Source organism: Micromonospora sp. NPDC049201, assembly GCF_055586805.1.
The window spans coordinates 57672-115098 of the sequence record NZ_JBVJHM010000006.1 but is presented as its reverse complement, the minus strand read 5'-3'; the positions used below and the strand labels follow the sequence as shown (position 1 = coordinate 115098).

Annotated in this window: 51 protein-coding genes and 2 pseudogenes (2 of these 53 only partly in view); 20 read left to right on the top strand and 33 right to left on the bottom strand. The window is 74.6% G+C overall.

All coding sequences use genetic code 11. From position 1 onward, the window contains the following. Positions 1 to 83: the 3' end of a hypothetical protein gene (locus tag ACZ6O5_RS14665; protein WP_281935295.1), read on the top strand. 688 nt of this gene lie to the left of the window's left edge; 83 of the gene's 771 nt are visible here — the last part of the coding sequence; its start codon lies off the left edge, out of view; the stop codon is at positions 81 to 83. Between the two features lie 56 nt (positions 84 to 139). On the opposite strand, the gene ACZ6O5_RS14660 is transcribed toward ACZ6O5_RS14665, so the two are convergent. The 4 genes from ACZ6O5_RS14660 to ACZ6O5_RS14645 all read right to left on the bottom strand — a co-directional run bounded on the left by ACZ6O5_RS14660 (position 140) and on the right by ACZ6O5_RS14645 (position 5330). Continuing rightward, on the bottom strand, positions 140 to 526 hold the full coding sequence (locus ACZ6O5_RS14660; RefSeq protein WP_281935297.1) for a VOC family protein: 387 nt from the start codon (positions 524 to 526) through the stop codon (positions 140 to 142). A gap of 240 nt (positions 527 to 766) precedes the next feature. Further along, complete coding sequence (locus ACZ6O5_RS14655) at positions 767 to 3307, bottom strand: malectin domain-containing carbohydrate-binding protein (protein WP_465977384.1); 2541 nt, start codon at positions 3305 to 3307, stop codon at positions 767 to 769. A gap of 203 nt (positions 3308 to 3510) precedes the next feature. Beyond that, the gene (locus ACZ6O5_RS14650; protein WP_107159219.1) at positions 3511 to 4668 is read right to left on the bottom strand and encodes a sensor histidine kinase; all 1158 of its coding nucleotides are present in this window, start codon (positions 4666 to 4668) and stop codon (positions 3511 to 3513) included. Beyond that, the gene (locus ACZ6O5_RS14645) at positions 4665 to 5330 is read right to left on the bottom strand and encodes a response regulator transcription factor (RefSeq protein WP_281935301.1); all 666 of its coding nucleotides are present in this window, start codon (positions 5328 to 5330) and stop codon (positions 4665 to 4667) included. The genes ACZ6O5_RS14650 and ACZ6O5_RS14645 overlap by 4 nt, the downstream gene beginning before the upstream one ends. A 68-nt stretch (positions 5331 to 5398) precedes the next feature. Between ACZ6O5_RS14645 and ACZ6O5_RS14640 the strand changes: the two genes are divergently transcribed. Next, on the top strand, positions 5399 to 6841 hold the full coding sequence (locus tag ACZ6O5_RS14640; protein ID WP_465977381.1) for a peptidase C39 family protein: 1443 nt from the start codon (positions 5399 to 5401) through the stop codon (positions 6839 to 6841). Here the strand turns inward: ACZ6O5_RS14640 and ACZ6O5_RS14635 are convergent, their stop codons facing one another. After that, positions 6842 to 8131, bottom strand: a complete 1290-nt coding sequence (locus ACZ6O5_RS14635; protein ID WP_465977379.1) for an outer membrane protein assembly factor BamB family protein — start codon at positions 8129 to 8131, stop codon at positions 6842 to 6844. Beyond that, positions 8128 to 9381, bottom strand: coding sequence for an outer membrane protein assembly factor BamB family protein (locus tag ACZ6O5_RS14630; RefSeq protein WP_465977377.1), 1254 nt, complete (start codon positions 9379 to 9381; stop codon positions 8128 to 8130). The genes ACZ6O5_RS14635 and ACZ6O5_RS14630 overlap by 4 nt, the downstream gene beginning before the upstream one ends. Positions 9382 to 9476: 95 nt before the next feature. On the opposite strand from ACZ6O5_RS14630, the pseudogene ACZ6O5_RS14625 reads away from it, so the two are divergent. Both ACZ6O5_RS14625 and ACZ6O5_RS14620 read left to right on the top strand, forming a co-directional pair. Beyond that, positions 9477 to 10769, top strand: a pseudogene (locus ACZ6O5_RS14625) (DUF6311 domain-containing protein); the annotation flags it as partial. A 111-nt stretch (positions 10770 to 10880) separates the two neighbouring features. Continuing rightward, positions 10881 to 11405 (top strand): annotated as a pseudogene (locus ACZ6O5_RS14620) (hypothetical protein); the annotation flags it as partial. Between the two features lie 97 nt (positions 11406 to 11502). Here the strand turns inward: ACZ6O5_RS14620 and ACZ6O5_RS14615 are convergent. Then, positions 11503 to 13290, bottom strand: coding sequence for a hypothetical protein (locus ACZ6O5_RS14615; protein WP_465977375.1), 1788 nt, complete (start codon positions 13288 to 13290; stop codon positions 11503 to 11505). Continuing rightward, positions 13248 to 15146 (bottom strand): DUF6311 domain-containing protein, encoded by a 1899-nt coding sequence (locus ACZ6O5_RS14610; RefSeq protein ID WP_465977373.1) that lies wholly within the window; start codon positions 15144 to 15146, stop codon positions 13248 to 13250. Before ACZ6O5_RS14610 ends, ACZ6O5_RS14615 begins: the two co-directional genes overlap by 43 nt. 144 nt (positions 15147 to 15290) lie before the next feature. On the opposite strand from ACZ6O5_RS14610, the gene ACZ6O5_RS14605 reads away from it, so the two are divergent. Then, positions 15291 to 16484, top strand: a complete 1194-nt coding sequence (locus tag ACZ6O5_RS14605) for a hypothetical protein (protein ID WP_465977371.1) — start codon at positions 15291 to 15293, stop codon at positions 16482 to 16484. A 266-nt stretch (positions 16485 to 16750) separates the two neighbouring features. Here the strand turns inward: ACZ6O5_RS14605 and dxs are convergent, their stop codons facing one another. The 4 genes from dxs to ACZ6O5_RS14585 all read right to left on the bottom strand — a co-directional run bounded on the left by dxs (position 16751) and on the right by ACZ6O5_RS14585 (position 23382). Further along, positions 16751 to 18697: a 1-deoxy-D-xylulose-5-phosphate synthase gene (gene dxs, locus ACZ6O5_RS14600; protein WP_465977369.1), complete on the bottom strand. Its 1947-nt coding sequence runs from the start codon at positions 18695 to 18697 to the stop codon at positions 16751 to 16753. Positions 18698 to 18745: 48 nt separating this feature from the next. Further along, entirely contained in the window at positions 18746 to 19906 is a 1161-nt protein-coding gene (locus tag ACZ6O5_RS14595; RefSeq protein ID WP_465977367.1) for an anhydro-N-acetylmuramic acid kinase, read from the bottom strand. Between the two features lie 13 nt (positions 19907 to 19919). Beyond that, the gene (locus ACZ6O5_RS14590) at positions 19920 to 21158 is read right to left on the bottom strand and encodes a class I SAM-dependent RNA methyltransferase (RefSeq protein WP_465977365.1); all 1239 of its coding nucleotides are present in this window, start codon (positions 21156 to 21158) and stop codon (positions 19920 to 19922) included. 175 nt (positions 21159 to 21333) lie between these two features. Continuing rightward, positions 21334 to 23382 (bottom strand): APC family permease, encoded by a 2049-nt coding sequence (locus tag ACZ6O5_RS14585; protein ID WP_465977363.1) that lies wholly within the window; start codon positions 23380 to 23382, stop codon positions 21334 to 21336. Positions 23383 to 23539: 157 nt separating this feature from the next. Here ACZ6O5_RS14585 and ACZ6O5_RS14580 point away from each other — a divergent pair, with 157 nt between their 5' ends. Beyond that, positions 23540 to 24205: a potassium channel family protein gene (locus ACZ6O5_RS14580; RefSeq protein WP_107159279.1), complete on the top strand. Its 666-nt coding sequence runs from the start codon at positions 23540 to 23542 to the stop codon at positions 24203 to 24205. Positions 24206 to 24208: 3 nt separating this feature from the next. Continuing rightward, entirely contained in the window at positions 24209 to 24898 is a 690-nt protein-coding gene (locus ACZ6O5_RS14575) for a potassium channel family protein (protein WP_465977361.1), read from the top strand. 6 nt (positions 24899 to 24904) lie between these two features. Here the strand turns inward: ACZ6O5_RS14575 and ACZ6O5_RS14570 are convergent, their stop codons facing one another. The 4 genes from ACZ6O5_RS14570 to dut all read right to left on the bottom strand — a co-directional run bounded on the left by ACZ6O5_RS14570 (position 24905) and on the right by dut (position 27298). Continuing rightward, positions 24905 to 25588: a DUF3159 domain-containing protein gene (locus tag ACZ6O5_RS14570; RefSeq protein ID WP_465977359.1), complete on the bottom strand. Its 684-nt coding sequence runs from the start codon at positions 25586 to 25588 to the stop codon at positions 24905 to 24907. Beyond that, entirely contained in the window at positions 25585 to 25965 is a 381-nt protein-coding gene (locus ACZ6O5_RS14565) for an OB-fold nucleic acid binding domain-containing protein (RefSeq protein WP_107159277.1), read from the bottom strand. The genes ACZ6O5_RS14570 and ACZ6O5_RS14565 overlap by 4 nt, the downstream gene beginning before the upstream one ends. A gap of 165 nt (positions 25966 to 26130) precedes the next feature. Continuing rightward, the gene (locus ACZ6O5_RS14560; protein WP_465977357.1) at positions 26131 to 26775 is read right to left on the bottom strand and encodes a DUF3710 domain-containing protein; all 645 of its coding nucleotides are present in this window, start codon (positions 26773 to 26775) and stop codon (positions 26131 to 26133) included. 25 nt (positions 26776 to 26800) lie between these two features. Continuing rightward, positions 26801 to 27298 carry a dUTP diphosphatase gene (gene dut, locus ACZ6O5_RS14555; protein ID WP_199199859.1) on the bottom strand — a complete coding sequence of 166 codons (498 nt, stop codon included), beginning with the start codon at positions 27296 to 27298 and terminating at the stop codon, positions 26801 to 26803. A gap of 82 nt (positions 27299 to 27380) precedes the next feature. On the opposite strand from dut, the gene ACZ6O5_RS14550 reads away from it, so the two are divergent. Continuing rightward, positions 27381 to 27872 carry a DUF3093 domain-containing protein gene (locus ACZ6O5_RS14550; RefSeq protein WP_465977355.1) on the top strand — a complete coding sequence of 164 codons (492 nt, stop codon included), beginning with the start codon at positions 27381 to 27383 and terminating at the stop codon, positions 27870 to 27872. A 19-nt stretch (positions 27873 to 27891) separates the two neighbouring features. Here the strand turns inward: ACZ6O5_RS14550 and ACZ6O5_RS14545 are convergent, their stop codons facing one another. Next, positions 27892 to 28620 (bottom strand): hypothetical protein, encoded by a 729-nt coding sequence (locus ACZ6O5_RS14545; protein ID WP_465977874.1) that lies wholly within the window; start codon positions 28618 to 28620, stop codon positions 27892 to 27894. Between the two features lie 269 nt (positions 28621 to 28889). Beyond that, complete coding sequence (locus tag ACZ6O5_RS14540) at positions 28890 to 29186, bottom strand: DUF4193 domain-containing protein (protein WP_013284790.1); 297 nt, start codon at positions 29184 to 29186, stop codon at positions 28890 to 28892. A gap of 438 nt (positions 29187 to 29624) precedes the next feature. Between ACZ6O5_RS14540 and ACZ6O5_RS14535 the strand changes: the two genes are divergently transcribed. Next, positions 29625 to 30140 carry a LytR C-terminal domain-containing protein gene (locus ACZ6O5_RS14535; protein WP_465977872.1) on the top strand — a complete coding sequence of 172 codons (516 nt, stop codon included), beginning with the start codon at positions 29625 to 29627 and terminating at the stop codon, positions 30138 to 30140. 95 nt (positions 30141 to 30235) lie between these two features. Here the strand turns inward: ACZ6O5_RS14535 and ACZ6O5_RS14530 are convergent, their stop codons facing one another. Further along, entirely contained in the window at positions 30236 to 31057 is an 822-nt protein-coding gene (locus ACZ6O5_RS14530) for an inositol monophosphatase family protein (protein WP_465977353.1), read from the bottom strand. A gap of 284 nt (positions 31058 to 31341) precedes the next feature. Between ACZ6O5_RS14530 and ACZ6O5_RS14525 the strand changes: the two genes are divergently transcribed. Further along, a complete protein-coding gene (locus ACZ6O5_RS14525; protein WP_465977351.1) occupies positions 31342 to 32943 on the top strand; it encodes an RNA polymerase sigma factor in 1602 nt (533 codons plus the stop codon). Positions 32944 to 33190: 247 nt separating this feature from the next. Next, positions 33191 to 33424 carry a DUF7455 domain-containing protein gene (locus ACZ6O5_RS14520; RefSeq protein WP_091070720.1) on the top strand — a complete coding sequence of 78 codons (234 nt, stop codon included), beginning with the start codon at positions 33191 to 33193 and terminating at the stop codon, positions 33422 to 33424. A gap of 72 nt (positions 33425 to 33496) precedes the next feature. Here ACZ6O5_RS14520 and ACZ6O5_RS14515 read toward each other — a convergent pair whose 3' ends face one another. From ACZ6O5_RS14515 to ACZ6O5_RS14505, 3 genes are all read right to left on the bottom strand, one after another. Beyond that, positions 33497 to 35230, bottom strand: a complete 1734-nt coding sequence (locus tag ACZ6O5_RS14515) for a DEAD/DEAH box helicase (protein WP_425790703.1) — start codon at positions 35228 to 35230, stop codon at positions 33497 to 33499. 176 nt (positions 35231 to 35406) lie between these two features. After that, positions 35407 to 36057 (bottom strand): trimeric intracellular cation channel family protein, encoded by a 651-nt coding sequence (locus tag ACZ6O5_RS14510; protein WP_405093007.1) that lies wholly within the window; start codon positions 36055 to 36057, stop codon positions 35407 to 35409. A gap of 40 nt (positions 36058 to 36097) precedes the next feature. Beyond that, the gene (locus ACZ6O5_RS14505) at positions 36098 to 36316 is read right to left on the bottom strand and encodes a DUF3039 domain-containing protein (RefSeq protein ID WP_107159174.1); all 219 of its coding nucleotides are present in this window, start codon (positions 36314 to 36316) and stop codon (positions 36098 to 36100) included. 87 nt (positions 36317 to 36403) lie between these two features. Between ACZ6O5_RS14505 and ACZ6O5_RS14500 the strand changes: the two genes are divergently transcribed. Together ACZ6O5_RS14500 and ACZ6O5_RS14495 are read left to right on the top strand one after the other, a co-directional pair. Continuing rightward, the gene (locus tag ACZ6O5_RS14500; RefSeq protein ID WP_357296772.1) at positions 36404 to 37339 is read left to right on the top strand and encodes a pseudouridine-5'-phosphate glycosidase; all 936 of its coding nucleotides are present in this window, start codon (positions 36404 to 36406) and stop codon (positions 37337 to 37339) included. Positions 37340 to 37545: 206 nt separating this feature from the next. After that, complete coding sequence (locus ACZ6O5_RS14495; RefSeq protein WP_465977870.1) at positions 37546 to 38460, top strand: carbohydrate kinase family protein; 915 nt, start codon at positions 37546 to 37548, stop codon at positions 38458 to 38460. 207 nt (positions 38461 to 38667) lie between these two features. Here ACZ6O5_RS14495 and ACZ6O5_RS14490 read toward each other — a convergent pair whose 3' ends face one another. Then, entirely contained in the window at positions 38668 to 39024 is a 357-nt protein-coding gene (locus tag ACZ6O5_RS14490) for a DUF3099 domain-containing protein (RefSeq protein ID WP_281935345.1), read from the bottom strand. Positions 39025 to 39122: 98 nt separating this feature from the next. On the opposite strand from ACZ6O5_RS14490, the gene ACZ6O5_RS14485 reads away from it, so the two are divergent. Together ACZ6O5_RS14485 and ACZ6O5_RS14480 are read left to right on the top strand one after the other, a co-directional pair. After that, positions 39123 to 39434 carry a hypothetical protein gene (locus tag ACZ6O5_RS14485; RefSeq protein ID WP_233219766.1) on the top strand — a complete coding sequence of 104 codons (312 nt, stop codon included), beginning with the start codon at positions 39123 to 39125 and terminating at the stop codon, positions 39432 to 39434. Next, the gene (locus ACZ6O5_RS14480) at positions 39424 to 39735 is read left to right on the top strand and encodes a hypothetical protein (RefSeq protein WP_107159166.1); all 312 of its coding nucleotides are present in this window, start codon (positions 39424 to 39426) and stop codon (positions 39733 to 39735) included. Before ACZ6O5_RS14485 ends, ACZ6O5_RS14480 begins: the two co-directional genes overlap by 11 nt. A gap of 48 nt (positions 39736 to 39783) precedes the next feature. On the opposite strand, the gene ACZ6O5_RS14475 is transcribed toward ACZ6O5_RS14480, so the two are convergent. The 3 genes from ACZ6O5_RS14475 to ACZ6O5_RS14465 form a co-directional block, all read right to left on the bottom strand. Next, a complete protein-coding gene (locus tag ACZ6O5_RS14475; protein ID WP_465977347.1) occupies positions 39784 to 41010 on the bottom strand; it encodes a low temperature requirement protein A in 1227 nt (408 codons plus the stop codon). Between the two features lie 3 nt (positions 41011 to 41013). Further along, complete coding sequence (locus ACZ6O5_RS14470; protein WP_465977345.1) at positions 41014 to 41589, bottom strand: HhH-GPD-type base excision DNA repair protein; 576 nt, start codon at positions 41587 to 41589, stop codon at positions 41014 to 41016. A 114-nt stretch (positions 41590 to 41703) separates the two neighbouring features. Then, complete coding sequence (locus ACZ6O5_RS14465; protein ID WP_465977343.1) at positions 41704 to 42924, bottom strand: S8 family peptidase; 1221 nt, start codon at positions 42922 to 42924, stop codon at positions 41704 to 41706. A 182-nt stretch (positions 42925 to 43106) separates the two neighbouring features. On the opposite strand from ACZ6O5_RS14465, the gene ACZ6O5_RS14460 reads away from it, so the two are divergent. Further along, on the top strand, positions 43107 to 44591 hold the full coding sequence (locus ACZ6O5_RS14460) for a DUF7782 domain-containing protein (RefSeq protein ID WP_465977341.1): 1485 nt from the start codon (positions 43107 to 43109) through the stop codon (positions 44589 to 44591). Further along, positions 44591 to 45013 (top strand): D-aminoacyl-tRNA deacylase, encoded by a 423-nt coding sequence (dtd, locus tag ACZ6O5_RS14455; protein ID WP_281935358.1) that lies wholly within the window; start codon positions 44591 to 44593, stop codon positions 45011 to 45013. The genes ACZ6O5_RS14460 and dtd overlap by 1 nt, the downstream gene beginning before the upstream one ends. A 16-nt stretch (positions 45014 to 45029) precedes the next feature. Here the strand turns inward: dtd and ACZ6O5_RS14450 are convergent, their stop codons facing one another. Then, entirely contained in the window at positions 45030 to 45818 is a 789-nt protein-coding gene (locus ACZ6O5_RS14450; RefSeq protein ID WP_396776071.1) for a sporulation protein, read from the bottom strand. 222 nt (positions 45819 to 46040) lie between these two features. On the opposite strand from ACZ6O5_RS14450, the gene sigB reads away from it, so the two are divergent. Further along, on the top strand, positions 46041 to 47027 hold the full coding sequence (sigB, locus tag ACZ6O5_RS14445; protein WP_465977338.1) for an RNA polymerase sigma factor SigB: 987 nt from the start codon (positions 46041 to 46043) through the stop codon (positions 47025 to 47027). Between the two features lie 110 nt (positions 47028 to 47137). Here the strand turns inward: sigB and ACZ6O5_RS14440 are convergent, their stop codons facing one another. From ACZ6O5_RS14440 to ACZ6O5_RS14430, 3 genes are read right to left on the bottom strand one after another with little or no spacing between them, the layout of a single operon-like run. Further along, positions 47138 to 49720, bottom strand: coding sequence for a bifunctional acetate--CoA ligase family protein/GNAT family N-acetyltransferase (locus tag ACZ6O5_RS14440; RefSeq protein ID WP_465977868.1), 2583 nt, complete (start codon positions 49718 to 49720; stop codon positions 47138 to 47140). After that, positions 49717 to 50898 (bottom strand): acetoin utilization protein AcuC, encoded by a 1182-nt coding sequence (locus tag ACZ6O5_RS14435; RefSeq protein WP_465977336.1) that lies wholly within the window; start codon positions 50896 to 50898, stop codon positions 49717 to 49719. The genes ACZ6O5_RS14440 and ACZ6O5_RS14435 overlap by 4 nt, the downstream gene beginning before the upstream one ends. 47 nt (positions 50899 to 50945) lie before the next feature. After that, positions 50946 to 51803 (bottom strand): sulfurtransferase, encoded by an 858-nt coding sequence (locus ACZ6O5_RS14430; protein ID WP_465977334.1) that lies wholly within the window; start codon positions 51801 to 51803, stop codon positions 50946 to 50948. A 132-nt stretch (positions 51804 to 51935) separates the two neighbouring features. Here ACZ6O5_RS14430 and ACZ6O5_RS14425 point away from each other — a divergent pair, with 132 nt between their 5' ends. Then, on the top strand, positions 51936 to 52634 hold the full coding sequence (locus tag ACZ6O5_RS14425; RefSeq protein ID WP_465977332.1) for a metal-dependent transcriptional regulator: 699 nt from the start codon (positions 51936 to 51938) through the stop codon (positions 52632 to 52634). A gap of 50 nt (positions 52635 to 52684) precedes the next feature. On the opposite strand, the gene ACZ6O5_RS14420 is transcribed toward ACZ6O5_RS14425, so the two are convergent. The 3 genes from ACZ6O5_RS14420 to ACZ6O5_RS14410 form a co-directional block, all read right to left on the bottom strand. Then, positions 52685 to 53236 carry a hypothetical protein gene (locus tag ACZ6O5_RS14420; RefSeq protein WP_465977330.1) on the bottom strand — a complete coding sequence of 184 codons (552 nt, stop codon included), beginning with the start codon at positions 53234 to 53236 and terminating at the stop codon, positions 52685 to 52687. Positions 53237 to 53324: 88 nt separating this feature from the next. Beyond that, entirely contained in the window at positions 53325 to 54233 is a 909-nt protein-coding gene (locus ACZ6O5_RS14415; protein ID WP_465977328.1) for a hypothetical protein, read from the bottom strand. Beyond that, a complete protein-coding gene (locus tag ACZ6O5_RS14410) occupies positions 54230 to 54664 on the bottom strand; it encodes a hypothetical protein (protein ID WP_465977326.1) in 435 nt (144 codons plus the stop codon). Before ACZ6O5_RS14410 ends, ACZ6O5_RS14415 begins: the two co-directional genes overlap by 4 nt. A 142-nt stretch (positions 54665 to 54806) precedes the next feature. Between ACZ6O5_RS14410 and ACZ6O5_RS14405 the strand changes: the two genes are divergently transcribed. Beyond that, positions 54807 to 57427: the 5' portion of a CHAT domain-containing protein gene (locus ACZ6O5_RS14405; RefSeq protein WP_465977324.1), read on the top strand. Its footprint extends 820 nt past the window's final position; only the first 2621 of its 3441 coding nucleotides appear in the window; its start codon is at positions 54807 to 54809; the stop codon falls past the right edge of the window.

The window sequence follows — 57427 nt, the reverse complement described above, 5'->3', positions numbered from 1 at the left end:
TGGTGGTCGTCTACTTCAAGTCCGTGTCCGAGCTCCAGTCGGAGTTCGTCAACATGCGCGGTGAGATCGAGAAGCAGGACTGATCCCGCTCGGAGCGCCGGGCCCCCGCCGTCGGCGGGGGCCCGGCGCCGTTTCCGGGTCAGGCCGACGCGGCGCGTTCCGCCGTGGAGCGGCACACGCAGAACTCGTTGCCCTCCGGGTCGGCGAGCACCACCCAGCCGCTGCCGTCCGGCCGGCGCCGGTCGGCGACAAGCGTCGCGCCGAGTTCGCGCAGCCGGACGACCTCGGTGTCCCGGGTGCCCTCGGCCGGCTGGAGGTCGAGGTGGAACGCGCCCTTGCGGTGGCGCTCACCCACCTCGACGAAGAGCAGGTCGGGGCCGTGCCCGTCGGGCGAGACGAGGACGGCCTCCGGGTCACCCGGGTGGTCGTCGGCGTGCCGCTCGCGGTCGAGCACGCGGCCCCACCATCCGGCCAGGGCGTACGGGTCGTCAGACTCCACGGTCACACAGTGGATGTGTGCACTCACGATGTTTCCTCCGATGGGAATGCGCCCCGGCGGAGTGCGAGGGTCAGCGGGGAACGCGGGGCGCGGGATTGTTGCGAACGGACATCACCACACCCCCTTCCATCTCTCGGCTGACTCACCCGATCGTGCCAGCCCGACCGGCCGGCCCGCAAGGCGGGGGCCCCGCTTAACAGGTGGGTGTTAAGCGGGGCCCCCGCCTCTACCGAAAGCGTTAAGCGGGGCCCCCGCCTTACACACCCGTCACGGGCCGAGGAACACGGCCTTGGCGCGCCAGTCGACGCCGTCGACGGTCGGGCCGCTGCGCACGGTGAACGTCGCGGTCGGCGCGCCGTTGAGCCAGTCCGTCGCCGACAGGTCACCGGTGCTCCGGTTGACCTTGTAGAGCGTGCCGCCGGCCAGGAACACCGCGCCCGCGTCGGCGAGCCCGCCCGCGCCGGCCACCGTGAACCGGTCCGCGCCGACCGTGCCGCTGTCCGGGGTGAACCAGCGCCAGAACAGGCCGCTCTGCCCGGCGAGCGTGTAGTAGAGCCGACCGCCGGAGTGGAACATGCCGGTCACGTTGGGGATCTCGGCGTAGAAGCCGGTGGTCACCCCGACGTACGTCTGACCGGCCGGCCCGGAGTCGGTCTCCACGGTGTCCCAGTAGGCGTCGTGGTACGGGTCGACGAGCGACGGCGTGCCGAACGTGGTCCCGTCGAACGTGCGCCGCCACAGCGCGCCGTCCATGCCGTAAAACAGCGTGCCGCCGACCCAGAACGCACCCCGCGCGGTGGACCAGGCGGTGCCGTCCGGGTTCGCCACCGGGCTCGGCGCGCCGACAGTGGTCGTCCCGTCGTACGAGCGGGCCTGCACCTCGTCGCCGGTGCCGGCCGGCGGGGCGCCGGTCTTGACGATCTCGATGCCGTCGATCAGCGGGTTCTCCGTCACGTGCCGGAACTCCAGGTCGACGCTGCCGTCGCTGACCACGGTGAACTCGCGCATGGTGCCCACGTTGTGCCCGGCGGCGGCGGACAGGTCGAGGTCGTCGAGGACGGTGGCGCCCTCCAGCGCCACGTCGAAGACGCGGGCGCCGACGGCGGCGGTGCCGTCGTACCGGTTGGCCAGGTAGAGCCGGACCCGCACCTCGGTGCCGGTGGGCACCGGGAACTGCCAGGTCATCTCCGGCGCGCCGGCCGGGTCGTACCGTTCGTCGCTGTAGAGCGCGGCCGGCGTGCCGGCCGGCACGGTCGTGTCCAGCGCGCCCACCGCGGCGAAGCCGGCGGCGGAGCTGCCGCTGTTGTGGTACGGGCTGGGGTTGCCGCCGTCGTCGGCCGCCCAGTCCGGTCCGCCGTCGGTGGCAGCGACCAGCGGGCCGCCCGCGTTGACCCGGTACAGCACGTTGGTGGGCTTCGGCACGCCGGCCTGGTAGACCGTGCCGGGCAGGGTGGGCTCGGTGGTCGGGTGCGGGGCCGTGCCGCCGGCCAGCGGGAAGAACGCGATCCGCTCCCGGCGGTACTGGAAGTTGCCGATCCACGAGGTGTCGCCGCCGACCCACAGCCCGGCCGGGGTGACAAGCATCTCGGAGGCGCCGATGCCGCGCGGGTGACGGCCCGGGTTCCAGGACAGCGGCAGGCCGGTACGCGGGTCGAGCGCGGCGATGCTGGCCCGGCCGACCGCGCCGGCCCGGGCGTTGTCGCCGCCGGCGCTGTTGTTCAGCCAGCGGAAGTGGCCGCCCACGTAGACGGCCTGCTCGCTGGCCGCGACCGACAGGAACGTGTCGCCACCGGTGTAGTCGATCCAGGTGGGCTGCGCGTCGGTGGCGGTCGTGCCGCCCTCGAAGCGGGCCGCGGCGTCGCAGAGCGTGCCGCCGTACGGCGAGCCGGTGGTGACCACCACGAAGTAGCTGCTGTCCGGCGCGTACGCGATGTCCCGCATGTACGAGTCGAACGCCTGCCACTTGCAGCGGGGCGTGTAGCGGCTGGTGTTCCAGTCGGCCACGGTCGCGGCGGAGGCGCCCAGGTCGAGCTGGACGATCTGGTCGTGCAGCACCCCGTCGGCCTTCTTGAAGTTGCCGATCACCACGAGCCTGGTGCCGTCCGGGGCGAGCGCCATCCTCTCCACCCCGACGCCGGCGTTGGAGCCGCTGACCCCGTCGTAGTTGTGGTGCTCGGTGAGCGCGGTGGTCAGGTAGCTGTCCACCGCGCCGGTGGTGGCGTTGAGGGAGGCCAGCCCGCCGCGCGGGTTGGGGTTGCCGGCGGTGGTGAAGATGCCGCCGACAAGCAGCCGGGTGCCGGCCAGCGCGATGTCGTTGACCAGCCCGTTGAATGCCGGCGGCGTGAAGCTGGTGACCAGCGCGCCGGTGGCGACGTCGAGCAGGGCCACCTTGCGCCGGGTCACCCCGTTGACGGTGTTGAACTTGCCGGCGACGAAGACCGTGCCGGCGGTCGGGCCGGCGACGACCGCGTACACCTCGTTGTCGACCGACGGCGCGAACGCGGTGTCGACCGTGCCGGTGGCCTTGTCGAAGGCGAGCAGGTAGTTGCGGGTGATGTCGGTGTCGGAGTTGCGGTTCTGCACGGTGCTGAACGAGCCGGCAACGATGATCTTCGAGCCGGCGTCGTGGATCGCGTCGACGGTGCCGTCCATGATGTCCGGCGAGGTGGTGGCCGGGACGTCCTTGACCACGGTGGTGTGGTTGGGCGCGGCGCCGGCGGGCGCGGCCGGGGCCAGGCCGGCCGCGGTCAACGCGACGGCGGCGAGGGCCGCGAGGGCTCGGCGGCGCGGCGGCGAGGGGTGGGTCACGGGCAGCTCCGTAGGTCGGGCGGTGAGGCGTGTCGCACCGCTCACCCTGAGCCACGCCCGCGGCGGCGTCCAGCGCGCGGCAAGCTTTCTGACCGACCACCGCGCCGCCACGCCCGACCACCGTCGGGGGCGGGCGGGACAGCGCGCCCGGCCGCACGAACAGGTGAGGGCGGGTGCCCGGCCGGGCGGTCGCGGATCGGCGGTCAGGTGGCCGCCGGCGGGTCGGCCGACGGGAGCGTGACGGTCACCTCCAGACCGCCGCCGGGCTGCGGGACCGCCTTCACCGTGCCGCCGTGCGCGTCGCAGACCGCCCGGACGATGGACAGGCCGAGACCGGAGCCGCGCGCCCCGGTGCGTTCCTGCCCGCCGCGCCGGAACGGCTCGAACAGGCCGGGCACCTCGGCCGGGGCGACCTCGAAGCCGGTGTTGCCCACCACCAGCCAGGACCGCTGCCCGTCGGTGCCGGTGCGCACCCACATCCGGCCGTGCAGGTGGTTGTAGCGGACCGCGTTCTCCACCAGGTTGCCGGCCAGCCGGTCGAGCAGCCCCGGGTCGCCGACCACCGGCGCGGGACGCAGCGAGGTGTGCACCCGCAGGCCGATCCGCTCCACCTCGCGGGCCACCGCGGAGAGCGCGTTGGCGGTGCCGACGGCCAGGTCGCACTCGGCGCGGCGGGCCAACCGCCGGCCGGTCTGCGCCTCGCTGCGGGCCAACACCAGGAGCGCGTCCACCAGGCCGTTGGCCCGCTCGGACGCCTCCCGCACCACGCCGGCCATCCGCCGGTACTCGGCCAGGTCGGCGTCGTCGTCGCTGAGCGTCACGTCGATCTCGGTACGCATCACCGCCAGCGGGGTCCGCAGCTCGTGCGAGGCGTTCGCGACGAACCGCTTCTGCGCCTCGAACGCGGCGGTGATCCGGTCCAGCATCGCGTCGAACGTCTCGGCCAGCTCGGCCACCTCGTCGTCCGCGCCGGACCAGCCGATCCGTTCGTCGAGCGTGGTCTCGCCGAGCCGGCGGGCGGTGGCGGTGACCTGGTGCAGCGGGCGCAGCGCGCGGCCGGCCACCAGGTACGCCCCGGCCACCCCGACGACACTGATCGCCAGCAGCGCCAACAGGCCCTTGAACAGCAGCTCCCGGGACGCGGCGTCGACCAGTTGCCGCTGCCACTGCCCGGCGTCGAGGGTGCGGCCGTCGGTGAGCACCACTGTGGTGCCGGGCAGCAACTCGTCGGTGGGGCGCAGCGCGTCCCGGACCAGCAGCCAGGCCAGCAGCACCAGGATCGCGCCGGCGCCGACCAGGAGCACGCCGTTGAGCAGCGTCAGCCGCAGCCGCAGCGTCGGCCGTACCCGCGCGGAGGTCACTTGGCGCGCTCGATCCGGTAGCCCGCGCCGACCACGGTGTCGATCAGCGGGGGGTCGCCGAGTTTCTTGCGCAACGTCATCACGGTGACCCGGACGATGGTGGTGAACGGGTCGGTGTTGGCGTCCCAGACCCGTTCCAGCAGTTCCTCGCTGGACACCACCGCGCCGCGGGCCCGGAGCAGCTCGGCGAGCACGCCGAACTCCTTGTTGGTCAGGTCGAGCGGCACGCCGCCCCGGGTCACCACCCGCCGGGCCGGGTCGAGTTCCAGGTCGGCCACCGCCAGCACCGGCGGCGCGGCCGGGGTGGCCCGCCGGCCCAGCGCCTGCACCCGGGCCACCAGCTCGTCGAAGGCGAACGGCTTGGCCAGGTAGTCGTCGGCGCCGAGCTGCAAACCCTCGACCCGGTCGGCGACGGTCCCGCTCGCGGTCAGCATGAGCACCCGGGTCAGCGTGCCGGAGGCGGCCAGGTCGGCGCAGATCCGGTCGCCGTGCACGCCGGGCAGGTCCCGGTCCAGGACCACCACGTCGTAGCGGGTGACGAACGCCGCCTCGTGCCCGGCGTCGCCGTCGTAGGCGACATCCACCGCCATGCCGCGCTTGCGCAGCCCGCGCGCGATCGCGTCGGCGAGGTTGCGCTCGTCCTCGACCACCAGTACCCGCATTCCGGCCTCCCGCCTCGTGACCTCCCACAACCTAGTGCGCGGCGCCAACCGGGCGGCACGGCCCGCCGTTGCAGAAAACCTTCGGGTACGCGATGCTCGCCGGCAACGATCGCCCACCGCCCCGGCTGCCGGCCGGGCCGAGCCGAGCGGAGCCGCCGATGACCGCCGCCGCCCCCGGCCGGAACGTCGCGTACCGCCGTTTCCGCTTCCCGGCGGACCGGGACCTGGGTCACGCCGCCGGACTCTCCCCCGGCCCGGCCGGGCTGACGCTCGACGCGGACGGCCCCGGGCCCGCCACGAACGGGTCCACGGCCGATGCGCACGGGTCCACGGCCGACGCGCACGGACGCACGCTCGACGCCGACGGACCCACGCTGGACGCCGACGGGTCCACGCCCGACGCGGCGGCCGACCGGCCGGCGCGCCCCGAGCCGGTTCCCGGGGCCGCCGCCGGAACCTGGACCTCGCCGGTGACGGAGGTCGGCTTCGCCGCCGCCGAGCTGGTGCCGTCCTGGACCGCCGACACGCCGCCCGGCTGCTGGCTCCGGGTGGAGGTACGCGGCTGGGAAGGCGACACGGCCACCACCGGCTGGTACGAGCTGGGCCACTGGGCGGCCGACGACGGCACGGTACGCCGCGCCTCGGTGCCCGGCCAGTCCGACGACCGGGCCCGGGTCGACGCGGACACGCTCCGGGTGACCGGGGCCCGGGTGACCGGCTGGCAGGTCCGGGTGACGCTGCTGCGCCGGCCCGACGCGCCGGCCGGCCCGGTGCTGCGCACGGTCGGCGTGGTCGCCAGCGCCGGCAGTCACGTCCCGGCGTCCCCGCCGCCCGAGCACGTCGACAGCGGCCCGGCCGGCGGGGGCGCGCACGACGACGCCGGGGCAGCCGGCCGGGCGTGGGGGCGGGTGCTGGACGTGCCGCGGTACGCGCAGCGGCTGCACGCCGGCGGCGAGACCCGCTGGGGTGGCGGTGGCGACTCCTGGTGCAGCCCCACCTGCGTGTCGATGGTGCTGGACTTCTGGGGCGCCGGCCCCGCCCCGGACCGATACGCCTGGGTCGACCCGCCCGGCCCCCGCCCGGTGGTGGTGCACGCCGCGCGGCACTGCTACGACCACGCGTACGCCGGGGCCGGGAACTGGCCGTTCAACACCGCGTACGCGGCGACGCACGGGGTGGACGCGTTCGTCACCCGGCTGCGTTCGCTGGCGGAGGCGGAACGGTTCGTGGCCGCCGGTATCCCGCTCGTCGTCTCGGCGGCGTTCACCCGTGGGCAGGTTCCCGGGCTGGACTACGACACCCGGGGCCACCTGATCGTGCTGGCCGGCTTCACCACCGACGGCGACCCGGTGCTCAACGACCCATACGCGCCGGACGACGAACGGGTCCGCCGGACCGTGCCGCGCGCGCCGTTCGAGGCGGCCTGGCAGGCGGGCAGCGGTGGGATCGCGTACGTGCTGCGGCCGGAGACGGTGCCGCTGCCGACGCCGCCCGCCCAGGCCAACTGGTGATCACCGCGACGCCTGCCACACCGCCAGCCCGCCGGCCGGGCGCAGGCACACCAACACCGCCCCGGCGTCCGCGCACTCGGCCCAGGAGCCGGGCAGGACCGCCCGCGGTCGCGCCTCGCCGGCCGCCACGTCCAGGTCACCGACGAGCGTCCGGTCCCCGGCGAGGTGCCGCAGCCCGAGCAACCGGCCGGACCCGTCGTCCCGCCCACTGACCCGCCAGCGGCCCAGCCGACCGAGCACCCGGCCGGTCGCCGGTTCCAGCACCGACAACTCCAGCTCCGGCCCGTCCCCCGCCTCGGCGGCGATCAGCCGGTCGCCGAACGGGCCGAACCCCGCCCACCGCTCGTCCGTCCAGGCCGGGCGGCCGGTGGCGGGGTCGAGCGCCTGGGCGTCACCGACCTGGTCGCGGAGGCAGACCATGCCGGCGCAGTCGGTGAACCACGACCCGGCGCGCGGGTCCACCGGCACGCTCCAGCGCCGGTCCAGCCGGTCCACCCCGTACGCGGTGATCTCGCCGGAGACACCCTCGACCAGCAGCAGACCGGCGACGACCTGCGCGAACCGGTAGGCGACACCGTCCGGCGCGGACGACACCCGGCCGACGCGCACCCGGGCGCCCGAGTCCGCGTCGTGCACGGCGACCCGGCCGTCCGGCTCGATCAGCAGGAGCTGCGTCACTCCCCGGCCGTCCCGCCGGTACGCCACTCCCTGCGGGGGCACCGCCAACGACCAGCGCGTCGCGCCGGAGGCCGGGTCGACGGCGAGCACCCGGCCCGTTCCGCCCGGCCGGGGTTTCTCGAACAGCACCCCGCCGGACGCGGTCGGGACCGGGTAGCCGACCTGCTGCCAGCGCACCGCGCCGGTCGCCGGGTCGAGCAGCGTGGCGCGGGCGTCCCCGACCCCGGTCGGGCTGCTCGACACCAGCAGGCCGCCGGCCGCGCCGGTCAGCCCCAGCACGTGGTCCCCGGCGGGCAGCGCGAACCGCCACGCCGGCGCGCCCGCGGTGAGCCGGTAGCCGGTGACCACCCGACCGCCCTGGTGGAGCGCGCTCGGACCGTCCGCCACCATCAGCCGGCCCGCCAGCACCACGAAGAGGGCATCCGGCGCGGCGGGCACCCGGACCGGCGCCGGCGGCCGGGCCGGCGCCGCCGCGCCGGCCAGCGTGAGCAGCAGGCACCCGAGGGCCACCGCGCGGGCGGCCCGGCCCGGCGGTCGCCGCGGCGGCGCGGGCAGCGGCTCGTCGTCGTCCTCGGGGCGGCGCAGCTCGCCCAACTCGATGACCGGGCTCACGGCAGCCGCCGTACGGTGAAGTCGCCGCCCCGCTCCCGGCAGACCAACAGCACCCGGCCGACGGTGCAGTCGGCGCCGGTCAGCACGTCCCGCACCACGGGTGGGCCGCCGGACAGGTCCGGCTCGGCGAGAAGCCTCCGGTCGCCGCCCAGCGGCCGGGTCAGGAACAGCCGGTCACCGCTCTCGCCCTGCGGGAGCACGTCCCAGTCGCCGACCTCGGCGATCAACCGCCCGTCCGACTCCGCCAGCACCGACAGGCCCTCGCCGCCCTCCCGGCCGGCGGCGACCAGCAGGCGTCCGCCCTCGGCCCGGAGCACGCTCGACCACAGGTCGCTGGCCCAGCGCACCGCGCCGGTGGCCGGGTCCAGCGCCCACATCCCGCCGGTCTGCCGGCCGGCGCAGAGCAGCGCCCCGCACGGCTCCAGGTAGCCGACCAACGGCAGCTCGGCGGTCCAGCGTGGCCGGAGCGTGTCCATCTCCAAGGCGGTGACGACGTCGCCGGCCAACCGGGTCTCCAGGAACAGCCGGCCCGCGCCCTGCATGGCACGCGCGCCGGGCACCTCCCCCGGATGCAGGTCGCGGGCGGCCAGCCGGTCGCCGGTCGCCGCGTCCAGCACCACCGTCTCGCCGGCGGCCGGCAGCAGCAGGATCCGGTCCACCCCGGATCGGCCGTGGCTGAACTGCACGTCCCGACCGGTGGTGGGCACGGTCCAGAGCGTGCGCCCGTCGGCCACCGCCAACCGGCGGACCGACTGGGGGCCCGACCCGCCGGACGGGCGCAGCAGCAGCGCGTCGCCGGCCGGGAACACCACGCCGTCCTGCCGCCAGCCCGGCGCTCCGGTGCCCGCGTCGAACACCGTCGTCTCCCAGCGGCCGCCGTTTCCGGCCGGCCCGACGGCCAGCACCCGCCCGCCCTGCTCCCACACCGCCACCACGTCGTCGACACCGTCCACCCGGGCCCGCCACCGCTCCCGCCCCACCCGGTACGCGACGAGGTCCCAGCCCGGTGCCGACGTGGCGCGCCGCACCACGTACATCCGGTCGTCGGAGAGGAACGCGGAGGCCCCGGTGCCGCCGGGAATCGTGACCGGCCCGGACCGGGCCGGTGGCGCGGCGGCGGCGAGCGTGACAAGCGCCACCAGCAGCGCCACCACGACGCGGAACGGGCGGCCGACCGACCGCGGCGGGCGGGGCACGGTGTCGGGCGGCGTGTCGTCGCCGCGCAGGTCGCCCAGATCGATGACGGTCACGACCACCCCTCTTCCGCGCCGCCGGACCGCCGCCCGACCGTGACCGGACCGACGCCGGACCGCCTGTACGATGGCCCGTCGTGGCCGTGCCGGTGGTGGACCCCTCGCTGAACTCCTCATCCGTCGAGGTGGACGCCGTCACGGCGGATCCGCCGCGACGACCCCGTCGCCGGCCGGCTCGCGCCGACCTGCTGGCCCTCGGAGCCTATGCGTTGCTCGGCGTTCTCGTCTGCCTCAACTACTGGGGCGACGTGCAGCACCGGGTGTCCTCGCACCTGCCGACCGACCACAGCTGGTTCGAGTGGCTGTTCGCGCACGGCGCGTACTCGGTGCGGCACCTGGAGAACCCGCTGTTCACCGCCCGGCAGAACGCGCCGGACGGGGTCAACATGATGGCGAACACCTCGCTGCTCGGGGTGACGCTGCCGCTCGCGCCGTTGACCATGCTGCTCGGCCCACAGGTGATGTACGCGCTCTACCTCGGCGCGGCGTTGTCGGCGACCGCCGCGACGGCGTACTGGACGCTGTCGCGGCACCTGGTCCGCTCCCGGGGGGCGGCGTTCGTCGGCGGCGCGTTCCTCGGGTTCGCCCCGGGCATCGTGCACCACGCCAACGGGCAGCCGAACTTCGTGTCGAACTTCCTGCTCCCGCTGATCGTGGCCCGGGTGCTCCGGCTCGGCGAGCCGGGCCGCTGGCGACGTAACGGGGTGGCGCTCGGGCTGCTGGTGGCGTACCAGATCTTCATCAACGAGGAGATGCTGCTGCTCACGGCGCTGGCCTGCCTGGTCGTCGTGCTGGCGTACGCGGTGCAACGACCGCGCGAGACGCGGGCGCGGGCCGGGTCCTTCCTGGCCGCGATCTCCGTCGGCGGCGGGGTGACGCTGCTGCTCACCGCGTACCCGATCTGGTTCCAGTTCAACGGCCCGCAGTCCTACCGGGGGTTGCAGGGCGGCGTCTTCCACAACTGGGGCGAGGACCTGATGGCCTTCGTCACGTTCGCCCGGGACACCGTGGCCGGGGACGAGGCGGTGGAGAAGACCATCGGCCTGACCGAGCAGAACACCTGGTTCGGCTGGCCGCTGGTGCTGGTCGCGCTGGCCGCGCTGGCGCTGCTGGTCCGCCGGTCGGTGCCGGCCCGGATCCTGGCCGTGCTGGTGGCGCTCTTCACGATCGCCTCGATCGGGCCCGTGGTGCGGTTCGACGGCGCGGAGACGAGTGTGGCCGGCCCGTGGGCGTACGTGCCGGACGACCTGCCGCTCGTCGAGATGATGATGCCGACCCGGTTGAGCCTGGTGGTGGTGGCCGCCGTCGGCGTGCTGCTCGCGCTGGCCTGGGACGCGTTGTCCCGGGCCGGCCGGCCCGGGACCGTCCCGGTGCCCGCACCCCGCCCCGGCGACCACGACAACGACCCGACCGACAACGACCCGACCGACGACGGGCGGACCGACGACGGGCGGGCCGACGACGCCGGCGACGCGGGCCGGGCCGCATCCGGCCGGCGGCGGGCGCTGCGCCTGGTCGGGTACGCCGCGATCGTGGCCGCCCTGCTGCCGCTGGTCCCGCGCCCCCTGCCGGCGCAGCGGATGGACCCGCCGCCGCACTTCATCACCGCCGGTGGCTGGCGGCCGTTCGTGCCGGCCGGCCGGACGCTGGTGCCGGTGCCGATCCCGAGCAACGTGCACGGGCTGCCGACACTGCGCTGGAGCGCGCTGTCCGGGCAGGAGTTCCCCATCCCGGGCGGCTACTTCATCGGCCCGAACGAGCTGGGCGAGGGCGTGTTCGGCGCCCCGAACCGCCCGACCAGCACGCTGATCTACGCCACCATGGACCGCAACGAGCTGCCCGAGATCACCGCGGAGAACCGCCGGCAGGCCGTCGAGGACCTGCGCTTCTGGCGGGCGTCGGTGGTGGTGCTCGGCGCCGGGCCGCGCGAGGCGGTGCTGCGTGACCTGATGACCGCGCTGCTCGGCCCCCCGCAGCGGATCGACGACGTCTGGCTCTGGGACGTGCGCGACCGCGTATAAGGAGGGGCCCCTTCTTAACGTTTCCGGTAGAGAAGGGGCCCCCTCTTACCACCAACGTGTTAACAGGGGGCCCCTCCTTCAGCTGCGGAGGGGGCGGTCAGCCGAGCAGGGGGCGGACGTCCCACAGGTGCCCGCCGGGGACGTCCCGCCCGGGCCCGACCAGGGCGTCCACGGTCGCGCGTACCGGATCGCCGGGTGACGAGTCGGCCTGCACCAACGCCGCCGCCCGCCAGTGCCGCAGGTCCTCGACCGCCTGCCGGCGTTCCGCGTCGCCCACCGGCGGCACCTGGCCGGTCTCGGCGGCCCGGCGCAGCAGCACCGAGGTGGGGCGGTCCGGCGCGCCCCACCGGGCGGTCGGGTCGACGGCCGAGCGCGGCCCGATGAAGTAGCCGCCCGGCGCGTCGAAGGCCAGCCCGGCGCGCGCCGACCAGAACATGGCCGGGCTGACCGCCGCGCCGGTGACCGGTGGCACCGGCACCAGCGTCCGGCCCGGCGGGACGTACGCCCGCCAGCCGCCGCCGGTGACCACGGCCGGCACCGGCGGGACCGGCACGGTGCGGATCGGGGTCGGGACGAGCGGCAGCAGCGCGGCGGCGACCGCGCCGGCCCACAGCGCCCGCCCGCGTGCGGTGCCGCCCGGGACGCGGTCCACCGACAGCGCCAGCAGCACCCCCAGCACCGGTACGCAGACCAGCGCGAACCGCGCCGGCACCACCAGGTCCAGCAGCGGCACGCCGGCGAGCAGCCGGTACGGGCCGGGCAGCCCGGTGTCGTGCCGCCCCACGACCACCGTGCTGCCGAGCGACAGCAGCGCGAACAGCAGGCCGCACGCGGCGAGCGCGCGCACCAGCGGTCGCCGCCACAGCCGCACCGCCACCAGCAGCGCCAGCAACGGCAGGAACGGGCCGAAGAACGAGTTCTGTTCGGTCGGGTTCGGCGACAGCAGCCCGGCCCGGTGGCCGTCCCCGCCCACGGTCTGCCGGGCGGTGGCGGTGAACGAGACCAGGTCGAGCCGGTAGCCGCGGGTGTGGAACGGCATCCCGGTGTAGTGGCCGGGGCCGAGGAACTGGACCCACAGCGGGTACGCCAGCAGCACACCGGCGACCAGCGCGCCGAGGCCCAGCCGGCGTGCCACCACGGGCGCCAGCCGGCGTGCGGTGTCCCGGTCGGCCAGCGCGTACGCCCCGGCCAGCACGCCGGCGGCCAGCGCCAGGAAGACCAGCACCTCCTCGCCGAGGAAGACCTGGTACGCGACCGCGAGCCCGAGCAGCACGCCGTCGCGCCGGACCCGGTCGGTGGCCGGCCGGAACACCAGCGCGAGGATCACCGGGACCAGGAACTGGGCGGCCATGTGCAGGTGCGCCCCGGCCTGCGCCACCATGCCGGGGGCGAACCCGCAGACCAGGCCGCCGACCGCGGCGGCGGCCCGGGAGCGGACCAGCCGGCGGGCGAGCAGCGCGTACCAGGCGGTGGCGGTGCCGGCGAGGCTGAGCGCCACCGCGACCAGGAACGCGGCCTGGCTGCCGAACGCCACGGTGACCGGGGTGAGCGGCACGCCCAGCCCGAGCACCGAGGTGTTGGCCATCAGGTTCACCCCGTGCGGGGCGTTGAGCGCGGCGCTGCGCAGCGGGTTCTCGCCGTCGGTCACCGCGCGGGCGGCCCGGGCCAGCATCCATTCGAACAGCATCTGGTCGCCGGCCTGGTGGAACAGCCGCTCCGGGCGGCGCCACTGGTCGGCGGTGAGCAGCACGGCCAGGGCGAGGTAGCCGGCCACCACGAGCGTGTCGACCGGCCGGGGCCACCACCGCCGCCGGGGCGTGGGCCCGGGGCGGGCCGCCGGGCTCAGGCGGACCGGTCGGTCAGTGTCCGGACGTCCCACACCCACACGTCCAGCTCCTGCCGGGCCGGCCCGACCAGTTGCTCCACGGTGCGCCGCAGCGGCTCGGCGTTCTGCTCGTCCAGCGGCAGCACCACCACCGCCGCGTTCCAGTGCCGCAGCTCGTCCAGGAAGCGACGGCGCTGCCGGTCGTCGAGTTTCGGCGTACGCCCGGTGGACGCCACGTCGGCGAGCAGCTCGCCGATGCCGCTGCGCCGGCCGCCGAAGCGGCCCGGGTCGCCGGTGACGCCGTTGCGCGGCGCGAGGAAGTAGCCGCCGGGGATCTTGAACGCCAGGTCGGTGCTGGCCGCCCAGCGCATCGGGTCGGTGTTGCCCATCGCCGGCACCGGCACGGAGACCAGCGTCTGGTCCGGCCCGACGTACTGCCGCCAGCGGTCGGCGGTGATGAACTCCGGCACCGGTGGGCGGGTGGTGACCCGCAGCGGCATCGGCGCGATCGGCAGCAGCGCGAAGACCAGGCCGGCGGCGGTCAGCGTCCGCGCGGTCCGCCGCTCCACGCCGCGCAGCACCCAGGCGCTGCGCACGGCGTACGCCAGCAGGATCGCCACCGTCACGGTGGTGATCAGGCCGAACCGGGTCGGCACCACGGCATCCAGCAGCGGCAGCCGCACCAGCAGATCCCACGGGCCGGTCACCAGTTCCCGGTCCCACCAGGAGATCCGCTCACCGAGCGAGAGCACCGCGAAGAACAGCCCGGTCGCGGCCAGCGCCCGGACCATCACGTCCCGGCGCAGCCAGACCACGATGCCGACGGCCAGCAGCGACAGGCTCCAGCCGAAGAACGCGTTCTCCTCCGAGTAGTTCGGGGCGAGGTTGACGTTGGCCCGCTCGTTGCCGCCGAACGTGGGCGAGCCGGGGGCGACGAACGCGGCGATGTCGTTGCCGTAGTCGCGGACCGCGTCGCTGAGCCCGTGGTACGCCATCGGGCCGGCGAACTGCACCCAGAGCGGGTACGCCAGCAGCGCGCCGGCCAGCACCGCGCAGACCGCCAGGCCGGTGCCGAGCGGTCGCCACGCGGTGGCCCACCGGTCCCGCTGCTGCACCAGCACGGCGATCAGGAACACCCCGAGCGCCAGCGCGGTGAAGAGCAGGATCTCCTCGTTGATGAACGCCTGCACGACGACCAGCAGGGCGAGCAGCGCGCCGTCGCGGACCGGTCGGACCGACCGGGTCAGCACCAGCACCCGCCAGACGATGAACGGCAGCAGGAACTGGCTGATGATGTTCGGGTGCCAGTTGGCGTGCGACAGCATCGCCGGCGAGAACCCGCAGAACCAGGCGCCGACCGCGGCGGCCGGCCGGTGCCGGACCAGGTGCCGGGAGAGCACCTGGTACCAGGCGGCGGCGGTGCCGCACAGGCCGAGCGTGACAAGCGTGACGAAGGAGACCGCCGGTCCGAACAGGAGCGTCACCGGCACCATCGGGATGCCGAGCGCCAGGATGGCGGTGTTCGCCATCAGGTTGACCCCGTCGGGGTAGTTGAACTGTTCGGTGAAGAACGGGAACTCGCCGTGCAGCACCACCCGCACCGAGTGGGCGAGGAAGAACTGCACCTGGGCGGGGTCGCTGCTGTAGAGCGCGGCCACCCGGCCGGCCGGGTCGGCCCAGATGCCGCTGGTCACCCAGATCGCGGCGAGCAGGAAGGCGGCGTACACCGCCAGGTCGATGCGGCGGCGCGTCCACCGCCACCGGCGGCGGGCGGCCGGCGCGGCGTCCTCGGTGGTGGGTGCGGCCGGCGGTTCGGTCCGGGTGACCGGCGGCGGGGGGTCGAGGGTGACGGATCGGGAGCCCGTCGGGGCGGCGGCGGCCGGCGTCGAGGCGCCGCGGGTCTCGGCAGGCGTCACAGTCGGCGGAGTCTACCGGAGCCGGATATTGAGTCACGAATCGCACGTCACTTTCCGCGACGAACGGGTGAGCCGGGCTCCGCCCGGTGACCACACGTCTCGTACCATGTGGGCTTCCGACCGACGACCGGCGAGGGGATCAGTGTGGTTTCAGCCCGCCGAAACGCGGTGACGGGCACCGCGCTGGCAGCGTTGGCGCTGGCCACAGCCGGTTGCGGGCCGGTGACCGAGCGGCAGTCGGCGGCCCTGCGGGTCGGCTACGACAGCCTGGACGGCTCGCTCCCGGTCTGGCCGCCGCGCGGTAGCCTCGCCGGTGACGCCGCCGCCACCGCCGCGATCACCGCTGCGGTGCGTGACTGGCGCTCGCCGGTCGACGACCGGGTCCACCTGCCCTCCTCCGGCATCCTCTTCTCCGGCGAGGTGGCCGGCGCACCGCTGGCGCTGGTCGCCGCCGACGTGCCCGGCGAGGCCGCCTCCTGGCTGCTCCAACTGGACCGGGACGGGCAGCGGTGGCGGGTGTCGCACGCCACCGAGTACACCGAGGCCGGCTACCTGGTCTACGCCGACGTGCTGCCGGTCCGGCAACCCACCGGGCGCCGCTACCTCACCTCCGCCCGCGTCGAACGCCTGCTCGGCCCGGACGGCCGCACGGTGCCCGGCGCCGACGGCATCACCGAGCCGGTCGCGGTGCCGGACTGCCGGGCCGTCGAGCTGACCGCGACGCTGCGGCCCACGCCGTCGCTGCCGCGCGGCCGGGCCGCGGACCGCGTCCTCGACCTGGGTACGGCCACCGAAGCGCCCCGGTACCCGCTGGTGCGCGACGAGACCGGTGCCGGCAAACGCGCCCTGACCGGCCTGGACACCTGCGCGCTGGCCGCCGCACGGGGCCCGTTCGGCAGCGTCCCGCGCCGTCTCGGCGACCGGGAGGCACCCCGTTCCGTGCCCGAGTCCTGGCCGATGGCGAAGATCGCCACGCGCTCGCTGGGCGAGGTGGCGCTCGGCGGCGGGGAGCCGGGCGATCTGGAGCAGTTGAGTTGGGACAGTCCCACCGGGACGATGACCGCCGTGCTCTACCGCCCGGCCGGCGGCGGTGCGCCCGTCGTCTCCCCGGCCGACCGGTCCACCACGCTCCAGGCGTACCCCCTGCCGGTGCCGGGCCAGCCGCTCGCGGTGCTCACCTGGCGCACCCGGGACGCCTCGTTTGCCGCGCCGCCCGGCACCACCCGTCTGGTCGACCGTCCGGGCCTGGTGGTGGTCGAGCAGACCGACGCCAAGCAGACGTTCAGCCTGGCCGGCACCGAAAAAACCTGGTACCGCTCCCTCTCCTCCCCCCGCTGACCCCCGCACGCGGGTGATCAAGGAGTTCGCGTCGCCGCGAAGATCGATTCCGACGCAAACTCCTTGATCACGCCGAAGGAGGGAGCGCGGGGGTGGGGGGTGGGGACGCCGGTGGGGTCGGGGATCGGCAGCACCCCCGACCCCGGCGTCCCGAGCCTGTCCCGGCTTTCCGGGCAGGCTCCGACCACCTGAGCGCGCGGGGGATCCCCGCAACAGCGTCCGGGCGGCCCCGCGACAGCGGGACCGCCCGGACGCCGTGACCGGGATCAGTTCTGCGCGGTGGCCCCGTCGGTGGCCGGGTCGACCGGGGCGGCGTCCAGGCCGGAGATCCAGCCGGTGACGTCGCGCGCCACGTCCTGCGCGGTCAGCCCCAGGTCGGCGAGGATCTGCGCGCGGGTGCCGTGCGGGTGCCAGTCGGCGGGTACGCCGAGGTCGCGGACCGGCACGCGGACGTCGGCGTCGCGCATCGCCTGGGCCAGCGCGGAGCCGACGCCGCCGACCCGGACGCCGTCCTCGACGGTGACCACGAGCCGGTGTCCGGCGGCCAGCTCGACCAGCTCGGCCGGGACCGGCCGGACCCAGCGCGGGTCGACCACGGTGACACCGTAGCCCTGCTCGGCGACCCGGGACGCGACCTCCATGCCGAGGCCGGCGAACGAGCCGACCGCGACCAGCAGCACGTCGGTACGCGCCGACTCGGTCAGCACGTCGACCGGGCCGACCCGGCGCACGGCCGGCAGGTCGGCGGCGACGGTGCCGGTCGGGAAGCGCAGGATGGTCGGGCCGTCGTCGACGGCGATCGCCTCGCGCAGTTCCTCGCGCAGCGTCACGGAGTCGCGGGGCGCGGCGATCCGCAGGCCGGGCACCACGCCGAAGACCGACATGTCCCAGATGCCGTAGTGGCTGGGCCCGTCCGGGCCGGTGATGCCGGCCCGGTCCAGCACGAACGTGACCGGCAGCTTGTGCATCGCCACGTCCAGCAGGACCTGGTCGAACGCCCGGTTGAGGAACGTGGCGTAGACCGCGACCACCGGGTGCAGGCCGCCCATGGCCAGGCCGGCGGCGGACGTGGCGGCGTGCTGCTCGGCGATGCCGACGTCGTAGACCCGCTTCGGGTACTTGCGGGCCAGCGCGGCGATGCCGGTGGGCTCCGCCATGGCGGCGGTGATGCCGACCACGTCGGGGCGCTCGTCGGCGATCGCCACCAGCTCGTTGGCGAACACGTGGGTCCACTTCACCGACGGCGCGGCGACGAGCTGGCCGGTCTCCACGTCGAAGGCGCCGCCGGGGCCGTGCAGGCAGTCGGCCTCGTCGTCCTCGGCGGGACGGTAGCCGTAGCCCTTGCGGGTGACCGCGTGCACGATCACCGGGCCGCCGAAGTTCTTCGCCGCGCGCAGCGCCGCCTCGACCGCCGGCACGTCGTGGCCGTCGACCGGGCCGACGTACTTGATGCCGAGGTCCTCGAACATGGCCTGCGGGGCGACCGCGTCCTTGATGCCCTTCTTGACCGCGTGCAGCACCTCGTACATCGGCTTGCCGACGAACGGCGTGTTGCCCAGCGCGTCCTTGACGGTGTCGAGCACCTTCTCGTAGCCGGGGTTGAGCCGCAGCGACGACAGGTGGTCGGCGAGGCCGCCGATGGTCGGCGAGTAGGACCGGCCGTTGTCGTTGACCACGATGATCAGCGGGTTGCCGGCGGTCGCGATGTTGTTGAGCGCCTCCCAGCACATGCCGCCGGTGAGCGCGCCGTCGCCGACCACGGCCACCACGGAGCGCTTCTCGCCGCGCAGCGCGTACGCCTTGGCCAGGCCGTCGGCGTACGACAGGGCGGTGGAGGCGTGCGAGTTCTCGATCAGGTCGTGCTCGCTCTCCGCCTGGCTGGGGTAGCCGGAGAGGCCACCGCGCTGGCGGAGCTTGTCGAAGCCCTCCTGCCGACCGGTGAGGATCTTGTGCACGTAGGCCTGGTGGCCGGTGTCGAACAGGAGCCGGTCGCGCGGGGAGTCGAACACCCGGTGCATGGCCAGCGTCAGCTCGACGACGCCGAGGTTGGGGCCGATGTGCCCACCGGTGCGGGAGACCTTGGCGATCAGAAAGTCACGGATCTCGGCACCGAGGATGTCCAGCTGCTCGGCGGTCATCCGCTTCACGTCCTGCGGGCCACGGACGGTGCCCAGCAGCCGACCGTGGTTGGCCGTGCCCTCTTCAACACTCATGACCGGAGAGTCTATCGGCCGTGGCACAGTCCGCAGCCGAGCCGTGGCTCAGGACGCCACCGTCAGCCGACGCGGTGGCGTCGGGGTCGGCGCCCCGAACGGCGGGCCGGCCGGGGTCCAGGAGCCGAGCACCGCGGCCCGGGACGCGCCGGTCACCGACGGCACCGCGCCGGGCAGCCCGTGCCAGCTCAGCCAGCCCAGCAGCGCGAACGCGTACGCCTCCTTGGCCTGCGCCGGGACGCCCAGCTCGTCGGTGGTCCGCAGCCGCCAGCGGCCGGTGCCGAGCGCGGCCAGGCGGGCCCGGAGTGTGGGATTACGCACTCCCCCACCGGCGGCCACCACCTCGGTGACGCGGTGCCTGTCGCACGCGTCGGCGACCGTGCGGGCGGTCAGCTCGGTGAGCGTGGCCAGCACGTCGTCGGCGGCCACCGGCTCGCCGAGCGCGGCCAGCGCGGCGTCCAGGTAGCCGCCGTGGAACAGCTCCTTCCCCGTCGACCTGGGCGGCGGCGCGGCGTAGTACGGCTCGGCGAGCAGCCGATCCAACAGTGCGCCGTGCACCCGGCCGGCGGCGGCGCGCGCCCCGTCGACGTCGCAGGGGCGGCCCAGGAGGCGCCGGGCGGCGGCGTCCAGCAGCGCGTTGGCCGGGCCCACGTCGTACCCGAGGACCGGCGCCCCGGGGGCGACCACGGTGAGGTTCGCGATCCCGCCGAGATTCAACGCCGCCCGCGGGCCGGCGGCGGCGTCGAGCAGCAGCGCGTCGAACGCCGGGACCAGCGGCGCGCCCTGCCCGCCGGCCGCCACGTCCGCCGAGCGCAGGTCGTGCAGCACCGGTACGCCGACGCGCGCGGCGACCCGGGCCGGCGCGCCGAGCTGGAGCGTGCCGCGCGCCCGGCCGGCCTCGACCCAGTGGAAGACGGTCTGACCGTGGGACACGACCGCGTCGACGGCGCCGCCGGCCAGCTCGACACCGACGGCAGCCGCCTCGGCGAACACGTCGCCGAGCCGGTTGTCGAGCCGGCAGACCGCCTCGATCGTGGTGGCCGCCGGCGGCAGCAGCGCCTCGATCTGCGCCCGCAGGTCGTCCGGGTACGCCAACTCACGGTGCCCGAGCGGCCGGAGCCGCAACGTGTCCCCGTCGAGCGTGAACTCGCCGGCGGCCACGTCCACCCCGTCGTACGACGTCCCCGACATCAACCCGACGATCTTCATCGGGCCAGGCTAGTCACTGTGCCGGGGGCAGGAACAGGCCGACCAGCTCGACGTGCTGGGTCATCGGGAACAGGTCGAACCCGCGCAGCGCGGCCAGCCGCCAGCCCGCCTCGGCGAACGTGCGCACGTCCCGGGCGAAGGCGGCCGGGTCGCAGGCCACGTACGCCACCGCCCGCGGGTCGGCGGCCACCACGCCGCGGACCACCGCCGCGCCCGCGCCGGAGCGCGGCGGGTCGAGCACCACCAGGTCGACCGGGCCGGTGACCCGGCGGCGGGCCAGCGCGGTCTCCACCCGGGCCGAGACCACCTCCACGGCGGCCAGGTCGGCCAGGTTCGTCCGGGCCGCGGCCACCCCGTCCGGGGCGGACTCGACGACCGTCACCCGGGCCCCGTCGACCCGGCCGGCAAGCGCGGCGGCGAACAGCCCGGCCCCGCCGTACAGGTCCCAGGCGGTCTCGCCGGGACGCGGGTCGAGCAGGTCCAGCACGGCGCCGACCAGGGCGTCCGCCGCGGCCGGGTGCACCTGCCAGAAGCCGGACGCGGGCAGCGTGAACGACCGCCCGGCCGCCGTCTCCCGGACCCGCTCCGGCCCGCTCACCGCGGTGGCGACCCCGTCGGCGTACGCGACCACGGCGACATCCCCGCCGGTGCTGGCGACCGCCTCCACCGCGTCGGCGTCCGGCCAGCGCGCCCCGGTGGGCGGCAGCACCGGCAGCTCCCGGATCGCCGGATGGGCGATCAGGCAGCGGTCGATCGGCACCACCTCGTGCGAGCGGTGCTTGAGCAGCCCGGCCCGGTCGGCGGCGTCGACCGCGTAGCGGACCCGGGAGCGCCAGCCCAGCGGCCCGCCGGGCAGCGCCTCGACCCGGACGCCGAGCGCGTCCACCTGCGCGTCGGTGAGCCGGCCCAGCCGGGTGAGCTGCTCGCGCACCACGGCGAGCTTCCAGTCGAGCTGGGCGGCCGGGGCGACGTGCTGGAGGTCGCAGCCGCCGCACCCGCCCGGCCGGGCGTACGGGCAGGGCGGGGTGACCCGGTCCGGTGAGGCGTCGAGGATCTGCACCGCGTCGGCGCGGGCGAAGCCCCGGTGCAGCTCGGTCACCTCGGCCACCACCCGCTCGCCGGGCAGCGCGTGCCGGACGAAGACCACCTGGCCGCCGACCCGGGCCACGCAGTGCCCGCCGGGGGCGACCGCGTCGACGGTCAGTTCGACCCGCTCGGCCTCCACCAGCCCGGGGCGTTCCGGCGCGCTCACGGCACCACCCTTCGTTCGCGACTGCGGGGCTCGCAGGACCGGCTCACTCCTCGCGCTCACGGCACCACCCTTCGTTCGCGACTGCGGGGCTCGCAGGACCGGCTCACTCCTCGCGCTCACGGCGCCACCTCTGTTCGCGACTGCGGGGCTCGCAGGACCGGCTCACTCCTCGCGCTCACGGCCGCTCCCCCTGTTCGCCGGAGGGCGTGGCGTCGACCGGCGGCGGCAGGGTGCTGTGCGGCGCGACCCGGGGGCCGCGCGCCGGCCCGCGGCTGAGCGTGGCGTCCAGGCGGTCCAGGTTCTTGCTGGCGGTGGACGCGAGCTGCCAGGGCACGCTGGTCACCATCACGCCCGGTTCGAACAGCAGCCGGCCCTTGAGCCGCAGCGCGCTCTGGTTGTGCAGCAGGTTCTCCCACCAGCGGCCCACCACGTACTCCGGGATGAAGACGGTGACCACGTCGCGCGGCGACTCCCGGCGGACCGAGGCGACGAAGTTGAGGATCGGCCGGGTGATCTCCCGGTACGGGGAGTCGATCACGGTCAGCGGCACCGGCAGCTCCCGCCGTTCCCAGTCGGCCTGGAGGTCCCGGGTGTCCTTCTCGTCCACGTTGACGGTCACCGCGGTGAGCGTGTCCGGCCGGGTGGCCCGGGCGTACGCGACGGCCCGCAGCGTGGGCTGGTGCAGCTTGCTGACCAGCACGATGGCGTGGTTGCGGGCCGGCAGCACGGCCCGCTGCTCGGTCGGCTCCAGCTCCGCGGCGATCCGGTCGTAGTGGCGGCGGATGCCGAGCATGACCACGTACATCACGGCCATCGCGACGATCGCGATCCACGCGCCGAGCAGGAACTTGGTGACCAGCACGATGACCAGCACCACGCCGGTCATGGCCATGCCGAACGCGTTGATGGCCCGGGAGCGGATCATCCGCCGGCGGGCCTCCGGGTCGCGCTCGGTGCGCAGGTGCCGGTTCCAGTGCCGGATCATGCCGAGCTGGGACAGCGTGAACGAGACGAACACGCCGACGATGTAGAGCTGGATGAGCCGGGTCACCTCGGCCTGGAAGCCGACGATCAGCACCACCGCGGAGACGGCCAGGAAGACGATGCCGTTGGAGAACGCCAGCCGGTCGCCCCGGGTGTGCAGCTGGCGCGGCAGGTAGCGGTCCTGCGCGAGGATCGAGCCGAGCACCGGGAAGCCGTTGAACGCGGTGTTCGCGGCCAGGAACAGGATCAGCGCGGTCATCCCGGCGACCACGTAGAGCAGCACCGACCCGCCGCCGAACACGGTCTCGCCGAGCTGGGTGGTGACCGTCTTCTGCACGTACCCGTCGGGGCCGGAGACGATCTGGCTCGGGCTCTCGACGTACTGGAGGCCGGTCCGGCGGGCCAGCGCGATGATGCCGACCAGCATGGCGACCGCGATGCTGCCGAGCAGCAGCAGCGTGGTCGCCGCGTTCTTCGACTTGGGCGACTTGAACGCCGGTACGCCGTTGGAGATCGCCTCCACGCCGGTGAGCGCCGCGCAGCCGGAGGAGAACGTCCGCAGCAGCAGGAAGATCAGCGCGAACCCGGTGACGCTGTGTTCGGCGCGGATCTCCAGGCCGGCGCTGGGCGCGCGCAGGTCGTCGCCGAGCACGAAGATCCGCACGAACCCGGTCAGCAGCATGCCGACGATGACGATCACGAAGCCGTAGGTGGGGATGGCGAACGCGGTGCCCGACTCGCGCAGGCCGCGCAGGTTGATCGCGGTGAGCAGGACCACCGCGCTGACCGCGATGAGCACCTTGTGGGTGGCCACGAACGGCACCACCGAGCCGAGGTTGGCCACTCCGGAGGAGACCGACACGGCGACCGTCAGCACGTAGTCGACGAGCAGCGCGCTGGCCACCGCGAGCCCGGCCCGCGGGCCCAGGTTGACGGTGGCGACCTCGTAGTCGCCACCGCCGGACGGGTAGGCGTGCACGTTCTGCCGGTAGCTCGCCACCACGGTGAGCATCACCACGACCACGGCGAGCGCGATCCACGGCGAGAAGAAGAACGCGGACGCGCCCGCGATGGAGAGCGTCAGCAGGATCTCGTCCGGCGCGTACGCCACGGACGAGAGCGCGTCGGACGCGAAGACCGGCAGCGCGATGCGCTTCGGCAGCAGGGTGTGCTGGAGGCGGTCGGACCGGAACGGTCGACCGAGGAGGAGTCGCTTCAGCAGCGAGGTGGGGCTGGCCACAACCGACAAGCGTACGGCCACCCGGCGCGGGACGGTGGGGTGGCTGATCACCGCCGCGCGCACCCGCGCGGTACCGTCGGTGCCCCGCCGGGCGCGGGGACGTGGCAGGCTCGCAGACGACGGGTCGGCGGGCGGCACCGTGGGAGGAGCGGACACCGTGCATGTCGTGATCATGGGTTGCGGCCGGGTCGGGTCGACCCTGGCGCACAGCCTGGAGTCCCGGGGGCACTCGGTGGCGGTGATCGACCAGGACGCGGACGCGTTCCGCCGACTCGGGCCCGACTTCGCCGGCATCACGGTCACCGGCGCCGGCTTCGACGGCGAGGTGCTGCGCGAGGCCGGCATCGAGCGGGCCGACGCGTTCGCCGCGGTCTCCAGCGGCGACAACTCCAACATCATCTCGGCCCGGCTGGCCCGTGAGACGTTCGGCGTCTCCCGGGTGGCGGCCCGGATCTACGACCAGCGCCGCGCCCAGGTCTACGAGCGCCTCGGCATCCCGACCGTGGCGACCGTCCGGTGGACCGCCGACCGGATGCTGCGCCACCTGGTCCCCGAGGGGAACGTGGAGATCTTCCGCGACCTGACCAGCACCGTGTCGATCGTCGAGGTGCCGGTGCACAAGGACTGGATCGGCCGGCCGTTGCGGCAGCTCGAGGAGTCCGCCGGCGCCCGGGTCGCCTACCTGACCCGCTTCGGGATCGGCACGCTGCCCACCGCCTCCACCGTGGTGCAGGAGGGCGACCAGGTCTTCATGCTGGTGACCGACGACATCGTCGCCTCGGTCACCTCGGTGGCGGCGGCGCCGCCGGAAGGGGGGCACTGAGTCATGCGGATCGCCATCGCCGGCGCCGGCAACGTGGGCCGCTCGATCGCCCAGGAGCTGATCGACAACGGCCATCAGGTGATGCTGATCGAGCGGCAGCCGAAGATGCTGCGGCCCGACCGGGTGCCCACCGCCGACTGGGTGCTGGCCGACGCGTGCGAGCTGGCCAGCCTGGAGGAGGCCAACGTGGCCGGCTGCGACGTGGTGGTCGCGGCCACCGGCGACGACAAGGTCAACCTGGTGGTCTCGCTGCTGGCCAAGACCGAGTTCGCGGTGCCCCGGGTGGTGGCCCGGGTCAACCGGGCGGAGAACGAGTGGCTGTTCACCGAGCAGTGGGGCGTGGACGTCGCGGTCAGCAAGCCGCGGGTGATGGCCGCGCTGGTCGAGGAGGCGGTGACCGTCGGGGACCTGGTCCGGCTGATGACGTTCCGGCAGGGCGAGGCGAACCTGGTGGAGATCACCCTGCCGCCGACCGCGCCCTACGTGGGGCAGCCGATCCACGCGGTGCCGATCCCCCGGGACGCGGCGCTGGTGGCGATCCTGCGCGGCAAGCGGGTGCTGGTGCCCACCCCGGACGACCCGATCGAGGCCGGCGACGAGCTGGTGTTCGTGTGCACCGCCGAGGTGGAGGACGAGGTGCGCGCCGTGATCCTCGGGCCGGAGAGCACCGATCGGTTGCGCGGGCGCTCCTGAGCGGGCTCAGGCGCCGGGCAACGGGGTGGCGGCGGCGCCCTCCCGGGTGACCCGGCGCACCACCCAGACGGTGATCAGCAGCAGCAGCGCGTACGGCGGGTAGCCCAGGGCGAGCCGGGCCACGCCGAGCGCGGTGTCCTGGTGGGCCAGGTAGAGCCCGGCCTGCACGCCGACCTTGGCCAGCCACACCACGCCCCAGAGCACGGTGAGCTGGGTGAACGTGCGCACCAGCTTGGGGTCGTCGCGCCACTCGGAGCGGCCCTTGGCGACCAGCACCGACCAGATCCAGCCGACCAGCGGCTGCCGGATCGCGGCGGAGAGCAGCAGCGCCAGGCCGAACCCGATGCCGTAGAGGATGCCGGGCAGGTAGAAGTCCCGCTCGTTGCCGGTCCGCAGCGCCAGCAGCGCGCCGAAACCGATGCCGAACAGCCCGTTGATCGCGTGCCGCACCGGCCGGCGCTGGACCAGCCGCAGCCCGGCGATCAGCAGCGCCACCGCGACCGAGGCGAACACCGCGGGGCGCAGTTCGCCCACCACGTTGGCGATCACGAAGACCACCACCGGGATGCTCGACTCGACCAGGCCGCGCCAGCCGCCCATCTGGTCGGCCATCTGCTCGGCGATGCTGGGCAGCCGCTCCTCGTCCTGCGGGTCGAGGCCCGACGGGGTGTGCTGCTGTCCGGTCGTCACTTCGGCGGCTCCAGCTCGTAGTACGGGTTGTAGATCACCTTGCGGTCGTCCCGCACGGCCACCCGGCCGTGGGCGGTGAGGTGCCGGCCCGGCTCGATCCCGGCGATGTGCCGCCGGCCCAGCCAGACCAGGGTGACCACGTCGTTGCCGTCGTAGAGGTCGGCCTCCAGCGTGGGCAGGTTGGTGCGCGGCGTGTAGACCACGGTGCGCAGCCGCCCGGCCACCGAGACCACCTGGCCACGGTTGCACTGGTGGGTGGGGGTGCCACCGGATTCGGCGCTCTCCCGGCGCAGCTCCTGCGCCTCGATCTCGGCCTCGCTCGCGGTGAACCGTTGCAGCAGCCGCCGCAGCGACACCCGGCCCTGGTCGGTCGTCATGACCTCCGCGTCACCTCTCCGCACCGGGGTCCCGCGGATGGCGGAACCGTCCCGCCAGCGTACGCCGGTCCGGCCGGCGTGCGGGACCGGCGGCACGCCGGGCGGACACGCCGCGGGCCCGGTCCCGCCGGCTCGGAGCCGACGGGACCGGGCCCGGCGCGTGCCTCAGACCTCCTGCGGACCGGCCGCCTGCTGCTCGGCGGCCTGCTGCTCGGCCACCTCGCGCGGCAGCCGCAGCGGCAGCGGCTCACGGACCGGCTTGGCCTCCTGGCCGCGGTCCACCACCAGGCCGTCCAGGCAGGCCGCGAGCGGGCCGCCGGCGACCGGGTCGACGGCCGCCTGGCCCTGGAAGACGCCCCGCACCATCCAGCGCGGCCCGTCGATGCCGATGAACCGCAGGTCGGTCACGCCGTCCGGGGTGCGGACCTGGGCCCGCAGCTCGGTGCCACGCTCCCCCTCGACCTCCTGGGCGGCGGCGCCGTCGTTCAGCAGCGAGGTGCGGATCTCCTCGCGCACCTCGTCCCAGATGCCCTCCGAACGGGGCGCGGCGAACACGCCGAGCTGCAACGCGTTCTGCCCGTGCACCAGCACCACCTGCTGGATCACGCCCTGCGGGTCGGCCTGCACCCGCACCTCCACGTCCGGCACCGCCGGGATCTGGAGGCTGCCCAGGTCGAGCCGGGGCGCGTCGGGCGCCTCGCTGACGTCGTAGGGGCCGCGAGCCGGCGCCGCCGGGGTCTCCCCGGCGTCGAGGACCCCGTTGTCACGCGCGTGCCGCGCCTCGCCGGCCCGCTTCCGGGAGAAGATCACTGCGCCCACCCTCCGCTGTTCGCACTCACCCTGCCACCTCTTCGCTCTGCCCGCCGCCCGGAGCCGGAACCAGCCCGGCGTGCCCGCCGGTGGACCCGTGCCCGCCGGTCCCGCGCCGGGACCCGGGCAGCTCGGCCACCGGCCGGAACTCGGCACGGGCGACCCGCTGGACCACCAACTGCGCGATCCGGTCGCCCCGGCTGATCCGGGCCGGCGTGTCCCGATCATGGTTGATCAGGTTGACCAGGATCTCACCCCGGTAGCCGGCGTCGACCGTACCGGGCGCGTTGAGCACCGTCACGCCGAGCCTGGCGGCCAGCCCCGACCGGGGGTGGACCAGCCCGACGTACCCCTCCGGCAGCGCCACCGCCACGCCGGTGGGCACCAACGCGCGCCCGCCGGGCGGCAGCTCCACGTCCGCGGCGGCCACCAGGTCCGCGCCGGCGTCGCCGGGATGGGCGTACGCCGGCAGCGGCAGCTCCGGGTCGAGCCGCCGTACGGGCACGGGTACGACATCTGTCACGGTCATCCTCTTCCGTCCGGTCCTCGGGGTGCCCTGCCATCCTGCCGGTTGGCCGGCCCGCCACGCGCCGTACCCTCGCAGTGTGCGTCAGTCGTCATCCCCGGCCGCCCCGACGGCCACCCCCGCGCCGTACGCGGAGCGCCTGGGGCTGCCCTGGTGGGCCTGGCCCGCCGGGCTGGCCGTGGCCGGGCTGCTCGCCGCCGAGCTGTGGCTGGGCGCGACCGGCTTCCGGGCCTGGCTGCCGTTCGTGCTGCTGGTCCCCGGCACGGTGGCCGCCCTGTGGTGGCTGGGCCGGATCCGGGTCGAGGTACGCGACGGCGAGCTGCGGGTCGACGACGCCCACCTCCCGGTGCGCCACGTGGCGGACGCGGTGCCGCTGGACGCGGCCGGCCGGCGCGAGGTGCTCGGCGTCGGCGCCGATCCGCTCGCGTTCGTGGTGCAGCGCCCCTGGATCGGCGGAGCCGTGCAGGTGGTGCTGGACGACCCGGCGGACCCCACCCCGTTCTGGGTGGTCAGCACCCGGCACCCGGTGGAGCTGGCGACCGCGCTGCTGACCGCCCGCGACACGGCCTGACCGCTCCCCGGCCCGGCCGTCAGTCCCGCTTGTGGGGCAGGCCGCGGGACGTGTGCCGGAGGTCCTTGCGGAGCTGCTCGCCGAGCGTGCGGGTGGCCCGCCGGTTGAGGTAGCCGGCCACCGCGGCGCCGGTCAGGAACGGCCCGAGCGTGGTGAGATTGCGGCCGAAGCGACGCAGCATGCTGTCCCGCAGCTCGCGGCGGGCGGCGGTGCCCAGCACGGCGCTCACCCCGACGCCGGGCATCATCGGGTTGATCCCCCGCTGGCCGGCCCAGGACTGCACCAGCGCCACGGCACGCGCGGTGCCGCCGGTGGGCAGCGGCATCCGGTGGAGTTCGTGCAGTTCCCCGATGAGCTTCAACTCGATCGCCACCACGGCGACCGTCTCGGCGGCCAGCAGGACCGGGGCGGAGAGCAGGGTGGGCGTGACCGCCCACTCGACCGCGGCGACCCCGCCACCGGCCGCGCCGACCCCGGCGGTGGCCCGGGACGCGTTGCGGACCAGCCGGTCGGCGAGCGCGTCGTCGTCCAGGCCGGGGAAGTGCCGCCGCAGCGTGGCGAGGTCACGGATCGGCACGTGCGGCGCGACCTCGGCGACGGTCTCGGTCATCCAGCGCAGCGCGGCCTTGGGCTTGAACAGGTCGGTGAGACCGCGCGCCCGGGCCTGGCCGACCAGCCGCATCAGCAGTTGCCGGCGGCGGGCCGGGGCGATGTCGTCGGCGGTCAGGGCCGCGACCGTGGCGCCCAGCTCCTCGCCGGTCGGCGTCGCGGCCGGGTCGGCGGTCTCCGCCGCCTGCGGCGGAGCGGTGGTTGGGTCCGGGACGGACGGTGTCGGTCCCGTCTCCGGGACTCGCGTCCGGTCATCCCGATCGCTGCGCTCGCTCACCCGTCCGCCCTCCTGCTCCGTGCGGCCGGCAGCCGCCCGTACGAGTCAAGCAGCTTCCGGCCACCGGCGCACGGCGGCTCGAACAGCGGCGGCCCCGACGAGGAGGCCGCCGCCGGTGTCCCGGCTCGGGATCAGACGCACTCTCGGCAGATCAGGTCGCCGTTGCGCTCGACCGCGAGCTGGCTGCGGTGGTGGACCAGGAAGCAGCGCGCGCACCGGAACTCGTCCTGCTGCATCGGGAGCACCTTGACCGTCAGCTCCTCGTCGGCCAGGTCGGCGCCGGGCAGCTCGAAGCTCTCGGCCACTTCGGCCTCGTCGACGTCCACGGCGCCCGACTGTGAGTCGACCCGCCGGGCCTTGAGTTCCTCGAGGCTGTCCTCGCCGAGGTCGACCTCGTCTCGACGCGGGGCGTCGTAGTCGGTGGCCATCGGTTTCACTCTCCAATATCGATATGGTCGCTGCCGGTTGTAACGCCGGACGACGCCGTTTCGGTTCCCCTGGCCGGCCACCAACTGTGTCGGGCACCCGACCCGACGACCGGTGGGCCGGGTTCGCCGGAGCGGAACCCTCCGGCGAGCGCGGAACCTTACCCCCCCTTTGGGCGAGGCATGTATACCGCCCTCGCGGGAGAGATGTACGCCCCTGCGCCCGAAGTTGTTCCCAATGTGACTCAGGCGACACGAAGATAGGGGTAGTCCTACCCGTTCCCCCCGTGGCGCGCCGGCATGTCGGACTGTTTCCACGCGGGAGCCGGACAAGGGTTAACCTCAGCGGCGTACTCCGACGGTCGACAGACGCGGCCCGACCGCGCCGGCCGCCGCCACCCAATCACTGTCCGGGGAGCGCCCAGGATGAGTTTTGCGCGAGTGCGGGCACTCGTTGTCGTCGGACTGCTGGCGGTCATCGCCCTGGTCTTCGTGGTCGTCGCCGTGGTCCGCGACAGTCAGGGCAAGGCCGGCACCGCCGCCGACTGCCCCGCCGGCTGGCCGCTTGTCGACCTGCGACTGCGCGAGCAGAAGGACGTGAAGATCAACGTCTACAACGCCACCGACGAGTCCGGCCGGGCCGGCGGCGTGGCGGAAGACTTCCGCAACCGCAAGTTCCAGGTCAAGAAGGTCGGCAACGAGTCGAAGGAGGTCGACGGCGTGGCGGTGCTGCGCTTCGGCCCCAAGGGCGTCGGCTCGGCCCACCTGCTCCGGGCCTACTTCCTCAACAACGCCGAGCGGGTGTTCCTGCCGGACCGCAAGGACGACACCGTCGACGTGGTCCTCGGCAACGGGTTCCAGCAGTTGGCCACCACCACCGAGGTGAACCAGTCGCTGGGTGACCTGGGCGCTCCCGAGGCGCCGCCCGAGACGTGCCCGATGCCGGTCGAGAAGTGACCCGTGGGCCGGTCCGCCGGCCCGGCGACGCAGGGCGGTCTCCGCGGTTCGGGAGGCCGCCCTCGTCGCGTACCCGTGGGGTGGGTGACCTGTCGTCACGGCCCGCCGGCGGCGTCCAGGTCGGCGAGCCGGGCGTGCAGCGGGCCGTGCAGCGCGGGCGGCGCGGCGAGCGCCAGGTCCGGTCCGGCCGGCCGGCCGGACAAGCCGGTCACCAGCAGCCCGGCCTCCCGGGCGACCAGCCCGCCCGCGGCGAGGTCCCAGTCGGCCAGCCCCTTCTCGAAGTACGCGTCCACCCGTCCCTCGGCGGCCAGGCAGAGGTCGAGCGCGGCGGCGCCCATCCGGCGGATGTCGCGCACGTGCGGGATCAGTTCGGCGACCACCCGCGCCTGGTGCGCGCGGCGGCCCGCGGCGTACCCGAAGCCGGTGGCGACCAGCGCCTGCCCGAGGTCGGCCTCGGCGGAGCAGCGCAGCCGCCGACCGTCCCGCCAGGCGCCGCCGCCCGCGGTCGCGGTCCACTCCTCGCCGGTGAACACGTTGCGCACCACGCCGGCGACGACCTCGCCGGCCACCTCGGCGGCGATCGAGACCGCGCAGTAGGGCAGCCCGTAGAGGTAGTTGACGGTGCCGTCGATCGGATCGACGATCCAGCGCACCCCGTCCCCCGCGACCGGGCCGGCCCCGGCCGCGCCGTACTCCTCGCCCAGCACCGCGTCGGCGGGCCGCCGGTCCCGCAACGCGGCCAGCACCTGCCGCTCCACCGCCCGGTCGGCGGCGGTGACCACGTCGGTCGCGGTGCTCTTGGTAGCGGCCACCGAGACGCCCTCGGCGCGCATCCGGTGGGCGGTGGCCGCGGCGTCCCGGGCCACCTCGACGGCGATGGTGAGCAATTCCCGCGGCGTGGGCGCCGAGGCGATCATGTTCGTCCCCTTCCCGCGCGGCCCGGACCGGCCTGGCCGTGCGTGGGTATCATCCTTACAAAGTCCACATCTGCGTCGAATCGGCGGTCCCGGACCGCCGGTACGCCGTGCTGCGCAGGATGATCGCGGCAGACGGCGTTACAATTCACCCTGCCCACGCGCCACGGACCGCCAACGACCGGACGGACCGGGACACGGGGGTCCCTCAACGACTCGCCCGGCACGGCCCCGTGCTGCGCCGGACGACCCGGCCGTGCTCGCTCTTCGCCTCCGGAAGGTCATTCGTGACAGAACCCCGCCAGACCGGCGCCGACGTTCGCTCGCTCACCGACACCCTGATCGCCCACGCCCAGAGCGCCGGCGGTCAGCTCACGTCGGCCCAGCTCGCGCGCACCGTCGAGTCCGCTGAGGTGACCCCGGCCCAGGCCAAGAAGATCCTCCGCGCGCTCTCCGAGGCGGGCGTGACGGTCGTGGTGGACGGCTCCGCGAGCACCCGCCGCCGGGTCGCCGCGGCCCGGTCCGCCACCCCGGCCTCCCGGGCCACCACCGCCAAGACCACCAAGAAGGCGGCCGCGCCCGCCCCCAAGCAGGCGCCCGCCGCCGACGAGTCCCCCGCGCCGGCGCCCCGGAAGGCGACGGCCCGCAAGGTCGTCGGCACCACCGCCGAGGTGGCCGGCAAGGCCGCCGTCCCGGCCAAGGCCACCAAGGCGACCCGGGCCACCAAGGCCACCGTGGCCGCCAAGACGGCCGCGGCGAAGCCGGCGAAGGCCGGCGAGGGCGCCGAGGGTGAGGTCGACCCGGAGGAGCTGGCCGCCGAGATCGAGGACGTGGTGGTCGAGGAGCCGGCCGAGCTGGCCCAGGCCGCCGAGACCGACGCCGCGAACTCCGCCACCGACAACGACTTCGAGTGGGACGACGAGGAGTCCGAGGCGCTCAAGCAGGCGCGTCGGGACGCCGAGCTGACCGCCTCCGCCGACTCGGTCCGGGCCTACCTCAAGCAGATCGGCAAGGTGCCGCTGCTCAACGCCGAGCAGGAGGTCGAGCTCGCCAAGCGGATCGAGGCCGGCCTCTACGCCGCCGAGCGGCTGCGTGCCGCCGACGAGGGCGAGGAGAAGCTGGTCCGCGATCTGCAGCGCGACCTGATGTGGATCTCCCGGGACGGCGAGCGGGCCAAGAACCACCTGCTGGAGGCGAACCTCCGACTCGTGGTCTCGCTGGCCAAGCGCTACACCGGGCGCGGGATGGCCTTCCTCGACCTGATCCAGGAGGGCAACCTCGGCCTCATCCGCGCGGTCGAGAAGTTCGACTACACCAAGGGCTACAAGTTCTCCACGTACGCCACCTGGTGGATCCGCCAGGCCATCACCCGCGCGATGGCCGACCAGGCCCGCACCATCCGCATCCCGGTGCACATGGTCGAGGTGATCAACAAGCTCGGCCGGATACAGCGCGAGCTGCTCCAGGATCTGGGCCGCGAGCCCACTCCGGAGGAGCTGGCCAAGGAGATGGACATCACACCGGAGAAGGTGCTGGAAATCCAGCAGTACGCCCGGGAGCCCATCTCGCTCGACCAGACCATCGGTGACGAGGGGGACAGCCAGCTCGGCGACTTCATCGAGGACTCCGAGGCCGTCGTGGCGGTCGACGCGGTGTCGTTCTCGCTGCTCCAGGACCAACTCCAGCAGGTCCTCCAGACGTTGTCCGAGCGTGAGGCGGGCGTGGTGCGCCTGCGCTTCGGCCTCACCGACGGCCAGCCGCGCACCCTGGACGAGATCGGCCAGGTGTACGGCGTGACCCGGGAGCGCATCCGGCAGATCGAGTCCAAGACCATGTCCAAGTTGCGGCACCCCTCGCGTTCCCAGGTGCTCCGCGACTACCTGGACTGACCGCACACGTCAACCAGACGTGTCGGTTTGATCACCACCCGTAGAACACCGATCCTTGATCGGTCGGTTGCCTGTTTGTGATCGTTGACGTGGCACCCTTGGTGCACGGCACACTGTCTTCCACGCCAGGTGTGACCTCGGTCCCCCGCGGGCACACAGGGAAGGCAGGGCCCGAGATGGGTGTTGCAGGATAGGTGAGCAACGACCGACGAGTGTGTTCATCGGTGACGACCAGAGGAGGAAGGCGATGACCCCGACCCTCACGCCGCCGCCCGAGACGGTGAGCCCCCCGGCCGCCGATGAACGGTGCGACCGCTGTAATGCTGCCGGCAAGCTCCGGATCACCCTCTCGGGTGGGAGTGAGCTGGTGTTCTGTGGGCACCACGCGAACAAGTACGCGGAGGATCTCGTGAAGATCACCGTGCGGTACGCGACGGACCCGGAGTTCAGTTGGCGCGGCACCGATCTCATGGCGAACTGAGTCCGACAGACAACGAGTAACTCGACATAACCGGCCGGAGGCACCGCACGAGGTGCCTCCGGCCGGTTTCTGTCACAACGTCTGCACGGTGGCGATGCGCTCCTCGAGCTGCTCGATCGTCGCCTGGGCGCTGGGCGGGCCGCCGCAGAGCCGGCGCAGCTCGGCGTGGATCTTGCCGTGCGGCTGGCCGGTGCGATGGTGCCGAGCGGCCACCAGGGCGTTCAGTTGCCGCCGTAGCGCCACCCGACGCTGGGCCGCGCTCATCGGTGGGGGCGCCGCCGCCGGGGCCGCAGCGGCTGGCTCAGCGGCCCGCTGGGCCGCCCGGCGCTTCTGCGCGGCGAGCTGGTCGGCCTGCCGCTTGGTCAGCAGCAGCGAGACCTGGTCGGCGGTGAGCAGGCCGGGGAGGCCGAGGTATTCCTCCTCCTCCGGCGTGCCGGCCTGGGCGGCGGTGCCGAACGACGCGCCGTCGAAGATCACCTGGTCCAGTTCGGCGGTGGCGGAGAGCGCCGCGAACCGCTTCTCCAGCTCGCCGCTGGCCCCGTCGTCGCGTTGGGCGCGCTCCAGTAGGTCGTCGTCGAAGCCGTCGGAGTCCTTGGGCTTGCCGAGCACGTGGTCCCGCTCGATCTCCATCTCGCTGGCCAGCCCGAGCAGGTGCGGCACGCTGGGCAGGAAGACCGAGGCGGTCTCGCCCGGTCGGCGGGCCCGGACGAAACGGCCGATCGCCTGCGCGAAGTAGAGCGCGGTGCTGGCGCTCGTCGCGTACACGCCGACGGCCAGTCGGGGGATGTCCACGCCCTCGGACACCATCCGCACCGCGACCAGCCAGCGCTGCTCGGAGGCCGCGAACGTCGCGATCCGCGCGGACGCGCCCTGGTCGTCGGAGAGCACCACGGCGGCCTTCTCACCGGTCACCTGCTCCAGCAGCTTGGCGTACGCGCGGGCGACCTGCTGGTCGGTGGCGATGACCAGGCCGCCAGCGTCGGGCATGCCGTTGGCGCGCAGCGTGCTCAGTCGGGCGTCGGCGGCGCGCAGCACCTGCGGCATCCAGTCGCCGGCCGGGTCCAGCGCGGTACGCCACGCCTGCGCGATCAGGTCCTGCGTCATCGGCTCGCCCAGCCGGGCGGCCAGCTCGTCGCCGGCGTTGGTGCGCCACCGGGTCTCCCCGGAGTAGGCCAGGAACAGCACCGGCCGGACCACGCCGTCGCGCAGCGCGTCGGCGTAGCCGTAGACCGAGTCGGCGCGGGAGCGCAGCAGCCCGTCCCCGCCGCGCTCGTAGCTGATGAACGGGATCGGGTTGTCGTCGGAGCGGAACGGTGTGCCGGTGAGCATCAGCCGGCGTACCGCGGGTTCGAACGCCGCCTTGACGCCGTCGCCCCAGGTGCGGGCGTCGCCGGCGTGGTGGATCTCGTCGAGGATGACCAGCGTCCGCCGGGTCATGGTGCGTCGCCGGTGCACCTGCGGCGCCATGCCGACCTGGGCGTACGTGACCACCGCGCCGTGGAAGTCGGCGGCGGAGTGCAGGTCGGCGTTGCGGAACGCGGCGTCGAGCTGGATGCCGACCCGGGCCGCGGCCTCCGCCCACTGGGTCTTCAGGTGCTCCGTCGGCGCGACCACGGTGACCGCCTCGACGGTGCCGTCGGCGAGCAGCTCGGCGGCGATCCGCAGGGCGAAGGTGGTCTTTCCGGCGCCGGGGGTGGCGACCGCGGTGAAGTCCTCGGCCCGGCGGCGCAGGTATTCCACCATCGCCTTGCGTTGCCAGGAACGCAGTGGTGGGAACGTGTCGAGCGCCGGCAACCGCGGTGGCACGGGTAGCTCCTCTCCGCCGCGGACGGCGACGGGCCCGACCGGGGCCACGGGGGCCGCCGCCCATGAAAACGCCCTCGCGCGTCCGTGCCGCGAAGGCCGACTCAGCATAACCAGCGGGCCCGGGCCGCCCCACCCGACGCCACGCTGGCCACATCCGCCCACCCGGGCGGGACGGCTCAGGGCAGGGGTCCCCGGGCGCCGGTGCGGGGCGGGCGCGTCATCGGCACCGGGGCGGACCAGCGCCGGCGCAGCGAGATCAGCCGCAGCCCGAAGACGAAGACCGCGGCACCGGTCAGCGGCCCGGTGGTGGCCTGCCCGTACGTCGACAGCACCGTCACCGCGATCGAGCCGGCGAGCGCGGCCACCGCGTAGATCTCCCGGCGCAGCACCACCGGGATCTCGCCGGTGAGCAGGTCCCGGCCCAGCCCGCCGCCGATCGCGGTGAGCATGCCGATCATGCAGGCGCCGACGGCCGGCACATGCGCGTCGAGCGCCTTGAGCGTGCCGGTGACGGTGAACAGGGCCAGCCCGGCGGCGTCCAGCACCAGCACGGTGGTGCGCAGCCGGGCGAGCTGCGGGTGCAGCCGGAACACGGCGGCGGCGGTGACGGCCGCGGTGACCGCGTACCGCCAGTCGGCGAACGCCAGCGGGGGCACCTCGTCGATGACCAGGTCACGGAAGATGCCGCCGCCGAGGGCGGCGACCACACCGACGAAGACCACCCCGAACAGGTCGAGCCGTTTGGCCACCGCCGCGGAGGCGCCGGAGGCGGCGAAGACCGCCACGCCGGTGAGGTCGGCGAGGAGCAGGGCGGTGGAGGTGGTCACCGGCGCAGGTTACGTGGGCGGGCGGCGGAGCCGCCCGCGATCACTCGCCCCAGGACTCGTAGATCTCCTTGCACTTCGGGCAGACAGGTGAACCGGGCTTGGCGGCCTTGGTCACCGGGAAGGTCTCCCCGCACAACGCGATGACGTACGTGCCCATGACCGCGCTCTCGGCGATCTTGTCTTTGCGCACGTAGTGGAACATCTCGGGGCCGGTGTCGGCCTCCTTCTGCTCCGGGCGCTCCAGAATCTCAGTGCTCACGTCCCCACCTCCGGCTTCCCAGTTTTGCAGGCCGGCCGGGTCGGGTCCACCACGGCCCTCCGGCGGGCGGCCCGTACCGTAACGGAAGTGACCAACTTTCGCATCAGTCTCGGCGGTGAGGTGGCCGACGCCCTGCGCGCCGGGCGGCCGGTCGTGGCGCTGGAGAGCACCATCGTGTCGCACGGTCTCCCCCGGCCGGACAACCTGCGCGTGGCGCGGCAGATCGAGCAGGCGGTCCGGGACGCGGGCGCGGTCCCGGCCACCATCGGCATGGTCGGCGGCGAGCTGCGGGTCGGGCTCGACGACGCCCAACTCACCAGGCTCGCCACGGTCGACGGCGTGAGCAAGCTCTCGGTCCGCGACCTGGCGCCGGCGGCGGCGACCGGCGCGGACGGCGCCACCACGGTGGCGGCCACCAGCGCGGTGGCGGCGGCGGCCGGGATCGGTGTGTTCGCCACCGGCGGGCTGGGCGGGGTGCACCGGGAGGCGGCACACACGTTCGACGAGTCGGCGGACCTGGTCACGTTGGCCCGCACGCCGATCGCGGTGGTCTGCGCCGGCGTGAAGTCGATCCTGGACGTGGGCGCCACGCTGGAGCGGCTGGAGACGCTGGGGGTGGGCGTGGTGGGCTATCGCACCCGCCGGTTCCCCGGCTTCTACCTCACCGACGCCGGCTTCGACCTGGACTGGTCGGTGGACTCGCCGGAGCGGGTGGCCGACGTGCTGGCCGCCCGCGCCGAACAGGGTGTGCACACCGGCGGGCTGATCGTGGCCAACCCGCTGCCGGCCGACGAGCAGCTCGACCCGGCGCTGCACGACCGCACGCTCGCCGACGGGTTGGCGGCGCTGGCCCGGGAGGGGATCACCGGCAAGGCGGTGACCCCGTTCCTGCTGGCCCACTTCCACGCCGCCACCGAGGGCGCCAGCCTGGCGGTGAACGTCCGGATCATCCTGCGCAACGCCGACCTGGCGGCGCGCATCGCGGTCGCCGCGGCGACCCGACCCGCCGCCGGCCCGGCATGAGCGAACGCACCGAGCGCAGCGAGGGCCATGAGCACATGCCCAACCAGCACCGCATGAGCGAACGCACCGAGCGCAGCGAGGGCCATGAGCACATGCCCAACCAGCACCGCATGAGCGAACGCACCGAGCGCAGCGAGGGCCATGAGCACATGCCCAACCAGCACCGCATGAGCGAACGCACCGAGCGCAGCGAGGGCCGTGCGGGCATGCCTGGTCGGCCCGGTACGAGCGGGGGACCCGGCATCGCCGTCGTCGGCGACGTGATCACGGACGTGGTCGCGATGCTGTCCGGGCCGCTCGCGACCGGCTCGGACACCGCGGCCGGGATCCGGTTCAGCGGCGGTGGGCAGGCGGCCAACACCGCGGCCTGGCTCGCCGGCCAGGGCGCGGCCGTGACGCTGGTGGCCGCCGTGGGCGACGACGAGACCGGCCGGGACCGGGTCGCCGAGCTGACCCGGATCGGGGTGGACTGCGCGGTCGAGCGGCACGAGGGCTACCCGACCGGCACGGTGATCGTGCTCACCCACGGCGGGGAGCGCACCATGGTCAGTCAGCGCGGCGCGAACCTGCGGCTGACCGCGCGGCACGTCGAGGCCGCCCTGGCGGCGGCGCCCGACGTCGGGCATCTGCACCTGTCCGCGTACACCCTGTTGGACGTCGGGTCGCGCGGCGCCGGGCTGCGCGCGTTGGCCGTCGCCCGCGAGCGCGGGCTGACGGTCAGCGTCGACGCGGCCTCCGCGGCGCCGCTGCGGCGCGTCGGCGGGGCGTTCCTGACCTGGGTACGCGACGTCGACCTGCTGCTTGTCAACACGGACGAGGCGACCGTGCTGGCCGGTGGCCTGGATCCGGCGGCGCAGGGCCGGGCGCTGACCTCGGTGGCGCACCGGGTGGTGGTGAAGCGCGGCGCGGCCGGGGCGGTCTGGGTGGAGCGCGGCGGCCGGGTGGAGACGGCCCCGGCGCCCGGGGTGGCCGTGGTGGACGTCACCGGCGCCGGGGACGCGTTCGCGGCCGGCCTGCTCACCGCCTGGCTGGCCGGGGCCGACCCCCGGGCGGCGCTGGCCCGGGCCGGCGACCTCGGCGCCCTGGCCGTGACCACGGTCGGCGCCCGGCCGGGCGCGTGACGGGCGGCCGGACGCACAACGGGCGGCTGCTTGGGCGGCCGGCGGGCGGCGGCCGGGCCGGCGCGCGGTGATCGGTTTCCGGGCCCGGCGTGCCGGGCCGGGTGTGCCTGACGCCGATATGCCTTCTGGTCATATTTATGCCTGAGAGGCATATCGGTTTGTCGGCGAACTCTCCGGTCCGGCGTCACGGAGCGTGGTCGCGACCGGTCAGGGCTCGGCGTCGATGACCTTGTGCGGGCGTTCCTCGGCGGCGAGCGCCATCGGCGGGGTCTCGTCGCGGCCCCGGGGCTGGAACCGGTTGGCCAGCCGGTGCTCCTCCTTGGGCGGGCGGTCGTTCGCCAGCAGCACCGCGAGCCACGGGATGAGCACCATGCCGAGCGCGCACAGCGGCAGCCACAGCCAGAGCAGCGGGGCCTTGACGCCGACCAGGACGGCACCCACGACGATGCAGGCGACCCGGATGCCCATCATCAGCACATAGCGTTTCTGCCGGCTGCTGAGCTGGTCGTCCTGGCTGCGCCGGGCGTCGGTGATCAGGATCGGCTGGTAGGCCTGACGCTTCACCACGGACCTCCTACGAGGGGATACCGCCCATCCTGTCACTCGGGACAGGTGATCGGCGACAATCCGGTGACGTGTTACGTGCGTGGTACGCTCCGCTCGTGGCCAACCGGTTCAGCTTCACCGACGAGGCGCTGGCGAACCTGCGGGTCTACGACGTCACACCCGGGGAAGTCTGGGAGGCCCTGCACAGCAACCGCCGGGTCATCCGGCACCTGGGCGACGACGTGATGGTGGTCTACGCCACCGACCACCGCGGCCGGCGCCTCGCCGTGCTGCTGGCCGAGGCAGACGGCACCGACAACGACTGGGACATCCTCTCCGCCCGCGAGCTGAGCGACGTCGAGGCCAAGCGCTACGACGAGGCGGTGCGGAGGGCACGCCGACGAGGAGGCGGTCACCATGCACCGTGACGAGGCGACCAAGCGGTTCCACGCCGGCGGCGACGCGTTCGCCGACCTGATCGACGAGACGTCGCCGGCGCAACTGCCCACCCCCGACACCGACGTGCCGATGGTCAGCCGGTCGGTACGCCTGCCGCTGGAGACGTACGAACGGGTCCGGGCCGCCGCCGACGCGCGTGGCATCGGGGTGACCACGCTGATGCGGCAGTGGATCGAGGCGGGCCTGGCCGACCTGGACGACTCGGCCACGGTCTCGCTGGCCGACGTCCGCCGCGCGCTGGCCTCGCTGTCCCGCCCGACCGCCGCCTGAGCCCGCACGCGTCACCTCGGCTCGCGACCGCGGGCTCGCGGGCCCGGTTCACGCCTCGGGGCCGGCCCTGCCGAGCGCCTCCCGCCCGACCGGCGATGCCGACGACTCCGGCGGCCCACCCCGGGCGTGCCACACGTCGGCGAGCGCGACAAGCACCAGCATGCCGGCCACCACGGCGAGCGCCAGCAGGACCGGGCCGGCCGTCAGCACCGGCGCGAGCAGCAGCAGGCCCGCCAGCCCGACCAGCCGGGAGCGGGACACCCGGCCGAAGATCTCGTACTCGAAGCGGGACCGGGCGGCCAGGAACAGCGCCGGGCCGCCCACCACGAAGACCAGCCAGCGGGCATCCGCCGCGTCGTACGGGTGGGCGATGACCAGTTCGTAGCCGACCGCCGAGACGAGCACCCCGAGCACCATGAACAGGTGGGTCTGGGCGGCCGACTCAGCCAGCCGCCCGGGCGTGCCGGCCAGCCGCAACGCCTCCGCGAGCAGGTGCCCGGCCCGGTGGAAGTAGATCCGCCAGAGCAACGCGGTGACCAGGAACGCCAGCGCGAACGCGGCGGCCGACCGCCCGGAGAACTGCTCCCCGCTGTAGGACACGCCGATCACCAGGATCGACTCGCCGAGCGCGATGAGGAAGATCTGCTGGTAGCGCTCGGCCAGGTGCTCCCCGGCGACCAGCCAGCTCCGGATGCGGGACGAACCGAGCCGGGGCAGCGGCCACCCCAGGAACGTGCCCAGGTAGTCCACCGCCAGCGCGACCACCCACAGCGGCAGGCGCAGGTCGGGCACCAGCGCGCCGGCCAGCCAGAGCGGGGTGGTCGCCACGGCCCAGCCGACCAGCCGCACCGGCACCATTCGCCGCGGATGCCCGCGCAGCGCCACCAACAGCACCAGCGGACGCGCGACCATCATCACCACGTACGCGAGCGCGAACGTCCACGCCCGCTCCTCCAGCGCGCGGGGGAGCGTCACCCCGAGCACCAGGCTGCCGAACATCACACCGACCACGACCGCCTGGATGACCACCCGCTCCGGCTCGTACCGGCTGGTCACCCAGGTGGTGATGGTCCAGACGTGCCACAGCACCAGGAAGAGCAGCAGCGTCCGGCCGACGCCGGCCGCCAGGTGCCCGCTGTCGACGTCGGCCACCAGGCGCTGCGACACCCGGGTCAGCGCGAACACGAACACCAGGTCGAAGAAGAGTTCCAGGAAGGTCGCCCGTCCAGGGCTGGACCTGGTGCGCAGCAGCCCCCCGCCCCGCTGCTCGCTCACGCGTCAGCCCTTCGCGGCCTTCGCCTCCGCCTTCATCCGCTGCTTGAACTCGCGCACCCGGCCCAGCGACTCCGGATCGGTCACGTCGGCGACCGACCGGTACGCCTCCGCCTCGCCGTAGGCGCCGGCCGCCTCGCGCCAGCCCGCCGGGGCGATCCCGAACCGCTTGCCGAGCAGCGCCACGAAGATCTGCGCCTTCTGCCGGCCGAAGCCGGGCAGCTCGCCGACCCGGCGCAGCAGCTCCGCGCCGTCGGCCGCCTCCGACCAGAGCCGCGCCGGGTCGCCGTCGTAGCGCTCGACGAGCGCCCGGCAGACCTCCTGCACCCGGGCCGCCATCGCCTTCGGGAACCGGTGCAGCGCCGGCGGCCCGGCGAACAGCGCCACCAGCGCGTCCGGGTCGTACCCGGCCAGCTCCCGGGCGTCCGGCTCGTGGCCGAGCCGCTGCGCCAGCACGTACGGCGAGGAGAACGCCTTCTCCATCGGCACCTGCTGGTCCAGCACCATCCCGAGCAGCAGGGCCAGCGGGTCGCGCCGCAGCAGTTCGTTGGCCTGCGGGTCGATGGGTAGGGAGAGCGTCATGCCCCCATCCTGCCGCCCCGGCCGCCGCGCCCGCCGCCGACTCTCCGACACACGGCACGACGCGGCCCGGTGGACTCCACTCGAATCCACCGGGCCGCGGTCAGCCGACGGGTGTCAGTTGACGACGAAGAGCAGCCGGTTCGGCGAGCCCGTGCCCGGGCTGGTCACCTTGCCGGTGGTGGCGTTGCTGGTCAGGTAGCTGGCCACCTGCGCCGGGGTGTAGGACGGGTTCGCCGACAGCACCAGCGCCGCCGCGCCTGCCACGTGCGGCGACGCCATCGAGGTGCCGCTGATGGTGTTGGTCGAGGTGTCGCTGGTGCGCCACGCCGACGTGATCGACGAGCCCGGCGCGAAGATGTCCACGCAGGTGCCGTAGTTGGAGAAGGACGACCGCGCGTCGCTGCTGGTGGTGGAGCCCACCGTGATCGCCGAGGCGACCCGGGCCGGCGAGGAGTTGCAGGCGTTGGCGCTGGAGTTGCCGGCGGCGAGCGCGTACGTGATGCCGGAGCTGATCGAGTTGGCCACCGCGTTGTCCAGCGTGGTGCTGACGCCGCCGCCGAGGCTCATGTTCGCCACGGCCGGCTTGACCGCGTTCGAGGTGACCCAGTTGACGCCGTTGACCACGCCGGCGGTGCTGCCGCTGCCGGAGCAGTTGAGCACCTTGACCGCGATCAGGCGGACGCCCTTGGCCACGCCGTAGGTGCTGCCGCCGACCGTGCCGGCGACGTGCGTACCGTGGCCGTTGCAGTCGGTGTTGTTGCTGTCCACCGTGTTGGTGCCCCAGGTGGCCCGGCCGCCGAACTGGCTGTGCGTGGTCCGGATGCCGGTGTCGATGATGTACGCGCGCACGTTGGTGGCGGTGTTCGGGTAGGTGTAGGTGCTGTTGAGCGGCAGGCTGCGCTGGTCGATGCGGTCCAGCCCCCAGGTGGCGCCGGTCTGGGTGCCCTGGACGGTCACCCGGCGGTCCTGCTCGACGTACGCGACGGCCGGGTCGGCGGCCAGCCGGCGCGCCTGTCCGATGCTCATCTTCGCGTTGTAGCCGGTGAGCGCGGCGCTCCACACCGTGGCGACACTGCCGCCGTAGCGCTTCGCCAGGCCGGCGGCCCGCTCCGGCACGGCGGTACGCGCGGTGCGGCTGTTCGCGGCGCCGACCGCGTCGCCCTTGAGCACGACCAGGTAGCTGCCGCTGACGGCGTCGGCGGCGCCGGCGAACCGGACCTGACCGGTCGGCGCGGCGAGGGCCGGGGTGGAGGCGGCGGCGGTGAGGGCCGCGGCGGCGGCCGTGACGGCGAGCGCGTGCAGCACGCGACGCCGGGGAACGGACACGTCGGGCATCGTCTGGCTCCCTACCGGGCGGGCCGGTTCGTGGCCGGCGGGCCGCCCATCGACGGATGTTGACGGGAATGCTAACCACACATCGATGCTCATAAAAGAGATAGTTGCCGGGTAATACCGTCTGCCGGCCGGATCCGGCGGGTGCGCGCCGCGCCGGGCGGCGGTCGGGGCAGGATGGCCACGTGGACCGTCACGACATGCTGCTCTCCCCCGCCGGGGTCGACGCGCTGCGCACCGCGCTGACGCTTGCCGACTTCACCGCCAACGGCATCGCCGGGCGGCTCGGCTCGCAGGCCACCGGCGGCGTCGCCCGCAACGACTACCGGGCCGCGCTGCGCGCCACCGAGGACCGCGACCGGCTGGGCACGCTGATCCGGGTGTTCATCTGCGACCGCACCGAGCCGGAGCCGGTGGTGGCCGCCGCGTTGGCGCCACTGACCGTGGACGAGGCGCTCGCCGGCGGCATCGTCGAGCGGCACGGCGACGGCCTGCGCGCCGGCGTCGACCTGGAGCCGTACGCCGACGACTGGTGGGTGCTCGCCGACGTGCCGGCCAGCGCCCGACCCGGCCGGCCGCTGCACGCCGAGCACGTGCTGGGCATCGGCGGGGCCACCCAGACGCTGATCGGCGCCGCCGTACGCCGCCCGGTGGAGACCGCGCTGGACCTCGGCACCGGCTCCGGCGTCCAGGCGCTGCACCTGGGCACCCACGCCCGCCGGGTCACCGCCACCGACGTCTCGGAGCGGGCGCTGCGCTTCGCCGCCACCACCGCCGCGCTCAACGGGCAGGACTGGGAGCTGCTCCGCGGCGACCTGGTCGCCCCGGTCGCCGGACGCCGCTTCGACCTGGTGGTCAGCAACCCGCCGTTCGTGGTCGGCCCCGGCACCACCACCCACGTCTACCGCGACTCCGGGCGGGTCGGCGACGCGATCGGCGCCGAACTGGCCGCCGCCGCGCCGCACCTGCTCACCGACGGCGGCACCATGCAGTACCTGGCGAACTGGGTGCACGTCACCGGCGAGGACTGGGCCGACCGGGTCACCGGCTGGTTCGCCGGCACCGGGCTGGACGCCTGGGTCATCCAGCGCGAGGTGGCCGACCCGATGGCGTACGTCAACCTCTGGCTCACCGACGTCGGGGAGAGCGCCGACCCGCAGCGGATGGAAGCCTGGCTGGACTGGTTCGACGCGCACAAGGTGGAGGCGATCGGCTTCGGCCTCGTGTCGCTGCGCCGGGCCGGCCACGACCAGCCGATCGTCCGGGTCGAGGACCTGCGCCAGCGGGTCGAACCGCCGCTCGGCGACCGGATCGCCGAATGGTTCGACAGGCAGGACTGGCTGCGCGCCCGGGACACCGACGGGGTGCTGGCCGCCCGCTACCGCGCCGCCGACGGGCTCCAGCTCCGCCAGGAGGCCACCATGGGCGACGACGGCTGGGCGGTGGACCGGCAGATCCTCGCCGCGCCGCGCGGACTGCGCTGGTCCGAGGAGATCGACCCGCTGGTGCTCGCCCTGGTCGGCGGCGCGGACGGCCGGCTGCCGCTGCGCGACCAGCTCGCCCTGCTCGCCGCCGCGCACGACGTGGCTCCGGACGAGCTGGCCGAGGCGGCCGGGCCGATCGTGGCGCACCTGGTCGAGCGCGGTCTCGTCGAGCCGGTGACGGACTGATGCGGGCGCTGGTGCAGACCGTCGCCCGGGCCTCCGTCACGGTCGACGGCGCGGTGGTCGGCGAGATCACCGACGGGCTGCTGGTGCTGGTCGGCGTCACCCACGCCGACACCCGGCAGGTGGCCGCCACCATGGCCCGCAAGCTGCACGAGCTGCGCATCCTGGACGACGAGCGCAGCGCCGCGGACACCGGGGCGCCGCTGCTCGTGGTCAGTCAGTTCACGCTCTACGGCGACGCCCGCAAGGGCCGGCGGCCGAGCTGGACCGCCGCTGCCCCGGCGGACGTCGCCGAGCCGCTCGTCGACGCCGTGGTCGAGGAGCTGCGCGCCCGCGGCGCGACGGTGGCGACCGGTCGGTTCCGCACCCACATGCTGGTGGAGAGCGTGAACGTCGGCCCCCGCTCGCTCCTGCTGGACCTGTGAGCGCCCGCGTCGCCGCCTAGAAGAACAGGCCCCGCCGGGACAACGACTGGCGGAGCCAGCCGTCGAGCTGGGCGGCCCAGTCGGTGCGGTCCGCCGTGGCGTGATCGACGGTGAACCGGCCGAACGCGTCCCGGCCCTCGGTGAACAGGCCGCCCCGCTTGTCCATCTCCAGCACCACCTGCACCTGCTGCGGGTCGGTGACGAAGGTGACCTCGAGCTGGTTCATCGCGCCAGCGTACTGCGGCGCCGGATAGAACTCGATCTCCTGGTAGAACGGCAACTGCTGGCGTACGCCGTAGATGTGGCCCCGCTCGACGTCGGCGCGGGCGAACCGGAAGCCCAACCGCAGCAGCGCCTCCAGCAGCCGCTCCTGGGCCGGCAGCGGGTGCACCGCGACCGCGTCCAGGTCACCGGAGTCCACCGCCCGGGCCACCTCCAGCTCGGTCCGCAGCCCCATGGTCATGCCGTGCAGGTGCTGGCCGTACAGGTCGGTCAGCGGCGTCTCCCAGGGCACCTGGAAGCGGAACGGCACGTCGTGGCGCTGCCCCGGCGCCAATTGGAACGCGCCGGTGAGCTGGAGCCGGCCGAACTCCTGGTTGGTGTTGTACTCCGAGTCGCCGCTCTCCACCTCCACCCGGGTGAGCAGGCCGAGCGAGATCCAGCTCACGTCCACCGGGTGGTCGCCGCCGACCACCTGGACCCGGCCCTCCAGCTGACCGCCGGGACGGCAGTTCGGGTTGGCCAGCACCGTCTGCACCGACGGCCCGCCCACCCCCATCGCCTGCATGAGCCGCTTGAAGACCACCTGAGTTCTCCGATCGCCGGTTCCTCCCCGGCCCTGCCGGCCGGTTCGCTGGCACGGTAGCCGGACGGGACAAGCGACACCCACGTTCCCCCCGGATTCGTGTCGGGTCCCCGATCGCCTCACTCCCGTCTCACGCCCCGGTTGCGAAGCTGTTTGTCACCGGCCCCCACCGCGCCGGCGGCACGGGCCGGTACGGCACGTAGGACACGGGGAGAGACAGAGATGACCCAGCAGATGATCGAGCACCAGGACATGGACGTCACCCTCACGGACCTGGACGCCACCGACGACCGCGGCGTCTCCACCGACCTGGTCCGGGCCTACCTGAACGGCATCGGCCGCACCAAGCTGCTCACCGCGGCGCAGGAGGTCGAGCTGAGCAGGCGGATCGAGGCCGGCCTCTTCGCCGAGGAGAAGCTCGCCACCTGCACGCCGGTCTCCGCCGAGCTGCGCGCGGACCTGGCGCTGGTCGCGGCCGAGGGACGCGCCGCCAAGGACCACCTGCTGGAGGCGAACCTCCGCCTGGTGGTGAGCATCGCCAAGCGCTACACCGGGCGCGGGATGGCCTTCCTCGACCTGATCCAGGAGGGCAACCTCGGCCTCATCCGCGCGGTCGAGAAGTTCGACTACACCAAGGGCTTCAAGTTCTCCACGTACGCCACCTGGTGGATCCGCCAGGCCATCACCCGCGCGATGGCCGACCAGGCCCGCACCATCCGCATCCCGGTGCACATGGTCGAGCAGGTCAACCGGATGGTCCGGGTGCGCCGCGAGCTGTCCGTGACGCTGGGTCGCGAGCCCACCGTCGCCGAGGTCGCCACCGCGCTGGAGGTCCCCGAGTACCAGGTGATCGAGCTGATCTCGTTCGACCGGGAGCCGGTGAGCCTGGACCAGGCGGTCGGCGAGGACGGCGAGAGCGCGCTCGGGGACTTCGTCGCCGCCGTCGACCCGCGTACCGAGCCGGGCGACGCCGCCGCCAACGGCGAGCTGCGCAACGAGGTGCGGATCGTGCTGGCCACCCTCTCCCAGCGGGAGCAGGCCGTGATCCGGCTGCGCTTCGGCCTGGACGACGGCCGGCAGCGCACCCTGGACGAGGTGGGCCGCGAGTTCGGGCTGTCCCGGGAGCGGATCCGGCAGATCGAGAAGGTGACGCTGCTCAAGCTGCGCGACCCGGAGCGGGCGAACCGGCTGGAGGCGTACGCCTGCTGACCGAGCACCAAGCCCCGACAGGCCCCGGCGGTTCGCCGGGGCCTGTCGCGCGTGATCCCCGGTGAGAAGGGGCCCCTTCTCTACCGGAGGCGTTAACAGGGGGCCCGTCCTTACAGGCGGCGGGGGCCGGTGTCGGGGCGCGGTGAATCTGGGCCGGTGCGGATGGTGGCGTGCAGCACGGAGATGCCGTCCGGACGGGCGAGCACCGGGTTGAGCCGCAGCGCGCGTACCCGGGGCTGCTCGTCGGCCAGCCGCCCGACCCGCAGCAGCAGGTCGACGAGCGCCGCCCGGTCCACCGGGGCGGCACCCCGGTGCCCGTGCAGCAGCGGCGCGGCGCGCGGCTCGTCGACCAGCTCGGCGGCGTCCCGGTCGGTCAGCGGCACCGCCCGCCAGGCCCGGTCGCCGAGCAGTTCGGTCGCCACCCCGCCCAACCCGAACCCGACCACCGGGCCGAACGCCGGATCCTCCACCAACTCCACCACGCACGCCACACCCGGCGGCACCATCGGCTGCACCAGCACCTCCGCGCCGAACCCCGAAGCCATCTCGGCGTACGCGCGGCGCACCGCCCCGGCGTCGGCCAGGTCGAGCCGGACCGCGCCCAGGTCCAGGCGGTGGCGCAGCCCCGGGGCGGCCGCCTTGAGCGCCACCGGCCAGCCGAGCCGCTCCCCCGCCGCCACCGCCTCCTCGGCCGAACCGGCCGGCACGGACGCCACCACGTCGATCCCGTACGCGGCGAGCAGCGTCGCCGGATCCGCACCGTCCGGGCCCCACGCCGCCTGCCCGGCCGCCCGGTCGACCCGGGCCAGCTCGGGCAGCACGCCCGGCGGCCGACGCAGCCAGTCCGCGTACCGGGCGACCCGGGCCAGCGCCCGCACCGCCTCCTCCACGCTCGGGTACGTCGGCACCCCGGTCGGCGCCCGCCCGGCGAGGAACGTCGCCACCACCGGCTTGCCGGTGGCCCGCGCGTCCGGCAGCGCCGCCGCGAAGTCCGCCTCCGGATCGGTGAGCTGACCGGGCAGCGGCGGCGCGAACACCGCCACCACGGCGTCCACCCGGTCGTCCGCCGCCGCAGCGGCGAGCGCGGCGGCGTACGCGGCCGCGCCGCCGGTCGGCCCGACGTCGTGCGGGTACCCGTCGACGACGGTCAGCCCCTGCCCGGCGCCGGCGGTCGCGGCCAGCCCGGTCAACGCCGACGAGTTGCCGACCACGGCGACCCGCCGTCCGGCCGGCAGCGGCTGGTGGGCCAGCAGCACACCCACGTCGAGCAGCTCCGCGACCGTGTCCACCCGGAGCACGCCGGACTGCGCGAACAGCGCGCTCACCGCGGCGGCGTCCAGCGCCGGCGCCTCGCCCACCCCGGGCGACCGGGCCAGCGACGCCAGCGCCACCACCGGCTTGCTCCGGCCGATGTGCCGGGCCAACCGGGCGAACTTGCGCGGATTGCCGAACGTCTCCAGGTAGAGCGTGATCACGTCGGTGCCCGGGTCGTCCTGCCAGTACTGCAACAGGTCGTTGCCGGACACGTCGGCCCGGTTGCCGGCCGAGACGAAACTCGACACGCCGAGCCCGCGCCGGGACGCCTCGGCCAGCAACGCCACCCCGAACGCGCCGGACTGGCTGAACACGCCCACCCGCCCGGGCGCCGGCAACGCCGGCGCGAGCGTGGCGTTCATGCGTACCGCCGGGTCGGTGTTGGCGACGCCGAGGCAGTTCGGGCCGACCACCCGCATGCCGGCCAGGTGCGCGGCCCGGACCAGGGCCCGCTGCGCCGCCGCCCCGGCCGGGCCGGCCTCGGCGAACCCGGCCGAGATCACCACCAGCCCGTGCGCGCCCGCGTGGGCGGCGTCCCGCACCACGTCGTGCACCGCGTCCGGCGCGACCACCACCACGGCCAGGTCGACGTCGAGACCGGCGTCGGCCGCCGACCGGTACGCCGGCAGCCCGGCCACCGTCGCCGCGCTCGGGTGCACCGGGACGAGCGCGCCGGTGAACCCACCGTCCCGCAGGTGCCCGAGCAGCGCCGCGCCGACGCCCTGGCCGGTGGTACTGGCGCCGTAGACGGCGATGCCGCGCGGGGCGAGCAGCCGGGCGATGGACCGCGCCTCGGTGCGGTGCTCCCGGCCACGCTGCACCGCGAGCGTCGCCTCGGTGGCCGCGATCGGGAAGCTCAGGTGCACCACGCCGTCGGCGTACTGGCGCTGCACCTGGTAACCGAAGTCGGCGAAGACCCGCAGCATCGTCCCGTTCGCCGGCAGCACCTCGGCGACGAAGTGCCCGATGCCGTGCCGGCCGGCCGCGTCCGCGAGGTGCTCCAGCAGCACCGAGCCGATGCCCCGCCCCTGGTAGGCGTCCTCCACCACGAACGCCACCTCGGCCTCCGGCGAGGCGGGACCGAGCCGCTCGTACCGGCCGACGGCCACGATCCGCTCGCCGGCCAGCACCACGAACGCCTCCCGGTCGCGGTGGTCCACCGTGACGAACCGCTTCAGGTCCCGCTCCGGGATGCGCGGATACGGCGAGAAGTAGCGCAGGTAGCGGGTGCGCTCGGAGAACCGGGCGTGCATCGCCACGATCGCCGCCGCGTCGTCCGGGCGGATCTGCCGCAGCTGGACGGTCGTGCCGTCGCTGAGCAGCACGTCCACCGGTTGTTCGACTGTGGTCACCGGTCGGTCCTCCCCACCGCCGCTCAGTCGCGCGGATCGTACGGGTCGAGGCCGAGCAGCGGGAAGACGGCCTTGCGGGTGGCCGCGACCGCCCGGTCCACCGCGTTCGGCTCGCCGCTGGGCTGCCAGGGCTGGAACTCCGGATCGACGTCGTCGGTCATCCGCAGCGGGATGTCGTGCCCGGGCCGCCGGCGCGCGGCCAGCTCCCGCCAGCCCGGCGGGGTGAGCGTGGCCGGGTCCAGCGGCTCACCGGTGGCCACCGCGAGCAGGTGCGTCCAGGCCCGGGGCACCACCTCGACCAACGCGTACCCGCCGCCGCCGGTGGCCACCCAGCGGCCCTCGCACAGCTCGTCGGCGAGCGCCCGCAACGCCCGGTAGGTGGCCCGCTGCCCGTCCACGGACAGGTGCAGGTCGGCCAGCGGGTCGGCTCGGTGCCCATCCGCCCCGCACTGGGTGACGAGCACCTGCGGCCGGAACGCGCGCAGCACCGACGGCACCACCGCGTGGAACGCGCGCTGCCAGCCGGCGTCGCCGACCCCCGGCGGCAACGGCACGTTGACCGCGCTGCCCTCCGCGCCGGGCCCGCCGGTCTCGTCCGGGAAACCGGTGCCGGGGAAGAGCGCCAGCGGGGTCTCGTGCAGGCTGACCGTGAGCACCCGCGGGTCCCGGTAGAACATCTCCTGCACCCCGTCGCCGTGGTGCACGTCCACGTCGACGTACGCGATCCGTTCCGCGCCCAGGTCGAGCAGGCGGGCGATGGCCACCGCCGGATCGTTGTAGACGCAGAAGCCGGCCGCCCGGGCCGGCATGGCGTGGTGCAGGCCGCCGGCCACGTTCACCGCGCGCCGCGCCTCGCCCCGCCAGACCGCCTCGGCGGCGGCCACGGTGGCGCCGGCGATCAGCGCGCTGGACTCGTGCATCCCGTCGAAGACCGGATTGTCCGAGGTGCCGAGCCCGAAGCCGGCGAAGAGCGGGTCACGCGGCGCGGCCCGGACCGCGTCCAGATAGGCCGGATCGTGCACCCGGGTGAGGAGCGCGTCGTCGGCCGGCTCCGGCCTGACCAGGCGCACGCCCGGTCGGTCGAGCACGCCCAGCTCGCGGGCGAGCGCCATGGTCAGCTCGACGCGGACCGGGTCGAGGGGGTGGTCCCCCATGTCGTAGGCGAGGAGGGCGGAGTCCCACACCACCACCGTGTCGTCGGCCATGCGGCCATCGTCGCACGTGCGCGCGGACGCGCCCACCAACTGCGCACTCACTGACCGGTGGCGCCACCGGTCGCCACCGGACGGTCCGGGTCGGCCACCCAGCCGCTCCACGAGCCCACGTACAGCGCCGCGTCCGGCCGGCCGGCCAGGTGCAGCGCCAGCACCGTCTGCGCGGCGGTCACCCCGGAGCCGCAGTACGCCCCGACCGGCGCGTCCCCGCGCACCCCCGCCTCGGCGAACCGCGCGCGCAGCGCCTCCGCGGCCGGGAACCGGCCCTGGGTCACGTACTCCGGGGCGGGCAGGTTCACCGCGCCGGGAACGTGCCCGGCGACCGGATCCACCGGCTCGTTCTCGCCCCGGTAGCGCGGCGCGGCCCGCACGTCGAGCAGCACCGCGTCCTCGGCGGCGGCGAGCCGGGCGGCCTGCCCGGCGTCGAGCACCGGCAACGCGCCCGGGGTGACGGTCACGTCGCCGGGCGTGGGCTCGGGCGTCGCGGTGTCCACCGGCAGGCCGGCGGCGGCCCAGGCCGGGAAGCCGCCGTGCAGCACCCGCACCGGCCGGTGCCCCGCCCAGCGCAGCGTCCACCAGGCCCGGGCGGCGGACATCCCGTCGCCGCCGTCGTACACCACCACGGGGTGACCGGCGCGGACGCCGGCCGCCCGCAGCGCGGCCTGCAACGCGGCGGGGTCGGGCAGCGGGTGCCGCCCGGCGGCGCCCGGACGCCCGCACAGCTCGGTGTCCAGGTCGACGAAGACGGCGCCGGGCAGGTGGCCGGCGGCGTAGTCGGCGCGGCCGGGCGGTCCGGTCAGCCGCCAGCGGACGTCGAGCAGGACGGGCGGGTCGGCGCGGTCGAGTTCGGCGGCGAGCCGGTCCGGCTCGACCAGCAACTCTGCGGTTCCGGACATGCGGCCCAGTCAACACCATCCGGCGCCGATCCGACCCGCACCGCCCGCTCCGGGCCGGGGCCGGTCGTGGTGTTGGCAGCTCAGGGGCGGCTCGTGAGACACTGGAGATTCCGGTTCGTTCCTCGCTTACGGGTGATAAAGATAAACGCTCACTCACTGGTCGATACGACCGAAATGTACCTGCGCACCATCCTCGAGCTGGAGGAAGAGGGTGTGCCGCCGCTGCGCGCCCGCATCGCCGAGCGGCTGCGGCAGAGCGGCCCGACCGTCAGCCAGACCGTCGCCCGGATGGAGCGCGACGGCCTGCTCACCGTCGAGGGCGACCGGCACCTGGCCCTCACCGCGCTGGGCCGCGGCACCGCGGTCTCGGTGATGCGCAAGCACCGGCTGGCCGAGCTGCTGCTGGTCAACGTGATCGGGATGCCCTACGAGGAGGCCCACGAGGAGGCCTGCCGCTGGGAGCACGTGATGAGCGACGCGGTGGAGAAGCGGGTCTACGACCTGCTCAACCGCCCGACCCGGTCGCCGTACGGCAACCCGATCCCGGGGCTGGAGGAGCTGGGCGACCCCGGCCAGCCGCCGGCCGAGACGATCGAGAGCGAGCGGAACCTGGCCTTCCCGGGCCTGTCCGGCTCGGTGGTGGTGCGGCGGATCTGCGAGAGCGTGCAGACCGACGCGGACGTGCTCCGGCAGTTGCACGCGGCGGGCGTCGACCCGGGCGCGACCGTCACCGTGGCGCAGGAGCGCGACGGCGTCTCCATCGACCGTTCCGGCGACCGGGTGCGGCTGCCCCGCGAGGTGGCCTCCCGCGTCTTCGTCGCGGCCCGCTGACCGGCCGGATCACGGCCCACCGACCGGCCGCTGGGCTCACACCGCTGGGCTCACAACTGCCGGGTGTCGATCACCTTGGCCAGCGCGACCAGCTTTCCGGTCGCCTGCGCCGCCTCCGCCGCGGCGGTCCCCTCGGGGCTGGTCCAGCGCAGGCTGGCGAGCCGGTCCTCGGCGGCCAGCCAGCCCACCTCCGCGGCCGGGCCGCTGTGCGCGGTCCTCGGCAGCGTCCGCCGGTAAGCGATCTTGCCGAGCTTGGTGACCTTCGTCGCCCCGCTGGGCTGCACGTCGGCGGTGAACGTCGCCACGTCGATCGACGTGTCCGTCACCGCGAGCGTCAGCTCCGGCAGCACCGCGCCCTGGGCACGGACCACGCAGGTGTGGGTGTCGCCCTGGTCGGTGGCGGCGGCCACGTCGAACGTGCCGCCGGTGTGCTCGGCGATCACCGCGAAGTCGAGCAGCCGGCACGCCCCGCCGGAGGAGGCGGCGGCGACCTCGGCCACCGGCGGCGGGGCCGCCGGCACGGCCACCGGGGACCTGTCGTCGGCGCAGCCGGCGGCGAGCAGGGCGGCCGAGACGGCCAGCCAGGTACTACGGGCACGCACGGGAAGACCTCCGCGGTCGGCGGCGGGGCCGGCCCGCCGGAGTTCCGTCGGACACCGTACGGCCCGCCCAGCGGGCAGGGAAGCCCGGTCACGTGCCCTTGCGCAGGATCCGCGTCACGACCTCCCCGTCGCCGGGCGTGAAGCGCCCGTCGACCGGATGCCCCAGGGCGACCGCCAGCGCCGACGCGTGCAGGTCGACGGTGGCCTCGACGAGCTGCGCGAGATTTCCCATCGACGCCCGACCGCGCCACCAGCCCACCACCCACGCCCCTGCGCCCACCACCGCCGCCGGCCACCACCACAGGCCGAGAAGAAGATAGAGACCGCCCCAACCGGCCAGCCGGCCGGCGGCGGCGAACTCGGCCTGTGCCCGGGCGAGGGCGCCGCGGACCTCGTCCGGCACGGTCAGCCAGAGCCGGGGCCACGCGGAGGCGAGATCCAGGTCGTACGCGATCCGCACCCGCTCGTCCACCGCGTGCATCCGGTCACCCATCCAGGTGGGCAGGCGCGGTTCGACAAGCGAGATCCGGTCGCGGGCGGCGGCCAGCGCCGCCGTGTCCGGCACCGCCGGCGGGGGATCCGAGGGGCGCACGCCACGCCGCCGGCGTGCCTTCTCGGTCAGCGCGTCCTCGTACCGGGTGACCGCGTCCCGCCACCGGCGTCGGCGGCGGCGCACCACGGGCCGCCCGATCGGGCCCCAGGTGGCGGTCCAGCCGTAGGTCACCACCCGCCCCAGCCCCTGCGCGAGCGCGGCGGCGGCCACCGCGCCGGCCACCACCGCGACGGCGAGGAGCGCGACCGCGCCGTTGCCGCGTCCCGTGACCGCGTCACCGAGATGGTCCACGGCGGCGGCCAGCGCGTCGACGTCCGACCACCGGTCGTGCCCGAGCCGGCCGGCCACCGCCACCGCGCAGACGAAGACCACCCCGGGCAGCAGGAGGGCCTGCAACCACCGTTCGGCGAGTTTGCCCCCGAGCGAGGTGACGAACGCGGTCATCGGTCCTGCCGATCCAACCGGAGCGGACGCGCCCAGACCGCGCACGACGGCGCGGCCGGGATCCCGAGACGCCGGATCTCCGCCCGGTCACACAGGTTGCCCGGGCAGACGTACACCTCTTCGAGGGGTCGACCGCGGCCGATCACGGGCAGCCCGGTGAAGACGTCCGGCAACGGCTCGGCGCCGCGGGCGGCACCGAGCACACCGGTCAGTCCGTGCCGACCCAGGAGATCCACCAACTCGTCCAGCGCCTCGCGGACCGCGTCCTCGGTGACGCGGTCGGCGCGCAACCGGCTGAGGAGCGGTTCCGCCTCCGGCCCGGCGGGGTCGACGAGGTCGGCGACGTCGACCAGGTCCGCGCAGACGCGGGCCACGTCCGCGGCGGTCGAGTCGCTGATCCGGTGGCCTGGTGGCCGCTGCGCGTGGCTCATCGGCATCTGCTCCCGTCCCGCCGCTGGCAAATTGACCGCCCGCGATCACCGCGGGGCGGGCGACAGGGCCGACAGTAGTGGCCGGGGCCAACGGCTGCGAGGATTGACGTCGTTGAGTCGGACGCTGTCGACCGGGGGTGACATGACATCTGCCGACGACCTGGTCGCCAGCCGCCTGTGGGAGGGGGTCCGCCTGCTCCAGGCGTACCCCGACGACCGTGATCCGAGCCGCCTGGACCGCGCCGAGGAGCTGCTGCGCTGGGTCCTGCGACACGGTTCCCGCGAGGCCCGGCCGGGCGTCGCGCAGAACCTCTCGATCGTCGCCGTGCTGCGGTGGGAGAGCGATCCGCGACGACACCACCTGGACGAGGCGATCACCCTGCTGCGGTTCGCGCTCGACACCACCGACGACCCGGGCCTCGAATCGCTCTGCCGTCATCAACTCGCCACCGCCCTGCGCCGGCACGCCGGTCCGGACGAGGTGGACGAGGCGGTCGAACTCTTCCGCCGCCTCGTCCGGCCCGCCACCGGTGGGCAGCCAGACCTCGACCATCTCGTCGGCGCGGCGGAGACGCTCCAGGCCCGGTACCGGTCCGACCGGCGGCGCTCCACGGACCTGGCCGAGGCCATCGACCTGTACGGGCGGGTGCTCGCGGTGGCCGCGCCGGACGACCCGCGCCGGAACGGCTGGCTACGCACCTGGGCGGACGGACTGGTGATCCGGTGGGAGACGCAGAGTTCCGAGGCGCTTGTCGACGAGACGGTGGATGCCTCGCGGGCCATGCTCGACCTGCACCCCGCCGGCGTTCCGGGCCACGCCTACTGCCAGTTCGGCCTGGGCGAGGCCCTGCTCCGCCGGTACCGGCTGGGCCACGACCCGGTGGACCTGGAGGAGTCCGTGGTCCTGCTCCGCCAGGCCGCCCACGCGACCGCGCCGGACGACGACGACGCCGTGCCGATCGCCGTGGTGCTGTCCGAGGCGCTCATGGCCAGGGCCGGCCGGGCCGGCGACACCGCGCCCCTCGACGTCGCGTCGGCCGTGCTGGCGGCCACCGGCGCGATCGACGACGCCGACCACCCCCACCACACCGCGGTGCTGCTCCAGTCGGCCGGGGCGCGGCTGATGGCCTACCAGCTCGGCGGGGCCCTTCCGGCGCTGGACGAGGCGATCGGGTACGCCCGGCGGGCCCTCGCGGCAGCCGGGGACGACGGCACCATGAACCTGACAGCCGCCGGTGGGCGACTCGCCGAGGCGTTGCGGCACCGGCACCAGGTGACCGGTGAACCCGCCGACCTGGACGAGGCGATCGACGCGCTGCGGGCGGTGCTGACCCGGCCCTCGAACGCCAACCGCACGGCTGCGACCGTCCAGCTCGCCCTCTGCCTGCTCACCCGGGCCGAGACCACCCGGCACACCGCCGACCCCGAACACGCGGTCGACATCCTGGGCGCCGAGCTGGCCCGACTGGAGCGGGACGGCGCGCCGGACCACCACCGGCGGCTGACCCTGCGTCATCTCGGGGCCGCCCTGATGCAGCTCTACCGCCGTCGGCCCGAGCCGGAGACCCTGGCGCGGGCCGCCGACGCGTACCTCGCCATCCCCGAGGGCGTCGACGAGGGGCATCCCGACTCGATCGCGGCCATCGTCGACGCGGCCGACCTGGCCCAGATCATCCACCGGGAGACCGGAGACGAGGCGTCGCTGGACCTGGCGGTCGGCCTCTCCCGGCGCGTGCTCCACCTCGCCGGGCCGACCGACCCGCAGCGCCGCGTTCTCGTCGACAAGCTCGGCTACGCGCTGCGCAAGCGCTACGACGCCCGGGGCGAACCCGCCGACCTGCGCGAGTGCATCGAGCTGATGCGGGAGGCGACCGCCCTGTTCCCCGCGTCGCACCCCGGTCAGATGGCGACCCGGTTCTCCCTCGTCCAGGCGCTGCGCGCCGAGCACCTGCGCACCGGCGAGCCGGACACGTTGCGGGAGGCGGAGCGGGTGGCCACCGTCGCCACCGAGGTGCCGGCGGCCCCGGTCTCCCGACGCGTCGAGGCGTGGGCGGCGCTCGGCCACGTACACGCCTCACTCGGCCGGTGGGAGGCGGCGACCGACGCGCTGGCCACGGCGGTCGCGTTGCTGCCGAGACTCGCCTCCCGCGACCGCCTGCGGGTCGACCAGCACCACGACCTGGCCGGTACCGCCGGGCTCGGCGGCGCCGCCGCCGCGTCCGCGCTGACCGCCGGGCGACCGGACCGCGCCCTCGAACTGCTGGAGCAGGGGCGCGGGGTGCTGTTGAGCCGCCGTCTCACCGCCCGGGGCGGCCTGGCGGAGCTGTGGCTCGCCGATGCTGGACTGGCCCGGGAGTACGTGCGGCTGCGTCGGGAGATGGACGCCCCGGAGCCGGACCCGCGCGGCGCGTACGAGGATGGTCGGCGTCGGGAGTCCGAGTGGACCGCGCTGCTGCGGCGGGTCCGTGCCCTACCCGGCCTGGCGGACTTCCTGCGTCCGGCCACCGCCGCCGAGTTGCTGGCCGGTGTCGGCGACGAGCCCGTGGTGGTGGTCACCCTGAGCCTGTACCGCTGCGACGCACTCGTTCTGCGACGGGGCCGCCTGACGGTACTGCCGCTGCCGGAGCTGAGCATCGAGACGGCCGCCGCCAACGTCGACCGGCTGCGCACGGCGACCGGGCAGGCCCACGACCCCGGCGCCCGGGCCCGCGACCGGTTGGCGGCGCAACAGGTCGTCCGAGAGATCCTCGACTGGCTGTGGCG

Coding starts and splice junctions, on each gene's coding strand:
- ACZ6O5_RS14430 (WP_465977334.1), bottom strand. CDS start 51,803: ATGTCCGGAACCGCAGAGTTGCTGGTCGAGCCGGACCGGCTCGCCGCC.
- sigB (WP_465977338.1), top strand. CDS start 46,041: ATGACCCAGCAGATGATCGAGCACCAGGACATGGACGTCACCCTCACG.
- ACZ6O5_RS14415 (WP_465977328.1), bottom strand. CDS start 54,233: ATGACCGCGTTCGTCACCTCGCTCGGGGGCAAACTCGCCGAACGGTGG.
- ACZ6O5_RS14495 (WP_465977870.1), top strand. CDS start 37,546: ATGCCTGGTCGGCCCGGTACGAGCGGGGGACCCGGCATCGCCGTCGTC.
- ACZ6O5_RS14465 (WP_465977343.1), bottom strand. CDS start 42,924: ATGCCCGACGTGTCCGTTCCCCGGCGTCGCGTGCTGCACGCGCTCGCC.
- ACZ6O5_RS14530 (WP_465977353.1), bottom strand. CDS start 31,057: ATGATCGCCTCGGCGCCCACGCCGCGGGAATTGCTCACCATCGCCGTC.
- ACZ6O5_RS14575 (WP_465977361.1), top strand. CDS start 24,209: ATGCGGATCGCCATCGCCGGCGCCGGCAACGTGGGCCGCTCGATCGCC.
- ACZ6O5_RS14480 (WP_107159166.1), top strand. CDS start 39,424: ATGCACCGTGACGAGGCGACCAAGCGGTTCCACGCCGGCGGCGACGCG.
- dxs (WP_465977369.1), bottom strand. CDS start 18,697: ATGAGTGTTGAAGAGGGCACGGCCAACCACGGTCGGCTGCTGGGCACC.
- ACZ6O5_RS14435 (WP_465977336.1), bottom strand. CDS start 50,898: ATGGCCGACGACACGGTGGTGGTGTGGGACTCCGCCCTCCTCGCCTAC.
- dtd (WP_281935358.1), top strand. CDS start 44,591: ATGCGGGCGCTGGTGCAGACCGTCGCCCGGGCCTCCGTCACGGTCGAC.
- ACZ6O5_RS14540 (WP_013284790.1), bottom strand. CDS start 29,186: ATGGCCACCGACTACGACGCCCCGCGTCGAGACGAGGTCGACCTCGGC.
- ACZ6O5_RS14520 (WP_091070720.1), top strand. CDS start 33,191: ATGACCCCGACCCTCACGCCGCCGCCCGAGACGGTGAGCCCCCCGGCC.
- ACZ6O5_RS14595 (WP_465977367.1), bottom strand. CDS start 19,906: ATGAAGATCGTCGGGTTGATGTCGGGGACGTCGTACGACGGGGTGGAC.
- ACZ6O5_RS14645 (WP_281935301.1), bottom strand. CDS start 5,330: ATGCGGGTACTGGTGGTCGAGGACGAGCGCAACCTCGCCGACGCGATC.
- ACZ6O5_RS14410 (WP_465977326.1), bottom strand. CDS start 54,664: ATGAGCCACGCGCAGCGGCCACCAGGCCACCGGATCAGCGACTCGACC.
- ACZ6O5_RS14470 (WP_465977345.1), bottom strand. CDS start 41,589: ATGACGCTCTCCCTACCCATCGACCCGCAGGCCAACGAACTGCTGCGG.
- ACZ6O5_RS14565 (WP_107159277.1), bottom strand. CDS start 25,965: ATGACGACCGACCAGGGCCGGGTGTCGCTGCGGCGGCTGCTGCAACGG.